This is a genomic window from Fictibacillus sp. S7 (assembly GCF_004127935.1).
Taxonomy (GTDB): Bacteria; Bacillota; Bacilli; order Bacillales; family Fictibacillaceae; genus Fictibacillus_C; species Fictibacillus_C enclensis.
In genome coordinates this window covers 4080923-4137631 of sequence record NZ_QJKL01000001.1, presented here as the reverse complement: position 1 = coordinate 4137631, position 56709 = coordinate 4080923, and the positions used below count along the sequence as shown (strand labels likewise).

General features: G+C 45.7%; 63 protein-coding genes, 1 pseudogene, 1 riboswitch and 1 other annotated feature (2 of these 66 only partly in view). Of the genes and pseudogenes, 10 read left to right on the top strand and 54 right to left on the bottom strand.

The features are described from left to right. Positions 1-485: the 3' portion of an ABC transporter ATP-binding protein gene (locus DMO16_RS21010; RefSeq protein WP_129479924.1), read on the top strand. It extends 172 nt beyond the left edge of the window; 485 of the gene's 657 nt are visible here — the last part of the coding sequence; its start codon lies beyond the left edge, outside the window; its stop codon occupies positions 483-485. Then, on the top strand, positions 466-1245 hold the full coding sequence (locus DMO16_RS21005) for an ABC transporter permease (RefSeq protein WP_129479923.1): 780 nt from the start codon (positions 466-468) through the stop codon (positions 1243-1245). The genes DMO16_RS21010 and DMO16_RS21005 overlap by 20 nt, the downstream gene beginning before the upstream one ends. On the opposite strand, the gene DMO16_RS21000 is transcribed toward DMO16_RS21005, so the two are convergent. From DMO16_RS21000 to DMO16_RS20935, 14 genes are all read right to left on the bottom strand, one after another. After that, on the bottom strand, positions 1237-1953 hold the full coding sequence (locus DMO16_RS21000; protein WP_061972018.1) for a hypothetical protein: 717 nt from the start codon (positions 1951-1953) through the stop codon (positions 1237-1239). The two genes, DMO16_RS21005 and DMO16_RS21000, sit on opposite strands and share 9 nt — an antisense overlap. After that, on the bottom strand, positions 1937-2440 hold the full coding sequence (locus DMO16_RS20995) for an ECF transporter S component (protein ID WP_129479922.1): 504 nt from the start codon (positions 2438-2440) through the stop codon (positions 1937-1939). Before DMO16_RS20995 ends, DMO16_RS21000 begins: the two co-directional genes overlap by 17 nt. Beyond that, positions 2427-3014, bottom strand: a complete 588-nt coding sequence (locus DMO16_RS20990; RefSeq protein WP_061972016.1) for a cob(I)yrinic acid a,c-diamide adenosyltransferase — start codon at positions 3012-3014, stop codon at positions 2427-2429. The genes DMO16_RS20995 and DMO16_RS20990 overlap by 14 nt, the downstream gene beginning before the upstream one ends. A 15-nt stretch (positions 3015-3029) precedes the next feature. Beyond that, the gene (locus DMO16_RS20985) at positions 3030-3458 is read right to left on the bottom strand and encodes a bifunctional adenosylcobinamide kinase/adenosylcobinamide-phosphate guanylyltransferase (protein WP_129479921.1); all 429 of its coding nucleotides are present in this window, start codon (positions 3456-3458) and stop codon (positions 3030-3032) included. After that, entirely contained in the window at positions 3410-4039 is a 630-nt protein-coding gene (locus DMO16_RS20980) for a histidine phosphatase family protein (RefSeq protein WP_129479920.1), read from the bottom strand. Before DMO16_RS20980 ends, DMO16_RS20985 begins: the two co-directional genes overlap by 49 nt. Further along, positions 3997-4809: an adenosylcobinamide-GDP ribazoletransferase gene (cobS, locus tag DMO16_RS20975; RefSeq protein ID WP_164988980.1), complete on the bottom strand. Its 813-nt coding sequence runs from the start codon at positions 4807-4809 to the stop codon at positions 3997-3999. Before cobS ends, DMO16_RS20980 begins: the two co-directional genes overlap by 43 nt. Then, positions 4778-5380, bottom strand: coding sequence for a bifunctional adenosylcobinamide kinase/adenosylcobinamide-phosphate guanylyltransferase (locus DMO16_RS20970; RefSeq protein WP_061972012.1), 603 nt, complete (start codon positions 5378-5380; stop codon positions 4778-4780). The genes cobS and DMO16_RS20970 overlap by 32 nt, the downstream gene beginning before the upstream one ends. Next, positions 5374-6459, bottom strand: coding sequence for a threonine-phosphate decarboxylase CobD (gene cobD / locus DMO16_RS20965; protein WP_061972011.1), 1086 nt, complete (start codon positions 6457-6459; stop codon positions 5374-5376). The genes DMO16_RS20970 and cobD overlap by 7 nt, the downstream gene beginning before the upstream one ends. Next, positions 6434-7393, bottom strand: a complete 960-nt coding sequence (gene cbiB / locus DMO16_RS20960; RefSeq protein ID WP_061972910.1) for an adenosylcobinamide-phosphate synthase CbiB — start codon at positions 7391-7393, stop codon at positions 6434-6436. The genes cobD and cbiB overlap by 26 nt, the downstream gene beginning before the upstream one ends. Then, positions 7393-8859 carry an adenosylcobinamide amidohydrolase gene (locus tag DMO16_RS20955; protein WP_129479917.1) on the bottom strand — a complete coding sequence of 489 codons (1467 nt, stop codon included), beginning with the start codon at positions 8857-8859 and terminating at the stop codon, positions 7393-7395. Before DMO16_RS20955 ends, cbiB begins: the two co-directional genes overlap by 1 nt. Beyond that, a complete protein-coding gene (locus DMO16_RS20950; protein ID WP_129479916.1) occupies positions 8856-9920 on the bottom strand; it encodes a FecCD family ABC transporter permease in 1065 nt (354 codons plus the stop codon). The genes DMO16_RS20955 and DMO16_RS20950 overlap by 4 nt, the downstream gene beginning before the upstream one ends. Further along, positions 9883-10842: an ABC transporter substrate-binding protein gene (locus DMO16_RS20945; protein ID WP_425590045.1), complete on the bottom strand. Its 960-nt coding sequence runs from the start codon at positions 10840-10842 to the stop codon at positions 9883-9885. The genes DMO16_RS20950 and DMO16_RS20945 overlap by 38 nt, the downstream gene beginning before the upstream one ends. Positions 10843-10974: 132 nt before the next feature. Next, positions 10975-11164: riboswitch (cobalamin riboswitch) on the bottom strand. Between the two features lie 35 nt (positions 11165-11199). Next, positions 11200-11766 (bottom strand): GNAT family N-acetyltransferase, encoded by a 567-nt coding sequence (locus DMO16_RS20940; protein WP_061972007.1) that lies wholly within the window; start codon positions 11764-11766, stop codon positions 11200-11202. Positions 11767-11939: 173 nt separating this feature from the next. Further along, positions 11940-13013, bottom strand: coding sequence for a tartrate dehydrogenase (locus DMO16_RS20935; protein WP_129479915.1), 1074 nt, complete (start codon positions 13011-13013; stop codon positions 11940-11942). Positions 13014-13210: 197 nt separating this feature from the next. Here DMO16_RS20935 and DMO16_RS20930 point away from each other — a divergent pair. Continuing rightward, positions 13211-13575, top strand: a pseudogene (locus DMO16_RS20930) (tryptophan-rich sensory protein). Here DMO16_RS20930 and eno read toward each other — a convergent pair. The 9 genes from eno to cspD all read right to left on the bottom strand — a co-directional run bounded on the left by eno (position 13565) and on the right by cspD (position 22989). Further along, the gene (eno, locus tag DMO16_RS20925; RefSeq protein ID WP_129479914.1) at positions 13565-14857 is read right to left on the bottom strand and encodes a phosphopyruvate hydratase; all 1293 of its coding nucleotides are present in this window, start codon (positions 14855-14857) and stop codon (positions 13565-13567) included. The pseudogene DMO16_RS20930 and the gene eno sit on opposite strands and share 11 nt — an antisense overlap. A 94-nt stretch (positions 14858-14951) precedes the next feature. Further along, complete coding sequence (gene gpmI, locus DMO16_RS20920; RefSeq protein WP_129479913.1) at positions 14952-16487, bottom strand: 2,3-bisphosphoglycerate-independent phosphoglycerate mutase; 1536 nt, start codon at positions 16485-16487, stop codon at positions 14952-14954. Further along, positions 16480-17241: a triose-phosphate isomerase gene (gene tpiA, locus DMO16_RS20915; RefSeq protein WP_061972003.1), complete on the bottom strand. Its 762-nt coding sequence runs from the start codon at positions 17239-17241 to the stop codon at positions 16480-16482. The genes gpmI and tpiA overlap by 8 nt, the downstream gene beginning before the upstream one ends. Positions 17242-17348: 107 nt before the next feature. Beyond that, the gene (locus DMO16_RS20910; protein ID WP_129479912.1) at positions 17349-18533 is read right to left on the bottom strand and encodes a phosphoglycerate kinase; all 1185 of its coding nucleotides are present in this window, start codon (positions 18531-18533) and stop codon (positions 17349-17351) included. Between the two features lie 192 nt (positions 18534-18725). Continuing rightward, the gene (gene gap, locus DMO16_RS20905; protein WP_129479911.1) at positions 18726-19733 is read right to left on the bottom strand and encodes a type I glyceraldehyde-3-phosphate dehydrogenase; all 1008 of its coding nucleotides are present in this window, start codon (positions 19731-19733) and stop codon (positions 18726-18728) included. 80 nt (positions 19734-19813) lie between these two features. After that, complete coding sequence (locus tag DMO16_RS20900; RefSeq protein ID WP_129479910.1) at positions 19814-20836, bottom strand: sugar-binding transcriptional regulator; 1023 nt, start codon at positions 20834-20836, stop codon at positions 19814-19816. 168 nt (positions 20837-21004) lie between these two features. Continuing rightward, positions 21005-21256 (bottom strand): glutaredoxin family protein, encoded by a 252-nt coding sequence (locus tag DMO16_RS20895; RefSeq protein WP_425590044.1) that lies wholly within the window; start codon positions 21254-21256, stop codon positions 21005-21007. A 96-nt stretch (positions 21257-21352) separates the two neighbouring features. Further along, positions 21353-22672, bottom strand: a complete 1320-nt coding sequence (rpoN, locus tag DMO16_RS20890) for an RNA polymerase factor sigma-54 (RefSeq protein ID WP_164988979.1) — start codon at positions 22670-22672, stop codon at positions 21353-21355. Between the two features lie 116 nt (positions 22673-22788). Continuing rightward, the gene (gene cspD, locus DMO16_RS20885) at positions 22789-22989 is read right to left on the bottom strand and encodes a cold-shock protein CspD (protein ID WP_061971998.1); all 201 of its coding nucleotides are present in this window, start codon (positions 22987-22989) and stop codon (positions 22789-22791) included. A gap of 262 nt (positions 22990-23251) precedes the next feature. Here cspD and yvfG point away from each other — a divergent pair, with 262 nt between their 5' ends. Together yvfG and clpP are read left to right on the top strand one after the other, a co-directional pair. Further along, entirely contained in the window at positions 23252-23464 is a 213-nt protein-coding gene (gene yvfG, locus DMO16_RS20880) for a protein YvfG (RefSeq protein WP_061971997.1), read from the top strand. 237 nt (positions 23465-23701) lie between these two features. Then, complete coding sequence (gene clpP / locus DMO16_RS20875) at positions 23702-24301, top strand: ATP-dependent Clp endopeptidase proteolytic subunit ClpP (RefSeq protein WP_061971996.1); 600 nt, start codon at positions 23702-23704, stop codon at positions 24299-24301. A gap of 215 nt (positions 24302-24516) precedes the next feature. On the opposite strand, the gene DMO16_RS20870 is transcribed toward clpP, so the two are convergent. From DMO16_RS20870 to DMO16_RS20795, 16 genes are all read right to left on the bottom strand, one after another. Next, positions 24517-24774, bottom strand: a complete 258-nt coding sequence (locus tag DMO16_RS20870; RefSeq protein WP_061971995.1) for an HPr family phosphocarrier protein — start codon at positions 24772-24774, stop codon at positions 24517-24519. A gap of 41 nt (positions 24775-24815) precedes the next feature. Next, positions 24816-25760: a DNA-binding protein WhiA gene (gene whiA, locus DMO16_RS20865; RefSeq protein WP_061971994.1), complete on the bottom strand. Its 945-nt coding sequence runs from the start codon at positions 25758-25760 to the stop codon at positions 24816-24818. An 85-nt stretch (positions 25761-25845) separates the two neighbouring features. Continuing rightward, positions 25846-26790, bottom strand: a complete 945-nt coding sequence (locus tag DMO16_RS20860; protein ID WP_061971993.1) for a gluconeogenesis factor YvcK family protein — start codon at positions 26788-26790, stop codon at positions 25846-25848. After that, positions 26791-27666, bottom strand: coding sequence for an RNase adapter RapZ (gene rapZ / locus DMO16_RS20855; RefSeq protein WP_061971992.1), 876 nt, complete (start codon positions 27664-27666; stop codon positions 26791-26793). 72 nt (positions 27667-27738) lie between these two features. Beyond that, positions 27739-28197 carry an NUDIX hydrolase gene (locus DMO16_RS20850; protein ID WP_061971991.1) on the bottom strand — a complete coding sequence of 153 codons (459 nt, stop codon included), beginning with the start codon at positions 28195-28197 and terminating at the stop codon, positions 27739-27741. Between the two features lie 237 nt (positions 28198-28434). Then, positions 28435-29379 (bottom strand): thioredoxin-disulfide reductase, encoded by a 945-nt coding sequence (trxB, locus tag DMO16_RS20845; RefSeq protein ID WP_129479908.1) that lies wholly within the window; start codon positions 29377-29379, stop codon positions 28435-28437. Between the two features lie 102 nt (positions 29380-29481). Then, on the bottom strand, positions 29482-31083 hold the full coding sequence (locus DMO16_RS20840; protein ID WP_129479907.1) for a tetratricopeptide repeat protein: 1602 nt from the start codon (positions 31081-31083) through the stop codon (positions 29482-29484). Between the two features lie 278 nt (positions 31084-31361). Further along, positions 31362-32606: a tyrosine--tRNA ligase gene (gene tyrS / locus DMO16_RS20835; protein WP_129479906.1), complete on the bottom strand. Its 1245-nt coding sequence runs from the start codon at positions 32604-32606 to the stop codon at positions 31362-31364. Between the two features lie 47 nt (positions 32607-32653). Further along, positions 32654-32875, bottom strand: a binding site (T-box leader). Positions 32876-33137: 262 nt separating this feature from the next. Then, positions 33138-33827: a bifunctional phosphoribosyl-AMP cyclohydrolase/phosphoribosyl-ATP diphosphatase HisIE gene (gene hisIE / locus DMO16_RS20830; RefSeq protein WP_129479905.1), complete on the bottom strand. Its 690-nt coding sequence runs from the start codon at positions 33825-33827 to the stop codon at positions 33138-33140. Beyond that, on the bottom strand, positions 33824-34582 hold the full coding sequence (gene hisF, locus DMO16_RS20825) for an imidazole glycerol phosphate synthase subunit HisF (RefSeq protein ID WP_129479904.1): 759 nt from the start codon (positions 34580-34582) through the stop codon (positions 33824-33826). The genes hisIE and hisF overlap by 4 nt, the downstream gene beginning before the upstream one ends. Further along, positions 34583-35311: a 1-(5-phosphoribosyl)-5-[(5-phosphoribosylamino)methylideneamino]imidazole-4-carboxamide isomerase gene (gene hisA / locus DMO16_RS20820; RefSeq protein WP_061971985.1), complete on the bottom strand. Its 729-nt coding sequence runs from the start codon at positions 35309-35311 to the stop codon at positions 34583-34585. It lies immediately after the preceding gene. After that, positions 35308-35943 carry an imidazole glycerol phosphate synthase subunit HisH gene (hisH, locus tag DMO16_RS20815; RefSeq protein ID WP_129479903.1) on the bottom strand — a complete coding sequence of 212 codons (636 nt, stop codon included), beginning with the start codon at positions 35941-35943 and terminating at the stop codon, positions 35308-35310. The genes hisA and hisH overlap by 4 nt, the downstream gene beginning before the upstream one ends. Beyond that, on the bottom strand, positions 35944-36534 hold the full coding sequence (gene hisB / locus DMO16_RS20810) for an imidazoleglycerol-phosphate dehydratase HisB (RefSeq protein ID WP_061971983.1): 591 nt from the start codon (positions 36532-36534) through the stop codon (positions 35944-35946). It abuts the gene before it with no gap. Beyond that, a complete protein-coding gene (gene hisD, locus DMO16_RS20805) occupies positions 36527-37807 on the bottom strand; it encodes a histidinol dehydrogenase (RefSeq protein ID WP_129479902.1) in 1281 nt (426 codons plus the stop codon). Before hisD ends, hisB begins: the two co-directional genes overlap by 8 nt. Next, complete coding sequence (hisG, locus tag DMO16_RS20800) at positions 37804-38448, bottom strand: ATP phosphoribosyltransferase (protein WP_129479901.1); 645 nt, start codon at positions 38446-38448, stop codon at positions 37804-37806. Before hisG ends, hisD begins: the two co-directional genes overlap by 4 nt. After that, positions 38445-39626, bottom strand: a complete 1182-nt coding sequence (locus tag DMO16_RS20795; protein WP_129479900.1) for an ATP phosphoribosyltransferase regulatory subunit — start codon at positions 39624-39626, stop codon at positions 38445-38447. The genes hisG and DMO16_RS20795 overlap by 4 nt, the downstream gene beginning before the upstream one ends. 218 nt (positions 39627-39844) lie before the next feature. On the opposite strand from DMO16_RS20795, the gene cax reads away from it, so the two are divergent. Continuing rightward, positions 39845-40903, top strand: a complete 1059-nt coding sequence (cax, locus tag DMO16_RS20790) for a calcium/proton exchanger (RefSeq protein ID WP_206738186.1) — start codon at positions 39845-39847, stop codon at positions 40901-40903. Positions 40904-40956: 53 nt separating this feature from the next. Here the strand turns inward: cax and DMO16_RS20785 are convergent, their stop codons facing one another. After that, positions 40957-41199 (bottom strand): zinc ribbon domain-containing protein, encoded by a 243-nt coding sequence (locus DMO16_RS20785; protein ID WP_061971978.1) that lies wholly within the window; start codon positions 41197-41199, stop codon positions 40957-40959. Between the two features lie 93 nt (positions 41200-41292). Here DMO16_RS20785 and DMO16_RS25260 point away from each other — a divergent pair, with 93 nt between their 5' ends. After that, positions 41293-42303, top strand: a complete 1011-nt coding sequence (locus DMO16_RS25260) for a peroxiredoxin family protein (protein ID WP_277873772.1) — start codon at positions 41293-41295, stop codon at positions 42301-42303. 105 nt (positions 42304-42408) lie between these two features. Here DMO16_RS25260 and DMO16_RS20775 read toward each other — a convergent pair whose 3' ends face one another. The 9 genes from DMO16_RS20775 to DMO16_RS20735 form a co-directional block, all read right to left on the bottom strand. Continuing rightward, positions 42409-42990: a hypothetical protein gene (locus DMO16_RS20775; RefSeq protein WP_061971976.1), complete on the bottom strand. Its 582-nt coding sequence runs from the start codon at positions 42988-42990 to the stop codon at positions 42409-42411. An 87-nt stretch (positions 42991-43077) separates the two neighbouring features. Then, entirely contained in the window at positions 43078-43593 is a 516-nt protein-coding gene (locus tag DMO16_RS20770) for an acyltransferase (protein WP_129479897.1), read from the bottom strand. A 1-nt stretch (position 43594) separates the two neighbouring features. Next, complete coding sequence (gene ppaX / locus DMO16_RS20765; RefSeq protein WP_061971974.1) at positions 43595-44236, bottom strand: pyrophosphatase PpaX; 642 nt, start codon at positions 44234-44236, stop codon at positions 43595-43597. Between the two features lie 22 nt (positions 44237-44258). Next, complete coding sequence (gene lgt, locus DMO16_RS20760; RefSeq protein ID WP_129479896.1) at positions 44259-45074, bottom strand: prolipoprotein diacylglyceryl transferase; 816 nt, start codon at positions 45072-45074, stop codon at positions 44259-44261. Positions 45075-45109: 35 nt separating this feature from the next. After that, entirely contained in the window at positions 45110-46045 is a 936-nt protein-coding gene (gene hprK / locus DMO16_RS20755) for an HPr(Ser) kinase/phosphatase (protein WP_061971972.1), read from the bottom strand. 78 nt (positions 46046-46123) lie between these two features. Then, on the bottom strand, positions 46124-46654 hold the full coding sequence (locus tag DMO16_RS20750; protein ID WP_129479895.1) for a GNAT family N-acetyltransferase: 531 nt from the start codon (positions 46652-46654) through the stop codon (positions 46124-46126). A gap of 54 nt (positions 46655-46708) precedes the next feature. Further along, entirely contained in the window at positions 46709-47083 is a 375-nt protein-coding gene (locus DMO16_RS20745; protein WP_061971970.1) for a phage holin family protein, read from the bottom strand. Positions 47084-47112: 29 nt separating this feature from the next. Continuing rightward, entirely contained in the window at positions 47113-48180 is a 1068-nt protein-coding gene (locus DMO16_RS20740; protein WP_061971969.1) for a DUF4097 family beta strand repeat-containing protein, read from the bottom strand. A gap of 97 nt (positions 48181-48277) precedes the next feature. Further along, complete coding sequence (locus DMO16_RS20735; protein ID WP_061971968.1) at positions 48278-48580, bottom strand: DUF4870 domain-containing protein; 303 nt, start codon at positions 48578-48580, stop codon at positions 48278-48280. A gap of 213 nt (positions 48581-48793) precedes the next feature. Here DMO16_RS20735 and DMO16_RS20730 point away from each other — a divergent pair, with 213 nt between their 5' ends. After that, positions 48794-48997, top strand: a complete 204-nt coding sequence (locus DMO16_RS20730) for a hypothetical protein (protein WP_061971967.1) — start codon at positions 48794-48796, stop codon at positions 48995-48997. 47 nt (positions 48998-49044) lie between these two features. On the opposite strand, the gene uvrA is transcribed toward DMO16_RS20730, so the two are convergent. Both uvrA and uvrB read right to left on the bottom strand, forming a co-directional pair. Continuing rightward, entirely contained in the window at positions 49045-51921 is a 2877-nt protein-coding gene (gene uvrA, locus DMO16_RS20725) for an excinuclease ABC subunit UvrA (RefSeq protein ID WP_425590043.1), read from the bottom strand. An 11-nt stretch (positions 51922-51932) separates the two neighbouring features. Beyond that, positions 51933-53915 carry an excinuclease ABC subunit UvrB gene (gene uvrB / locus DMO16_RS20720; RefSeq protein ID WP_061972906.1) on the bottom strand — a complete coding sequence of 661 codons (1983 nt, stop codon included), beginning with the start codon at positions 53913-53915 and terminating at the stop codon, positions 51933-51935. Positions 53916-54504: 589 nt separating this feature from the next. Here uvrB and DMO16_RS20715 point away from each other — a divergent pair. Next, a complete protein-coding gene (locus DMO16_RS20715; RefSeq protein ID WP_061971964.1) occupies positions 54505-54777 on the top strand; it encodes a hypothetical protein in 273 nt (90 codons plus the stop codon). A 69-nt stretch (positions 54778-54846) separates the two neighbouring features. After that, entirely contained in the window at positions 54847-54996 is a 150-nt protein-coding gene (locus DMO16_RS24410; RefSeq protein WP_164988978.1) for a hypothetical protein, read from the top strand. Between the two features lie 97 nt (positions 54997-55093). Here the strand turns inward: DMO16_RS24410 and DMO16_RS20710 are convergent, their stop codons facing one another. From DMO16_RS20710 to DMO16_RS20700, 3 genes are all read right to left on the bottom strand, one after another. Beyond that, positions 55094-55510 carry an anti-sigma regulatory factor gene (locus DMO16_RS20710; protein ID WP_129479894.1) on the bottom strand — a complete coding sequence of 139 codons (417 nt, stop codon included), beginning with the start codon at positions 55508-55510 and terminating at the stop codon, positions 55094-55096. A gap of 321 nt (positions 55511-55831) precedes the next feature. After that, a complete protein-coding gene (locus DMO16_RS20705; protein WP_061971962.1) occupies positions 55832-56119 on the bottom strand; it encodes a hypothetical protein in 288 nt (95 codons plus the stop codon). A 75-nt stretch (positions 56120-56194) separates the two neighbouring features. Next, positions 56195-56709 carry the 3' portion of a cation diffusion facilitator family transporter gene (locus tag DMO16_RS20700; RefSeq protein WP_164989024.1) on the bottom strand. It continues 385 nt past the right edge of the window, so the window shows 515 of its 900 coding nt (coding positions 386-900); its start codon lies beyond the right edge, outside the window; it ends in the stop codon at positions 56195-56197.

Genomic DNA, 56709 nt, shown 5'->3' with positions numbered 1-56709 from the left:
GGAAGGATATCGCCACGCTTGATCCTGTACAGCATCGAAGAAACGTGATCATGCTTCAGCAAATGCCCGCTATATTTCCCGGCACCGTCAAAGATAATCTTGTCGCCGGACTGGTGTTCTCGGAGAAAGCGGTGCCAGATGATCGAGTGCTTGAAGAAGCTTTACATAGTGTGCATTTACGAAAATCATTAAAAACAGATGCAGAGGGATTGTCCGGCGGAGAGCAGCAGCGGCTTGCGCTGGCCCGGGTTCTTTTGCTTGATGCGGAAGTTTATCTGCTGGACGAGCCATCATCCGCCCTTGATGACGAAACAGCGGATGAGGTCATCTCATCTTTTTTAAAAAAGGCCAAACAAAAGAATAGAACGGTCATCATGGTCACCCACTCCAAGCAAATTGCAGACCGTTACGCTGACGTGCCGGTACATCTTGAAAGGTACAATCAGAAAATAAAGGAGGCTGCTGATGAACGATCAAATTATTGATATTTCGTTGTGGCAGCTTCTGTCTGCCTATCTCTTTATCGTGGTATTGACGGTGATTGTGAAGTGGAGAGGCATAGCGAGGGAAAAAGAGATTATCATCGGAACCCTGAGAATGACGATCCAGCTCGTGCTCGCGGGGTATATCCTCACCTATGTATTCAAGCACCCGCATCCCCTTCTGACTCTTTTCATTTTCGTTCTCATGGAAATTTTTGCAATCTATAACGTTTTTAAGCGGATCAAATACGATTTATCTTCTTCATTAAAAAAAGTCATCGCTGTTTCGATGACAGTAGGAACTCTCGTCAGCCTTCTATTTTTCAACTATGTGGTCATTCAGTTCTCTCCCTGGTTTGAGCCGAGGTATGTTATACCGATTGCCGGGATGATCATTGGGAATGCCATGACAGGGATAACGCTTGGGGTCAATCACCTTGTGGAGGGCATGAAAAAGCAAAAACGCATGGTGGAAGCAGCCTTGATGCTCGGGGCAACTCCAAAAGCCGCTTCCAAAGAACTCGTCGACCGTGCGTTTGATTCCGCCATTCTTCCCACGATCAATTCGATGGTCGGCATGGGAATCGTCTTTCTTCCAGGCATGATGACCGGCCAGATTTTGTCAGGTATCTCCCCGCTCACTGCGATTGAATATCAGATTGCGATCATGCTGGGGATTGCCGGATCGGTATCATTCAGCGTCATCCTTTTTGTTCAATATGGCTACCGGACGTTTTTTAATGAGCGGTCACAATTAAAATAATGGGTCAAGTTCATGAAACAGCATTCCGCACAAACTTCTGATGGCGGAATGCTGTTTTTCGTCATAACTGATTAGCACGCATGTAGATGGCCCGGCTGACTTATCCAATGGCAGGGTACTCTTGAACCTTGCCGAAGAACCACACAGTACCCCGAGTTCGTATCCAATGCCTTTGGAGCCGACAGGCAGGATTTCATAAATGCCGTCTGTTTTCAGCAGCTGCCGGAATAGAGATAATGAAATTCCCTCTTTAGAACGGCTGATCACTTCCTCCCCGACAAGGGGCGCACCTATGACCGCCACTTTAGCAATTGAAGGCGTGATTCCCATTTTCAAATCATGATGAGCCGCCCTGCCGATCATTGTGAAAGAAGAAGCGGACTGGACCATGTTCATATTGCTTTCGGAGCTTCCCGTGATTTCGATAGTATCGAGACCAAGCTCCGCAAACGTCTTTTGTGCTCCTGTCACAAGCTCGTTCCATGCCCCTTCACCGTTAAAGGAGTGGATAATGAACGAAACGGGCAGTGCCCCGGCAGCCAGCACTTCCATCGCGCAGACCCGGGCGCCATACTGGGCGACTACCTCATAAGGGACCTTTACCTCATCCATCGGAAGGCTGCCAATTCCCCCAGAGTTATCCGCGGCAATCACCGCCACATGCCCAGAGCCAAAGCCCTGCACGGTTATATCACGATTTCTTTTCATGGTTGATCCTCATGGCAGAATGCCGGAACGCCCGCTTTATTCGCGGGATGATTACAAGTGCGGTCAAACCATTCAGCACAGCAGCAGCCAGCAGACTTGGGATAAGTCCGAGAACGACCGCTTTTCCCAAAACAGGCCAGAAGCAGAGCGGAGCCAGGACACCATTTCCTATTATAAACATCAATGTGGCAGCGGTTTTCGCATTTTTTCTGTATAGCACGCCATAAAAGAAGCCCAGGAGTCCCATCTGAACCGCTACCACTAAATGGAGCGGTCCCAAAGGAAAACCGGCCAGGGCGGCTGTTAGCAAATGCCCAAAACAGGCAACAGCAAGCCCAGTCCATGGCGACATTAACGCAGCCGCAGCCAGGGCGGGCATGGAATCAAAGGCCACACTGCCTATTGGAGAAGGAATTTTGATAAACGAACCGGCTACTGCCAGAGAAACAAACGCCGTAAACAGCGCGATATGTTTATTTCGTGTCATTTTCTTTTCGCTTGCCTCCACGGAAAACGATCGCACTTCGTTCGTACTCCACGTCCTTTACTCCTTCGCGGAAATTAATCACCCGGGCAATGGCAAAAAAGTAATCGGATAAGCGGTTCACGTATTTTAAAACAACCGGGTTGATTTCATTCTCCTGCTTCAGCGCCACAATTTCCCGCTCTCCCCGCCTTGCTACTGTACGGCAAACATGAATCGCGGCTGAAGCCTCTGAACCTCCCGGAAGAATGAAGCGTTCCAGCTCTGGAGCTTCTTTAATGTATTCATCAATGCGCTCTTCCAAAAAGGTGATCATGTCGGTGTTTGCTTTATATGGATAATCCTTTTTTACAGCTGAAAGATCGCCGCCGCAGTCAAACAACTCATGCTGGATCTTCACCAGTTCGTTCCGGATATCGTCATACTTGGCATCCTGGAGCTTTGTAACGGCCACCCCAACAAAGCTGTTCAGCTCATCAAGTGTTCCATAGGCATTAACACGGATATGGTTTTTATCCAGCCGGCCTCCGATCACACTTGTTTTTCCTTCATCTCCAGTACGTGTGTAAAGCTTCATTCCGATCATCTCCTTTTATTTTATCGTCTGTTCCAACCCATACCAGACCACATGCACTTTCTCAGCCGCCATCGCTGCATCTTGAAAAAACCAGCCGGAAACATCACGCCATCTCCTGTTTTCTTCCTCCATCGGCACTATGCCTTTTCCGATGTCTGTTCCAACCAAAACAAGCCGGCGGCCAGGCAGGGCTGATTCCCATTCCAGCCAGGCATGCAATTTTTTCTTAAGCACTTCTCTTGTTCCCTTTTTATTCGCTTGTACAACCTTCTTCACCAACTGCTCCATTCCTTCCAGTACGACAAGCGAAGTTTTGAACTCATCGGCCTCTGGGCACACGGCATCATACAGATTAAACCAGCCCTCCATCTTCCTCGAGGCTGAATAGGTGTCCATCACCCACTTGGCTTTACCGTGGAAGGCGCCTCCTGTAACAAAGTGCATAATGCATTTAACCTCCCTTTGTTTTCTTTCCAAACCAGTGTGTACCCTCTTCCATGGGAAACACTCCACTCCCACATTTCTTTTGGTTCAGGAGCAAACATCGATAAATACAAGCGGACCGGACCGCCATGGGTGACCACTGTCACATGTCCGTTTTGCTCCGCCAATGGCCAGATCTCCTCTTCCCATACTGAAAGCAGACGTTTTTCAAATTCATGAAAATGCTCTCCCCCGGGGGGGCAGGTTCCAAATGGATCATCAATCCATTCTCTGTAGTGGCGGTCATGACAAAGCTCTTTATACGTTAGATTTTCCCATTCGCCAAAATGGATCTCCTGAAGTGCCGGACTCGTGATGATCTGCTGGCCTGGAAAAAGAATTTCTGCGGTCTCCAAGCACCGTTTCCGGTCACTTGAAAGGACCACATCTGAAGGTAAAAAGCTTTCCTTTTCCTGCATTTCTCTCAATTCATTCCTACCCTCTTCGCAAAGAAGAGGATCACTGTATCCAATGTATTTCTTTTGCTGATTCTCCAGCGTCAGCCCGTGACGAAGGAGAGTAACAGCCACCCTCCGAGCCATAATACGGTTTCCATCCCTTCTGAACTCGCACCAAGCGCGTCTCCTGTAATTCCGCCAAACTCAATGGTTGCAAACCGTTTGCTCACAAGAAAAAACAAAGCTCCTAAGATCGTCAGACCCGTAAATAAAAAAAGCATGCCTGCAAGCCATGAACTGACTCCCACACCCAAGAAATATAATGCGTACATTCCAAAGCTCATTTTTGAAATATTCTGCTTCATGGCAAATGCCATGCCTTCTTCCTTAGCCAGGGGAGCAGAAATTAGCAGACAGCCCATACTGGTACGGGCCAGAAACGGAATGAGCAGAAACAGCAGCCAGCTCTTCTCAGGTGCAATCCTCAGGCTTTCGTAGATCAACAGAAAACGCCAGCTCAGCAGAAATAGCACGGATACAACGCCAAATGCCCCGGTCCTCGGATCCTTCATGATTTCCAGCCTTTTTTCTTTACTTCCGTATGAAAAATAGGCATCACTGCAATCCATCCATCCGTCGAGATGCAGTCCACCTGTTAATGCGACAGAAAAACTAAATAAATAAAAACTGACCATCAAGGGAGATATGAACGATTGCTGACTCAGAAAATGCGCCTGAACGGCAGTTAATCCGCCGAGCAGCAGGCCAACAACCGGATACCAGTACACGCTCCATTTACTTGTTTCCTTCGTCCACGGGAACGCTGTCCGAATAGGGAAGGCTGTTAAAAACTGCAAAGCCAGCCCCAAGCCGTACAATGAGCTAAACCGTACAGGCTGTGCATTGGTTTTCATCCGCATCATATCCTTTGCGTAAAATCGGCATGCCAAACTCTACCTGGTACACCCAGTGGGCTTGCCTCACAATATGCTGATGCAGATGCCCCATTATCTGCATAAAGTAAAACGTTCCGCTGTCATCGGGCAGCAGGCCTTGAAACACTTCATTGGAAACGATAATCAGGACTCCGCATTGCTTCTCCAGCTCAATGATTGCATCCATGATTTTTTGAAAAACCAATTCCCGAAACGCAATCCCTTCCCACTGTTTCCTATTTTCCTGCCACCCGTCAAAAAGCTCATTGCTGACAAGATTGGTTAAACAGTCGAGCAGGATCACTTCCTCTTGCTTAAAAACGGTGCACAAGTCATGAATATTCCTGGGCTGTTCCCACGTTTTCCAAGCGTACCCGCTTTTCTCACGGTCCTCCCTGTGCCGGTTGATGCGCTCGGCCATCTCCTCTCCACTTTGGTCGCATGTGGCGACATAATGAAGGCGGTACCCTTTATTGCCGTGGTATACCGCTACCATTTCAGCAAATGAGCTCTTTCCGCTTCTCACGCCTCCAGTTATAAAAATCAGCATGATGCATTCCACCCTTCAAGAACATCCAGCAGCACATCATTTTCCTCGGGCGTCCGGATCGCCAGACGGATAAATCTTCCTTCCAGGCCGTTAAAATTGAAGGTATGCCTGACAATAATCCTTCTTGAGAGTAAATACTTAATCAGGTCCATCTGGTCCTTTTCTTCTCCCTTTTCTCGTAACAAATAAAAATTAACTAGAGAAGGAGAGGGCTCGAAGCCCAGGCGGCGCAAGACAGGAAACAGCCGGTTTCGTTCGTTTGCCGTCTTTTCAGCAATATCAGCAGCAATTGGTTTTTCCTGCGCAACACAAAGCATCCCGATTTTTTGAGCCGGTCCGTTTACACTCCACGGTGGCTGGTATTTCTTCATTTTTAAAATCAAATCTAGGGACGACATGGCGTAGCCGAGCCGCAGACCGGGCAAGTGAAACATCTTTGTTAAGGAACGCAGTAGGATCAAATTGTTAAAATGAGCCAGTAAAGGCACAGCAGTTACCGGATTTTCCATGAAATGAACAAACGCTTCATCGACAACCAGGGTCACCTTTTTCTCTGAACAAAGTTGCAAAAGCTTTTCCAATTCAACTGAATCAAGAGCAGTTCCTGTTGGATTATTGGGCTGGCACAGAAAACAAAGCTGTTTGCCTTCAAGGGATTTTTCTAATTCCTCAAAAGAAATCCCCCATTTTGATTCCTCCTGCGTTATAAAACTCTCAACCTTGCATCCATTCGCTTCACATGCTTCTCTGTATTCTGAAAACGCAGGTTCAATAATCAGCACATTGGCGCCTCTGTAAGCTTGGGCGATGAGAAAAATAAGCTCTGCCGCTCCATTTCCTGCCAGAACCTGTTCTGGACCGAGCCCGGCCATTTCCGCTGCCAATTGCAAAAAGGGAGCTGCAGATGGATGGGGATAGTGAAGGATCTCTTCATAAAGAGATCCCCAAACCTCCTTGAGATTGACGAGCGGAGGATACGGATTAACGTTCACACTAAAATCCAGGCTGTTTTCCTTCAGTTCAGTCTGAAGCGATCGGGCCAGCAGCTCCGGGTTAGCTCCATGATTGGGCAGCAACAATATAGATCCCTCCCGCTGCAAGTAATATAATCGTGAACCATGTGACTGCTTGCTGCATGATGACGATCGTCTTTTCAATATGTATCGGTTTCAGACTGTATTGTGCCCGGCCGATGAACGGGCGATAAGATACCAGGCCATTATAATAATTGGTTCCTCCGAGCCGTATGCCCAGCAGCCCGGCAACAGCTGCTTCTCCCCAGCCGCTGTTGGGACTCGGATGGTGACGGGCTTCTTCCTTCAGCCAGGCAAACGTCAGACGCTTCTTCATCATTGCATGAAAGACCATCAAAAACGCTGTAAGACGGGCAGGGATATAATTCAGCACATCATCCAGCCTGGCCGATGCCCAGCCAAAGTCTTTGTATCTGTCATTCTTGTAGCCTACCATGGAATCGCATGTATTTACGGCCCGGTACAGCAAGGCAAGCGGAGCCCCGCCGATAAAAGCAAAGAAAAGCGGGGCAGTTACGCCATCGCTCGTATTCTCTGCCACGGTTTCCACCACACCTCTCACTATTTCCTGAGAAGGAAGGCCTTGTGTGTCTCTTCCCACAATCCAGCTTAATTTCGTTCTGGCTTCCTCCAGATCTCCGCGGACAAGCGGGTCATAAACGGAACGCCCTGCCTCTTTCAGCCCTCTTGCTGCTATGGTCGTAGAAATCAGAATAGACTCGAGACAAACACCTAAAATCATATGAACCGAATACGCAAAGAAAATAAGAAAAAATGAGAGTGCCAGAGTTATAGCCAAAATAAGAAAGAGCATGAAGAGCCCCTTCAGCTTTTTATAGTTTCCTCTGTTCAATGCCCGGTCCAGCCGGCTGATCATCTTACCGAACCCTTTCACCGGATGCGGCAGCCAGCGGGGATCACCGATCAGCTGGTCAATGATGAGAGCAAGAACAATCGACAGTAAATGTAAAGCAATCATCATGGTTGCAGCATTCTCTTTCTATAGTTTTCAATAGCGGTTCCTACCGTTTGATAGACCGCTTTTCCAATCGCTTTTCCTGCCGGTGTGATCGTCCCCGCATACCTCATTTCCTCTCCGTCTTGGGTTGCGGCAATACAAACACTGTCGGTCGATGTACCGGTCGCTGGAGTTCCTGTTACCGGATCTTTAATGCCATAGTCGCGGAGTGCCCCCGCTTTGGCTTCTGTCGCCGTCATCATCGCCTGAACAAAGGCTTCGTCCGTCAGCTTACCCTCCATGAAAATCCAGATGTTGATCGTACCAATGGGCATGGGCTGATCCTTCCGTTCCCACGACCGTCCCGCATCCACCGCATTACCTGTTCCCACAGTGGAGGCGACAAGCAGTTTTACACCTTTTTCTTCGACCGATACCATTCCAGCATCCTGAAGCCTCGCCGCTGTCATCATGCCAACGGTATCGTTTGGATTGAGAGAAATGGAAAACAGATAATCCTCAAATTCTTTTTGGGCATCATCCACATTATAATTTTTGTTCACATGGCGGTTCACAAATGTGTTAGCCCACTGATATCCTCCCCCGATGAGAGCTGATGACATGGTTTTTAACGAGAACGGACTGCGAAAAATCATGGTTTCAGGTGTAGCCTCGAGGACAATCTCAGACAGGTCCTTCCGTTCGTCCTGCTGCCGGGGAACGAGCGCAATGAGCGGCTTTGCCTTTTGCGGATGTTCCTGCCGGCTTAAGTTCGTCTTATATACCGATTGAAGCATCCTGCTGTCCATAATGTCACCAGGCTTTCCAATCGCCTTCATTTTCCCTTTATCCAGAAGAAGAACCTGGTCACAATACAGACTGGCAATATTCAGGTCATGAAGAATGGCCACGACTGTCAGCTGGCAGCCTTCCACCCAATCCTTTAACAGATCCATCAGTTTCATTTGATAGGCCAAATCCAGATGGTTGGTCGGTTCATCCAGCAGCAAAATTTCAGGCTCTTGTGCGAGCGCCTTGGCCAACAGAACACGCTGCCGCTCTCCGCCGCTCAACAGCAGGATACTTTTATCCGCAAACTCCTTAACCCCTGTAAATTCCATGGAGTTTTGAACCACTTCATCGTCATGTGGTGTTGAATGTTTTAATAATCCTTTATAAAACGGATAGCGTCCAAGCGCCACGACCTCTCTAACCGTAAAATCAAACGAACTCTCGGCATGCTGCGGCAATACGGCGATAATTCTTGCCAGTTCCTTGGCGGAATAGCTGCTGATCGGTTTGTCTTTGATCAACACTTCACCTGACTGAAACGGAAGCATTCCATTGATCATTTTCATGAGCGTTGTCTTTCCGCTTCCGTTCGGTCCGATGATCCCGGTAATTTTACCTTTCTCCACGGAAAACAAGAGATCGTCCACAACCTTTTTGCCGTCGTAGCCTCCGGAAAGCTGTTGTACGCTAATCATGTAGTCACCTTCTTTCGCCGATAACGAATAAAGATTACCGCAAAAATCGGACTTCCGATAATGGCGGTCAGTACACCGATAGGAAGTTCTGTCGGTGAAATAATGGTCCGTGCCAGTAAATCAACCAAAACCATAAACACGCCTCCAAGCATCATGGAAAGCGGAAGCAGATGGCGATGATCAACTCCCCAGATCATGCGGGCCATATGGGGTATTACAAGACCGACAAACCCAATGGTCCCCGACACAGCGACGGCCGACCCTGTCAGAAGCGAAGCTCCAAACAAAACAAGCCCCGTATGTTTTTTAACATCAACTCCAATGGACCTGGCATCCTGCTGACCGAATGATAGCGCGTTAAGTTCACGCGCGCTTGCCAGCAGAATCAGCAATCCTGCGATTAAAAAGGGAGCAATCAGTTCTACATAGGCCCAGCCTCTCATCGAAACACTGCCTAGCAGCCAGCCGATGATCTGTCTCAGTTCATCTCCGGTTAAAGCAATCAACAGTGACGTGACCGCCCCGAGAAAGGAACTGCATAACACCCCGGCCAGGATGATGGTCTCAACAGAAAGGTTTTGCTGTACAAGCCTTGCAAAATAAATTACACCGATCAATGTAAGAAACCCCATGATAATGCTGAAAACCGGCAGCGTAAAACTGCCAAGAAACGGCAGCTGAATACCAAAGAATAAGACAATAACCGCCCCGAGTGCCGAGCCTGACGACACACCGAGCGTATACGGATCAGCCAGCGGGTTCTTCAGCAATCCCTGAAACGCCGTGCCGGAAAGTGCCAGCGCACATCCCACGAGCATGGCCAGCACGACCCGCGGAAACCGGATCGCCATGACGATGTTGACCATCGATGTATCAATATTACCGGGAACAGGATAGTGAAAAATATGGGCGCCTAATATTTGAATAACATGAAAAAGGGGGATAGGTATGGAACCTACCGAAATCCCCAATGCAACGGCGAGGCACATTAACAGCAGCACTGCGCCGTATGAAATAATTAGTTTACTTTTTGTAAACGTCCGGATAGATGGCTTTTGCAAGCTCCTCCACTCCTTCAATCAAACGCGGCCCCGGTCTTGTCACCTTGTCTGAGTGCACATCATAAATGTTCTTGTTTTTAACAGCCGGAATGTCTTTCCATCCTTTACGGGAGAGAATCTGCTCTTTCGGATTTTTGGAATAATATCCGTACGTGGTCACGATCACATCGGGATTGTATTTGACCGGCTGTTCTTCTGAAACCTTTGACCATCCCTTCAGGCTTCCCGCGGCATTTTTTGCATGGATGGCGGTCAGCATATCATCAATGAACGTTCCTTTACCTGCTGTATAAATTTCAGGAGCCGGTGCCACTTCCACCCAGACTTTCTTTTCCTTTTTCACTTGCTTTGCTTTTTCTTTGATGTCGGCAAGATCATCCTTCATGGACTTAACGATCTTATCCCCCTGTTTTTGGGTGCCTGTTGCTTTTGCAATCATGTTTATGGACTTGTACGTGTCTTTAAAGTTCTGTGCTTCATTAATTACAACAACTTTTATACCAGCGTTTTTGAGCTGGTCGATTCCTTGCTTGGAAGTGTGTGCACTTGAAGCATGAGCAAGCACAAGATCCGGTTTCATGCCAACAATCTTTTCGACGTTAAAGTCCATGCCGCCAATCTTTGTTTTTTTTGTGGCAGCTTCCGGATAATTATCGAAGTCAGAAACACCGACGATTTCCTTGTCCAGACCGAGTGCAAATGCGACCTCGGTATTGCTCGGAATCAGCGAGACAATTTTCTTTGGCTTCTTCTCAATTTTTACATTTTCGCCTGATGCATCTTTAATGGTTACGGGGAATTCACTTTTTGGTGAATTGGCACCCTTTTCTTTTTTGTCTGCTGACTGGTTTCCGGCTGAACAGCCGGCCATGACGGCGATGACGAGCAGCAGCATCATGGTAATCTGAGTTAATTTCTTCACGTTTTCCACGCTCCTGTATGTACTTCTTTTAGCTGATCGTTTTGTGCAAACAAAAAAGCCCTCCCTTCGGAGAGCGAATCAACAGTAACTCATTTTTCAATGATTACAATTGCTTCACCTTTTCCTCGAAGGATCGCACATGCGGCTAAGGCAGGTCTCCTGACTCTCGGTCATCGAACATCTTCTCCTTCCCATTCTTTAACGAACAGTGGATATAAAAGAAGCTCTACCGATTACAGTGGCGGGACCGTGCTGGGATTGAACCAGCTTCCCTTTTAACGTTTTATTTGACATAAAACGGACCTTAACCGTTATTCAGCTATTTTCATTATAACGCTTTGCCGTAAAATGAAAAGGTTATTTTACGGCCGCCTTATGGGCAGCCGCCGACTCGTGCTCCTGCCAGTCTGATTTCAGGAGGCCTAGCACGTGTATATCATAATAGCGCTCCTCATCATAGTGAGCCAGCCGCCTGATCCCCTCTCTTTTAAAACCAAGAGTATCAAGAAGATGCAGGCTTCTCTCGTTATATTCGAATACCTCTGCATCTATCCTGTGCGTTTCCTCCTGAAATAGATGGTGAAATATCCCTTTCAAAGCTTCGCGCATATATCCTTTTCCTCTCTCCTCGCCCAGCCCGAACCGGAGCCACCCGAAACGCTGAATACTCCCCATCCAGTTAAAGCGGACATAGCCCACCGGCTTCCTGCTTTTCTTTTCCAATACCATCAAATAAGTTTCATTTGGGAGTACAAGGCTTTTTTCGATATCCTGCCTCTGGTTGCCTTCGTTGATAATGGTCATGCCTCCGGTAGACATCTTTCGAAACAAAGGATCGCTTTTCCAGTGAGCGATAACCCCTGCATCACTCGATTTGATTTCGCGGATACAGAGCCGTTCAAGGTTCATTTCGAACATCGACATGTTTCTCACTCCCCCTTCAATCTCCAAAATTCTATTGTTGTAATACTTATCATAATATGAGTCTATGTAACAAGGAATATCTATCTTTATGTTCTTCTTAAAACCTGTTTGATTCACATCACGGAGTCAATCAGAAAAAAGCAGGCCACATGTTAATATGACCTGCTTCTTTATCATTTTGAAAGTGCTTCGCTTTTAAGAAGTCGTGAGCAAATTTCATCAGCAACCACATTGGTTGTAGACTTCCCTCCAATATCGGGTGTTTTATATTGATCCTCGGTCACTTCCTCGATGACATCAATAAGTCTCTGTCCCAGCTCAGCTTCACCAAAATGATCCAGCATCATTTTGGCTGTCCATATCTGTCCAATCGGATTGGCAATATTTTTGCCAACGATGTCAGGAGCAGAGCCATGGACCGGCTCAAACATGGAAGGATACTTTCCGTTCACATTCAGGTTAGCAGCCGGAGCAATTCCGATACTTCCCATAATGGCTCCGCCGATATCCGTTAAAATATCACCAAATAAATTACTAGCAACGATTACGTCAAAGATTTCCGGTTTCGTGACGAAGGCCGCTGCCAGGGCGTCGATATGATAAGAGGCGGTTCCAATATCAGAATAATCCTTTTGTACATCTCGAAACACTTCATCCCAGAACGGCATCGAATGAACAATTCCATTGGATTTGGTTGCAGACGTCACATGGTTCTTACGCTGTTTGGCAAGGTCAAATGCATATCTCATTGCCCTTTCCGTGCCCTTTCTTGTAAAAACCGCATTCTGTATCGCCGTTTCATCCTGGCCGCTGTGAATCCTTCCTCCTACTTCACTGTACTCTCCTTCACTGTTCTCTCTCACAACGAGGAGATCAAAATCTTTTGGATTAACAAGTGGTGAACGAAGTCCTTTGAAATATTTAGCCGGGCGGATATTGATCGTTTGCTCAAATGCCCTTCTAATTTTAATGAGAAGGCCCCATAAGGATATATGATCGGGAACCATTTCCGGATTTCCCACAGCCCCCAGAAAGATCGCATTAAAATTTTTTAGCGTTTCAAGTCCTGACTCCGGCATCATTTCTCCATGTTCAAGGTAATATTCACAGCTCCATGGAAATTCGGTAAAGCTGAATTTCAAGCCGCCGTGGAGCTCAGCAATAGTGTTCAGAACGTTTAATGAAGCCGGAACCACCTCTTTGCCTATTCCGTCTCCCGGTATAACCGCAATATCAAAATGCTTCAAGACTATTTCCTCCTCTTTCCGTTAACTTACGTATCCGTTTTCATTATGCGCTCTGTTGTTTAAATTTTCAATCTTATTGACCGCTTGTTTACCACCACCGCTCTATCGGAAATTGGCATTTATCCGGCATTCTGCTTTCCGCTACTAAACATACTAATGAAGAAGACACGACTTGATTTTTAAAGGAAGAAACATCCATGAAAAAAAGCGTCTTCGTTTTCATCCTGCTCTATGCGGGGTATGATGCGTTAAACAAACCTTCGTGGACCCCTTCCGGACAAACCATCGGCATGATATGGGCGGCAGCCGTGATTTATCACAAATACGGTTTCCGGCCGAAAGCATTCTGGCTGCTGTTTGTGATCAATTACGTGGTCAACCAGCTTTTCAGTTTTTTTCATTTTGTGGTTGCTCTGACAACACTGCTGCTGATAATCGTTGCCGTCAGGCTTTCTCCAAGCTCACGGCCTGGCTCCTCGTCCCTTATTTGCTCTGGAATAAAAAAACAGGCTGGAACCAAATGGTTCCAGCCTGTTTTTATATTACTAAAATTACTTTTTAAGGTTGTAGAATGCGCTCAAACCAGGGTAGCGGCTGATGCTTGCCAATTCGTCTTCGATGCGAAGAAGTTGGTTGTACTTCGCTACGCGGTCCGTACGGGACGGAGCACCTGTTTTGATTTGGCCGGCGTTTGTTGCTACTGCGATGTCAGCAATTGTGCTGTCTTCACTTTCACCAGAACGGTGAGAGATAACTGCAGTGTAGCCTGCACGTTTTGCCATTTCGATTGCGTCGAATGTTTCAGTCAACGTACCGATTTGGTTCACTTTGATCAGGATGGAGTTACCCACGCCTTGCTCAATTCCTTGAGCCAGTTTGTTTGTGTTAGTTACGAAAAGGTCATCCCCAACAAGTTGAATTTTGTCGCCAAGACGGTCAGTCAACAGCTTGTGGCCTTCCCAGTCGTTTTCATCCAAACCATCTTCGATTGAGATGATTGGGTATTTAGAAACAAGATCTTCATAGAACGCAACCATTTCTTCAGAAGATTTAACTACACCCTCACCAGAAAGGTGGTATTTTCCGTCTTCTTTGTTAAAGAGCTCGGAAGAGGCAACGTCCATTGCCAAACGAACTTCTTCTCCAGGCTTGTATCCTGCTTTTTCAATAGCTTCCATGATTGTTTGTAGCGCTTCTTCGTTAGAAGAAAGGTTAGGAGCGAATCCGCCTTCGTCACCAACAGCTGTGTTCAATCCTTTTTCTTTAAGAACCGATTTCAGGCTGTGGAAGATTTCAGAACCCATACGAAGTGCTTCTGAGAAAGTCGGAGCGCCAACAGGCATTACCATGAATTCCTGGATGTCCACGTTGTTGTCGGCATGCTCTCCACCGTTCAGGATGTTCATCATTGGAACTGGAAGAGTTTTAGAGTTGAATCCTCCAAGATACATGTATAGAGGAATACCAAGAAGGTCTGCAGCAGCACGGGCAACCGCCATGGAAACACCTAGGATGGCGTTAGCTCCCAATTTCCCTTTGTTTTCAGTTCCATCAAGCTCGATCAACGTTTTGTCGATGCCGACTTGATCCAATGCATCATAGCCAATCAATTCAGGAGCGATAATGGTATTTACGTTATCTACTGCTGTTTTTACACCTTTACCAAGGTAACGGCCTTTGTCTCCGTCTCGAAGCTCAACTGCTTCATATTCACCTGTTGATGCACCGCTTGGAACGATGGCACGTCCGAATGCACCGGACTCTGTGTAAACTTCTACTTCTACTGTTGGATTCCCGCGGGAGTCCAATACTTCTCGAGCATAAACTTCAATAATTGCTGACATAGTTATTCTCTCCTTTTCAATTGTGGTTAATATTTCAGGAATCAGGCGAACCTCCAGGGGCCCACTGTTGATTGCCTGATTACGGTTGCATGATTCAATCTTTGATCAATGATTCGCCGGTCATTTCTTTCGGCTGCTTGCCGCCAAGCAATGACAGGAATGTCGGAGCGAGATCGGCGAGTTTGCCGCCGTCCCGAAGTTCAATGTCTTTTTTCGTTACAATAACCGGCACCGGGTTGGTGGTGTGAGCAGTCATAGGCTTGCCTTCGAGCGTTACCACTTCATCAGAGTTTCCGTGGTCAGCTGTAATAATGGCATAACCGTCTTTTTCAAGAATGGCATCGACTACCTTGCCGAGACATTCATCGACAGCTTCAATTGCTTTAATTGTAGGCTCGAGCTTACCGGAATGTCCAACCATATCCGGATTGGCAAAGTTCAAAATAATCGCGTCATGCTTCTCAGCTTCGATCTCTTTCACTAGAGCATCGGTTACTTCATATACGCTCATTTCCGGCTTCAAGTCATACGTCGCTACTTTTGGAGAGTCAATCAGAATCCGAGTCTCACCTTCAAATTCAGCTTCGCGTCCGCCGCTGAAGAAGAACGTGACGTGCGGGTATTTTTCTGTCTCTGCAATACGCAGCTGCTTGTAGTTTTGCTGAGATAGCACTTCACCCAGTGTGTTATCCAGGTTCGTCGGCTTGAATGCGACATCGCCTTTTACCGTTTCACTGAAGTTTGTCAGACACACAAAGTGAATGTCCTTTGGAAACTTGTCTCCACGGTCAAATCCGCGGAAGTCTTCGTTTGTGAACACCTGGGAAATCTGAATGGCACGGTCCGGACGGAAGTTACAGAAAATAATTGAATCTCCATCCTGAATTGTAGCCACCGGCGTTCCGTCTTCGTTCTTGAGAACGGAAGGAAGAACGAACTCATCGTAGATTTCATTTTTGTAGGAGTCTTCCACCACTTCAAGCGGATCGGTATAATCAGGTCCTTCGCCATAAACCATGGCCCGGTATGATTTTTCTACACGATCCCATCGCTTGTCGCGGTCCATTGAATAGTAACGGCCGGACAAGGTTGCAATTTGTCCTACACCAAGCTCTTTCATCTTATCAAGCGTCTCCTGGATGTAACCTTTTGCCGATTGCGGAGGAACATCCCTTCCGTCCAGGAAGCCATGAAGGTATACCTTTTCTACTCCCTGTCTTTTGGCCGTTTCAAGCAAGGCAAAAATATGGTCGATGTGACTATGGATTCCTCCATCGGAAAGAAGGCCGAAAATATGAAGGTTTGTCCCTTTTTTCTTCACATTGTCCATGGCATCAATGAACGTAGGGTTTTCATAGAATTCCCCTTCTTTGATCGCAAGGTTTACACGGGTAAGACTCTGGTAAACAATACGGCCTGCACCAATATTCAAGTGCCCGACTTCTGAGTTCCCCATTTGTCCCGGAGGAAGCCCAACCGCTTCACCGCATGCAGTCAAATGATTGTGGGGATAAGTTTCCCAATATCGGTCAAAGTTTGGTTTCTTTGCGTGCGCTACGGCATTTCCTTTTTTTTCATCGCGGCATGCAAATCCATCAAGAATAATCAGTGCTACAGGTTTGTTAGGCATTGTTTACACCTTCCAAAAGTTGAAGAAAAGACTGCGGTTCAAGGCTTGCTCCTCCAACAAGAGCTCCGTCAATATCGGACATGCCCATCAATTCTTTGATGTTGCCTGGCTTTACACTGCCGCCGTATTGGATACGGACTGCGTCTGCCGCTTCTTGTGAGAATTGTCCAGCAATCACACTGCGGATATAAGCACATACTTCATTGGCATCTTCAGAAGAAGCTGTTTTTCCTGTACCGATTGCCCATACTGGCTCGTAAGCAACCACAGTACACTTGACTTGTTCTTCAGAAAGGCCTTGAAGCCCTTTTTCCGTTTGTGACTTAACGACATCTTTTGTTTGATCAGCTTCACGCTGTTCAAGCGTTTCACCTACGCACACGATTGGAGTCAATCCATGTGAGAATGCTGCCTTTGTTTTTTGGTTAACAAGCTCATCTGTTTCACCAAAATATTCACGGCGTTCGGAATGGCCAAGAACAACATAGCCAACTTCAAGATCCTTCAGCATAACCGGGCTGATTTCCCCCGTAAATGCTCCGCTTTCTTCATAATGCATGTTTTGCGCACCTACTCCAAGGTCAGTTCCTTTTGATGCTTGTACAAGAGCGTCAAGGAACAATGCCGGAGCACAAACGACAGAATCCACTGTGTCAGCAGACGGAATGGATCCTTTCACTTCTTCGACAAATGATTTTGCCTCTGAAAGTGTTTTGTTCATTTTCCAGTTTCCTGCAATAATCGGTTTTCGCATGTTTTTCACCTTCCTAAGAACGTACAAAGCGCCCGCAAGGTTCAGAGGACAATGCGGGAGATTGCACGAATCTTCGTCGATTTCTTTTCAAATGAAATACTTAGGACTTACTTGTCGTTCAGTGCAGTAACTCCTGGAAGCTCTTTGCCTTCCATGAATTCAAGAGAAGCACCGCCACCTGTGGAGATGTGGCTCATTTGATCAGCATAGCCAAACTTTTCAACGGCTGCTGCAGAATCTCCGCCGCCAATCACACTGTAAGTGTCATTTGCCTCTGCAAGTGCTTCTGCAATGGAGCGAGTACCTTTAGAGAACGCATCAATTTCGAAAACGCCCATTGGCCCATTCCATATTACAAGTTTCGAATTTTTAATGGTGTTTTGGTACTTTTCAATCGTTTTCGTACCAATATCAAGACCTTCCCAATCAGATGGTATGGAATCAATGCCTACCACTTTTGTATTGGCATCATTAGAGAAATCGTCCGCAACAAGGATATCTTCAGGAATCAGGAAGTTCACGCCTTTTTCCTTCGCTTTCTCCATAAAGCTCTTCGCGGTTTCGATTTTGTCTTCTTCGAGCAGTGATTTACCAACATCATAGCCTAGCGCTTTGATAAATGTATAGCCCAAACCGCCGCCGATGATCAGGTTGTCCACCTTATCAAGAAGGTTATTGATTACATCAATTTTGTCCTTTACTTTTGCGCCGCCGATGATGGCTGTAAACGGACGTTCAGGATTAGATAGAGCTTTTCCAAGCACATCAAGCTCTTTTTCCATCAAAAAGCCTGCAACTGCCGGAAGAAGCTTTGCAACTCCCTCTGTGGATGCATGGGCACGGTGAGCCGCACCAAACGCATCATTCACATAGACATCTGCCAATTCAGCAAATTTTTGCGCCAGTTCAGGATCATTCTTTTCTTCTCCAGGATAAAAACGGACATTTTCAAGAAGGATGACGTTTCCGTTCTCAAGGCCAGTCAGTGCCTTTTTCACTTCTTCCCCGTAGGCTTCATCTGTTTTGACAACTTCTTTTCCAAGAAGATTGCTCAAACGCTGGGCTACCGGGTTTAAGCGAAGCTCTTCCACCACTTGGCCTTTCGGTCGTCCAAGATGGCTGGCCAACAGCACTTTGGCCCCTTGCTCTGTTAAGTATTGAATCGTTGGGAGAGCCGCACGAATTCGAGTATCGTCGGTAATTTCTCCATTTTCCATCGGAACATTAAAGTCAACGCGGCAGAACACCACTTTGCTGTTAACGTCGATGTCACGAACTGTTTTCTTGTTCATAAGTATAACCTCCTGACAGTCTTGAATAGAGAAGAAGAGAATCCTTGGTTCACAACCTAGTTTAACCTAAAACAGGCATGAGAAAACGGGAAGTTCAGATCAATGCCCGCCTCCCATAAAATCAGTGCTTTCAAAGGAAAGAGGGTAAGGGCCTTTAACAACCCTTCCCCTCCAGTTTAATTCTCTCTTTTATTAAAGGCCTTTTTTAGCAATAAAGTCAACAAGGTCTACAACACGGTTGGAATAACCAGTTTCATTGTCATACCAAGAAATAACTTTTACCATGTTGCCTTCCATAACCATTGTAGAAAGACCATCAACTGTAGAAGAGTTAGTGTTTCCGTTATAGTCAGTTGAAACAAGCGGCTCGTCGCTGTATCCAAGAATTCCTTTAAGAGGGCCAGCTGCGGCTTCTTTCAATGCTGCGTTCACTTCGTCAGCAGAAACTTCTTTGTCAAGTTCAGCAACAAGGTCAACTAATGATACGTTTGGTGTAGGTACACGCATGGCCATACCGTTAAGTTTTCCTTTAAGCTCTGGAAGTACTAGTGAAACGGCTTTTGCAGCACCAGTTGTTGTAGGAATGATGTTTTCTGCAGCAGCACGTGCACGACGGTAATCTTTGTGCGGAAGATCAAGGATCTGCTGGTCATTTGTGTAAGAGTGAACAGTAGTCATCATACCGCGTTTGATACCGAATTTTTCGTTAAGAACCTTAGCAAATGGTGCAAGGCAGTTTGTTGTACAAGAAGCGTTGGAAAGAACGTGATGGCTTCCTGCTTCGTATTTGTCTTCGTTAACACCCATTACGATGGTGATATCTTCATCGCTTGCAGGAGCAGAGATGATAACTTTTTTAGCGCCAGCTTCAAGGTGTTTAGCAGCATCTGCACGTTTTGTGAAACGTCCAGTAGATTCAACAACAACTTCTACACCAAGGTCTCCCCATCCCAATTGAGCTGGGTCACGTTCAGCCAATACTTTGATTTCTTTTCCGTTTACGATTAGTGAATTTTCACCAACTTCAACAGTAGCATCAAGTTTGCCATGCACTGTGTCATGCTTTAATAGGAAAGCAAGCATGTTTGCATCAGTTAAATCATTTACTGCCACTACTTCAACCTCAGGGTTGTTTAGTGCTGCACGAAATACGTTACGACCAATACGGCCAAATCCATTAATACCAACTTTAGTTGCCATTTAAAATGACCTCCTTATTTTTAGAAGAAAAATATAGTTAAAGAGCAATGCTCTTTAGTCACAAAAAGTTACATAGATTTTCATGTTCCTGAAAGAAGTTTATTAGCGACTCCTTCATCAGTCACCAGAACTTTTTTCGGACCATGTTTCATAAATGCTGCAATGGCTTCCGCTTTCGAAGAGCCACCGGCAACAGCCATGATAAAATCACTATGCTTCAGGTCGTTCAATTGAAGACCTATCGTTCGAACGCGATGGACAACTTCTCCTTTTTGATTGAAGTAGTAGCCAAAAGCCTCCGCTACAGCTTTTTCGCGTTCGAGCTTTTCGAGCACAGCAGAAGAAGAATTTCTTCTGTTTGCCATTGTTTTAGCATCGCCAATCCCATGGATGACTATACTTGCGGAATGAATCAGTTCCATCACTTCTTTTACCCCGGGTTCTTCCATCAGTGAGAGGTAGGTTTCCTTGCTCAGTTGATCAGGCAAATGAAGCAGACGGTATTTCCCTCGGGCTTTTGCTGCCATGGTCGAACAAATGGTGTTCGCCTGGTTTTCGACTTTTTCCCCAAGACCGCCTCTGGCCGGTACAAACAGAAGATCCTGGTCTTTCGTTCCGGGTGTCATCATTTCAGCGACTGAGGCAGTGGTTGTTCCACCGGTTACCGCAATCACATGATGACCGGTGAGCTCCAGCTTAAGCCTCATGGCAGCCGCTTTCCCCATTTCGTTTTTAATCCATGGCTCTTTATCACTATCACCCGGAACAATAATCACTTCCGACAAACTTAAGTTTTCCCTTAACCTCATTTCTAAAACGCGAAGACCGGAAAGTTCATTAATAAGAACTTCAAGCCGTTCAAGGACACTCAATCCTTCTTGTGTCAGTGACATTCCTCCAGGAAGAATGGACAGCAGCCCCTGATCTTTCAAAAAGTTAACTTCGGAACGGAGAACCCTTTCCGTCATATTAAGGTTAACTGCAAGATTTCGTCTGCCGATTGGTTCATGGAAACGAACAATTTTTAAAATGCTGTACCGTTTTGTCATGACTTCCAGAAGATCTGGCAAAAGCTTCTTCTGTACTTCTATTAAATCGTTCATCGTGCATTCCCCTATCTTGTATACGGCAGAACATCAGAGGAGTCCAATACCACAGGGACAAAAATAGTCCCGGATAGTCATTTTGCGTCCCGACTAGGGGATAAAAAAATGACTATCGTTTAAGTCTTCTTCATTCTAACAAAAGATGTGACAACATTTCAACAAAAATTACTTATTAATTGTTAGTAAGCGCTTTCTTAACTTCTCTTTATTGATTTGTCCGTATTGAAGCTCTTCACCCTCTGCCGCTATTACCGGGATCATCAGCCCGTATTTTTCAATCAATTCGTCTGACTGGTAAATATCAATCTTGCGGATCTCCAATGGCATTTCTTCCTGGAGCTCCTCTAATATCATATGTGCTTTATCGCAAAGAGGACAGTGATTTTTCGTATAAAAGGTAATGGTAATTGGACTCATTTAGTTGTTCCCCCATTGGACTCGTTTTATTCATCTAATTTTACCATGTTTTTCTTTTAACGAAAAAAGAAAAACAGCTCTTTGGCTTAAGAGCTGTCATGAGTACCTTTTCCGTTTGGATGAAGAAGGGATATTCAATTCTTCTCTATATTTCGCTACAGTTCTTCTTGAAATACTTAACCCTTTTTCCGAAATCAGCTTTTCGGCAATCGCCTGGTCCGAAAGGGGTTTGGCTTTGTCCTCGGAATCAACCAGTTTTTTGATCGCGAGCTTTGCGGTTTGTGCAGATGCATTCTCTCCGCCTACTGTTTCTATCTTGGCTGTAAAAAAATACTTTAGTTCAAACGCTCCTCTTGGCGTCTGAATGACTTTGTTTTTGACTGCCCGGCTGACAGTTGATTCGTGCATACCGATCCGGTCAGCGACCTCCCTCAAGGTCATGGGAACAAGGTGCTCCGGTCCCCACTTTAAAAATCGCTGCTGAGCTGATACAATCTCTTTGGCAATCATGATCAGCGTGTTTTTCCGCTGCTCCAGACTCTTTTGCAGCCATTGAAGCTTTTGGAAGTGTTCCTGCAAGTATTGTGCAGCCCCGCCGGCTTTTGTTTGGAGAAGATCGGCATAGCCTTCATTCAACCGGATTTTGGGCGTAAATTGTTCGTTAACGGCAAGGGAATAGCTTCCATTGTTCTCGGTGACGGATAAATCGGGATACAGGTAACCCATATCAGATGGCTGTGAGAGTTTCCTGCCTGGTTTAGGATCAAGTGACTGAATAAAGTCTGCCGCCTGTTCAGCCTCCTGGACGGTAACAGCGAGCAAACTTGCAATCTGCCTCAGTTTTCTCTCTGCGAGCAGATCCAGATAGTGATCCGCCACCTGATACGGCAGATCATGCTCTGACATCCCCAATGCCTTCATCTGAAGAATCAGGCATTCCCTTAGGTTTCTTGCTCCTATTCCAGCCGGCTCCAGCTGATGCAGCCAATCGATGCACTCATGAAATAAAGCAGAAGGAATGGAAAAGCGTTCAAGCATTTCCTCCTTGGTAATGTCCAGATACCCTGCTTCGTCAATATTCAGTATAAGGTAACGCACCACCGCTGCCTGGTTTTCAGGAATAGGCATATCAAGCACCTGATGAAGAAGATGGTCATGCATGGTTAATTCGGCCGGCTGCATCCTCCCGATTATGTCAGCATCCTGGTGAGAACGGTCCTTTTGAAGCGCTTTCTTTTTACTTTTCTCGAAAACAGCGGATGATTCGGTCAACTCGATTAACGGGTTCTCTACCGCCTGTTCCTGTAAAAACCGAGAAAGTTCATAGCAAGGATATTGCAGGATGGCAATGGCCTGGCGAAGCTCAGCTGTCATAACAAGACTTAAGTTTTGTTGTTGAAATAAACCCAGCTCCATACGAATCCCTCCTATAGCTATGATACTACAGATTCGCAAAGCACAACACTTTTTCTTAATAGAAGCTGTTTCCAAAAAACAAAAAAGAGCCATGACTGGCTCTTTTTATCACGCTATTAAAGTTTAGTAACGTTAGCAGCTTGTGGTCCGCGAGCACCTTCAACGATTTCGAAAGATACTTCTTGACCTTCGTCTAAAGATTTGAAACCTTCAGATTGGATTGCAGAAAAGTGTACGAATACATCGTCTCCGCCTTCAACTTCGATGAAGCCGAATCCTTTTTCTGCGTTAAACCATTTTACTTTCCCGTTTTGCATGGGTATATCCTCCTGTCAGCGCATTTAAAGCGCTTTAAAAATTGGAACCATGTTACATTGCTACTAACTAAAAGCAAAACATTTACCGTTTACATCCAGCATCATAACACGTATATGGTCAGCACAACTATATCACGGGAATTTCCAATTGTCAAAAGGAGGAGAAATATTATTTAATGTTTACACCCTGAAATTTTTCATTAGGGTAGTAACAAGGAATCTGATACGATATAAACAGTTGAAAAAAAGGAGTGCTAAAACAATGGCTGAACAATTTTCAGTGAAATTTTTCGAAGAGAACTTTTTGCAATATATCGAGCGGAACAAGGATGTGTTTACAAAATCCCATGCCATGAACGCGTATTACCGCTCCATCGTAGGCACGCTCATCAACGACCATTTAAATAAGAACGGAGAAATTGTCAGGCGGATCCGCAACTTGGAAGAAGCGTACAACAATATAAAAAATTCGTAAGGTGCAGACGGTTATCTGCTGGCACAACACTCTTTATCTCTGAAAACTTTAGGGCGGGCAGGTTTAAATCCCTGCAACCCGGGAATGATGAAGATAGTCCAAACATATTGTTAAATAAAGGATTGTTGCGCCTCTACATAGAATTAACAAATAAGAAGCTTTTCGTTTGACCTTTTTTGACCTTTTTTGTATGATGACAGTAACACATGAAAACACACCCTAAAAGGAGGATTATTCATGAATTTAATTCCTACAGTTATTGAACAAACAAACCGTGGCGAACGCGCATATGATATCTACTCCCGTCTGTTAAAAGACCGTATTATCATGCTTGGAAGCGGAATTGACGACAATGTTTCAAACTCCATCGTGGCCCAGTTGCTCTTCTTGGCTGCCGAGGACCCTGAAAAGGATATTTCCCTTTACATAAACAGTCCTGGCGGATCCATTACAGCTGGTATGGCGATTTATGACACCATGAACTTTATTAAGCCAAATGTTTCAACGATCTGCATTGGTATGGCTGCTTCCATGGGAGCATTCCTGCTTGCAGCCGGTGAAAAAGGAAAGCGTTATGTCCTACCGAACTCTGAAGTCATGATTCACCAGCCGCTCGGCGGAACACGCGGTCAGGCAACGGATATCGAAATTCATGCCCGCCGCATCATCCAAATGCGTGAACAACTAAACAAGATTCTTTCCGAAAGAACTGGACAGCCACTTGAAGTCATCGAGCGCGACACCGACCGCGACAACTTTATGCTGGCTGAAGATGCTGTAAAATACGGATTGGTTGACCGAGTGATTTCTTCTGTCGAAGATCCAAAAAACCTTTAAAACAATAAAAAAAGCCGCTCGCCAATGAGCGGCTTTTTTCAATTTGGAGGGTGGAATGAATTTTTACAACGTCTTGATTTCCATCGGCGTAATTGTTATCTTTCTAGTGATTCTTGCAATGTTCGCCAAAACAAAAAAATAACAAAAGGGCAAAAGTGGAATAACGATGATCTCATCATCACAAACCGCTTTTGCCCCTTTATTTGTTGCTTGTCCTAGTCGCGTTCTGTAATAAAAGCTTCAAGCCCCTTCATGGCTTCTTCTTCATCATGGCCGCTCACAGAGATGGTAATATCCACGCCTGAACCAATGGCAAGGCTCATGATACCCATAATGCTTTTTGCGTTTACACGCTTTCCGTCTTTTTCAACAAACACTTCCGAATTGTAACGGTTCGCTTCCTGAACAAACAAGGCTGCGGGACGAGCTTGCAGTCCAGTTTTCAATTGAACGGTTACCTGCTTTTCAATCATGGCTGTTCCTCCTTAATAGATATATAAAATGATGGGGTGCTTTATTTAGAAATGGGTTGGCCTAAACGAATTTTGTTAGCGATTTCATCGATCTTACGCAGACGGTGATTGACACCGGATTTGCTGACAGGTCCGGAGGAAACCATTTCCCCGAGCTCTTTCAGTGTGATTTCCTGATGAGCCACCCTGAGTTCGGCAATTTCACGGAGCTTATCGGGAAGCACTTCTAGTCCAACCTCATTTTCAATAAACTTAATGTTTTCAACCTGCCTCATCGCTGCCCCGACTGTTTTATTCAGGTTGGCTGTTTCGCAGTTTACCAGACGGTTCACCGAGTTTCTCATATCCTTTAAAATCCTTACATCCTCAAAGTACAGCATCGCATTGTGCGCGCCGATCAGAGTCAGGAATTCGGATATTTTTTCACCGTCCTTCAAATAAATAATATACCCTTTTTTCCGCTCGAGCATTTTCGCTTTAAGATCAAAGGTATTCATTAATTCGCAAAGAGCGGCAGTATGTTCTTCATACATGGAAAAAATCTCGAGATGATAGCTTGTCTCAGGATGGTTAATGGAACCGCCCGCAAGAAAAGCTCCTCTCATGTATGATCGGCGGCAGCACGCTTTTTTTTGAATCTCATCTGCAATGCCGCGGTTAAATGTAAAGGTTTCATCTATAATATTTAAATCCTCAAGCAGAGTCCTTGCTTCCCGAGTCAGCCTTACAATATAGACATTGTTCTTTTTCAGCCTCATCTTTTTACGGACAAGAAGCTCTACATGAAAGGAATATACTCTCTTAATCAATGTATAGATTCGACGGGCGATTGCTGCATTTTCAGTTGGAATGTCCAAAACAATCTGACGGTTGGAAAAAGAAATGGAGCCATTCATCCGAATAAGTGCCGCCAGTTCCGCCTTTGCACAGCAATCTTTGATTTCAAGCTTGGTTAGTTCTTTTTTGGTTTCTGCTGCAAATGACATCTTTTTCTCACCCCTCTCCTGTCCTGTACGGTAACGTGAGGGTAACACTGCTGCTGTCAGCCTGAATTTCTGATTATTTTCTTCGTTACAGCAACGAAAGAAGAAGTTCAGATACACGTCTCGCATCATGGCGTACTAATGTGCCGTATTGAATTATATTATCACTAATAATGTCAAAACCAAAAGATTTTAAACGTTCCATATCACATAGAACCTGCTCGGCTCCTTCTTCGCGATATAGCTCAAGAAACTCGGCAGGTATAATTTCATTGTTTACAATCACTACATCAATGATTTTTTCCCCAAAATGATCAATCAGTGCCTGCACATGGTCACTTGCTGAAAAGTGGTTGGTCTCCCCTTTTTGGGTCATGGCATTACAAACATAAACTCTAGGCACCGTTGACTTAGAAACTGCCTCCCGAATACCCCCAACCAATAAATTGGGAAGGATGCTCGTATAAAGGCTTCCCGGTCCCACCACAATTAAATCGGCCTCATTGATCGCATCCACGCTTGCTTGCAGCGGTTCTATATGGTCAGGTGTCAAAAATACACGTTTGATTCGTTTGTTCCGCAAAGGAATTTTTGATTCACCTGTGATAATTGATCCATCTTCATATTCTGCGTTTAAGATAACGCTTTTATTAGCTGCCGGAAGCACCTGTCCACGTACGTTTAACACTTTGCTTAATTCCTTGATTCCCATGACGAAATCCCCTGTGATATCATGCATGGCAGCAAGCAGCAAATTTCCGAGGGAATGCCCGGTAATGCCGTCACCGGTTGTAAACCGGTGTTGGAAAAGCTGTTCCACAAGCGGTTCTACCTCTGATAAGGCGGCAAGAACATTGCGTATGTCGCCTGGAGGAGGCATATCGTAATCTTTTCTAAGGCGCCCTGAGCTTCCGCCATCATCAGCGACCGTTACGATGGCCGTGATATCAACCGGAAACCTTTTTAAGCCTCTCAAAAGAACAGAGAGCCCTGTTCCCCCTCCCAGAACGACGACTTTTGATATAGGTTTCATTTATGACTTATCCTTTCCCATGTCACGATGGCTGCTCAACGTTACAAATTCCTTGGACAGAGCGTTTTTAATGTACTCTGCCAGAGCAACCGAACGGTGCTTGCCTCCTGTGCAGCCGATTCCGATAATCAGCTGGCTTTTTCCTTCCCGCTTATATTGCGGGATCATAAAGTTTAACAAATCGATCAGTTTTTCAAGAAACGTCTTGGTTTCCGGCCAGCGCAGTACATATTCTGAGATATCCGGCTCAAGCCCTGTCCTTGGACGCATATGATCGATGTAATGCGGGTTCGGCAAAAACCGTACATCGAACACGAGATCCGCATCAATTGGCATTCCGTATTTAAATCCGAACGACATAACGTTCACTGTAAACGGATGCGATTTTTCCGGTGAAAAACGCTCAATGATTTTTTCGCGCAATTGAATCGGTTTGAGGTCAGTCGTGTCGATCACCTGCTGTGCACGGCCCTTCAGTTCTTCAAGCATTTCTCTTTCCTGCATAATGCCCTGAAGAGGGTTTCCGCTTTTCGCCAACGGATGCGACCGCCGCGTTTCTTTATACCTGCGGACAAGTGCCGCATCTTTGCTTTCAAGATAAATAATTTGAGGCTGAATGTGCGAATGAACAGGAAGCTGGTCCAGCGTTGAAAACAGCTGGTCAAAAAACTCGCGGCCCCTTAAGTCCATAACAAGCGCCACCTTGTTCAGCTTTCCATGCGACTCTTCCATAAGCTCTACAAATTTAGGCAGAAGGGCGGGCGGAAGATTATCAACACAGAAGAAACCAAGGTCTTCAAAGCTTTGCATCGCTACGGTTTTTCCGGCACCTGACATCCCTGTAATGATTACCATTTGTACATCCTGCTTTTCCATGGCCGCTCTCCCCCTTGTCGAATCGGTTTGTCTATAGTGTATGTGAATTTCCGGCTCTCTGATAACCGTTTCTTATGCCGGATCAAGGCGGTATGATAAAAGTTCAAAATCCGGTGTATAAGTGAACGTTCCAAAAATCATTCCTGTTCCGGACAGGACATAGTCAAGAATGTGATGATCGCCAGGAGCCATCGGCAGGTTTCTTACTTCTGCAGCAGGTTTCCAGGCAAGCTTCCCTTCTTCACTTTCTTCCAATGCTTCTCCTTCAGCTTCGGTTGCTAAAAAGGTGAACATCATCCATTCAGAAATAATCTTGTCCTGCTCTTTAATAATAAAATTAAATACGCCTTTCAATTGAGGATTCTTGATGTAGATTCCTGTTTCTTCGCGATATTCCCGGATGACTGAATCCCTGATGGACTCCTCTGACTCCATCTTCCCGCCTGGCGCAACCCACCAGCCTCTTCTTGGTTTTTGCAGGAGGAGCACTTCATTTTCTTTAACTAGTACACAGTTTGTTACTCTTTGCACAATGTTCACCTCGATAAGCTGTTACATTAACTTTAGTATACTAAAAATGGGGGTCCCTCACAACGAACTCGTTCCGTCATTTTCCGAGGGTTTTTGCCGGCTCCACAAAAAAAGGGCGCGGAAGCTATCCGCGCCAAAGTCTTGCACTTTATAAAAAGGGGGTCAATTTCTTATTAATTATTGTACCCCTTTTTTATGTCACCACTGTTACATTCTGATTAAAACACAATTACGGATTTAGACTTTGATCCGTTCCTTCAATTCCTCAACATAATGCTGTGCAGACTGGGCCGCGATACTGCCATCACCTGTGGCGGTTACAATCTGGCGCAATGTTTTCTCCCTGATGTCTCCGGCAGCGAAAATTCCGGGAACTCTGGTTTCCATTAACTCGTTGGTTTCCACATAACCTGCCTCATTTGTAATTCCAAGGTTGAGGAACGCTCTGTTTAACGGAAGCATACCAACATAGATAAATACGCCATCCGCACCAAATTCACGTTCTTCACCCGTTTCCGTGCTTACAAGGGTCAGTTTGTTGACCTTGTTGTTTTCTCCGTGAATTTCCTTGACGGTGTGATTCCACAGGAAATCCACCTTGTCATTATCAAACGCACGCTGTTGAAGAATTTGTTGGGCACGCAGTTTATCACGTCGGTGAACAATAGTTACTTTGGTGGCAAAACGTGTGAGATATACGCCCTCTTCTACTGCGGAGTCTCCTCCGCCTACCACGACAAGCTCTCTGTTTTTAAAGAACGCTCCATCACAAACCGCACAGTAGGAAACGCCGCGTCCGCCAAATTCTTTTTCTCCGGGCACGCCGAGTTTTTTGTACTCTGCACCGGTTCCGATAATAATTGAACGCGCCTTGAATTGTTTGCTTCCAGTCACAACTGTTTTATATTCTTCACCATTGATAATTTCTTTTACATCGCCATAGGCATATTCTGCCCCGAACTTTTTGGCATGTTCAAACATTTTATTGGATAACTCAGGCCCCAGGATGGTTTCAAATCCCGGATAGTTCTCTACATCCTCGGTATTGGCCATTTGTCCACCCGGAATTCCGCGCTCAAGCATCAATGTGCTGAGGTTTGCCCGTGATGTGTAGACAGCAGCTGTCATACCGGCGGGACCTGCTCCGATGATTAGTACGTCGTAAATTTTCTCTTCACTCATCTTGATCCACTCCTTTTGTCCATCCCCAGAACATCTGTCTTTAGATATCGGATATTGTACCTACATGGTATAGGGCAAAAGCGGTTTCGTCCATCGATTTGCTCAATCCACCCGTTCCAGGCCCCGTTTAATAAACTGAATACGGGAGGCAAGCATGGAAACCGTAATTCCATACAACTCTGCAATTTGGCGCTGCGACGCGCCGTCTTTTCTTTTCCTTGCCACATAATCGATTGCTGCCGCAATGGCCGTATGATTCCTTAAAAGGGAACTGTCGGAACGGGCCAAAATCATGGTTTCAAGCCACAAAAACGTAACATCATCATCAATCGACGCGCCGTTCTCTTTTAGAATGGACAAAATGTTTAATCCGCTTGCCACAATCGGTGACATGGATTCAACCTGATGTTCCCCGTCTTCTCGTTTAATGGAAACTGGCATTTTAGGTTCCATCTCCAGTAACAGATGGGCTGCGACTTCCTTCAGAACCGAATGCTCATCAAGCCTTCCGCAAAACGACCTGAGCATTTCAATGTTTTCCTCGCTATTGTTCCCCCTCATCAGGGTTAAATGCACCAATTTATTTTTTTGAAGGCCGCGCGTCACATTATTAAATCGCTGCACAAAATCGCGTTTTTGGGCTATTTCCTGTTTAGCCATCCAAGGGACACGGTACTGGTAATCTGTCCCTGTGACCGTAAGTAATCCATCTCTTGCTTGTTTTAAATAGTAAGGGGCCACCTGTCCATCGGGATCGATTTCCTGTGCCTTTGACCAGCAATTGAGGGCCCGTTCCTCCTTTCCTGTGGCAAAATAAGAAACTGCCAGGAAATGAAGATAAGCCGGGTCATTGAAATAATAATGCTTGTTGATAGAAGCCAGCCAGCGGTTCGCATAGTCATGCTCATTGAAATACCCAAATGTACTGCCCAGCTTGTAACGGTGATCGGGATGGATGGGGAAAACCTTCTTCAGGCTCTCCACCAGCTGTGCTGCTTCATCCATTCGGCCCAGCTGTTCATAAAAAATGGCAAGGTTGCACAAAGCATTTAAGTTGCCTGGGTTTTTCTCAAGAATTTGGTTCAGCACGCCCAATGCTTCGTCATATTCTTTTAAATAAAAATGCGTCAATGCAAGATTGTTATAGGCCGCCCAGAACGAAGGATGCTTGCGGATCAAGTCTGCCAGCTGAGCCTTTGCTTCGGCAAGCTCACCGTTTTCAATACTGCTACGTGCCTCTTCATGCCCGACAATCAGCTCCTCTTCTTCTGTCAGCGGCTCGCTTCCGGTTTCAAAGTGGATGAGATCCAGCAATTCAAGTGCATCATCAACAAATTCGCCGTCCGGGTCCTTTCTCATGTATAGAGAAGCGTACGTTTCGGCCTCTGCAAACATTCCCATATGCGCATAATTGTTTGCCATGAAAAAATAGCATTCACTAATGTCCTGTCCCATTGTTTCAAGAACCTGATCTAAATACAGGTTTGATCTATCATATTCACCCAGCTCGGCCAATGTGGTGGCCAGCTGGCAATAAAATGTCGGTTCTTCCGGCTGTAAGTGCACCGCCCGTTCAAAAAAACGCTTTGCTTTATTTAAATCCTTTTTCTGATAAGCTTTAATACCCCGATGGAAATAGTCGGTTCCATCCTGCATGAAAGGAAGTATTCGCATGTCACTTTCCGCGTGTTTTTCCTTTTTCATTCTTTCCTCCAATTCTATGTAAAAAGGTCCATTACATAGCCTTTTTTTCTCTCCGTTCCATTCAACCCAAAAAAGTATACCACACACCAAAAGTGTCTTGCATACCCTTTTTGTAACTTTGTCAAGGAAACTTTCGACAAAGGTTTTTTTATGCTTTCATATTCCTATATAAATAGATAAGATCGATTCCGCAATATCGATGTTGCAGACACTTTTTGTCATCCACTTCTTCTTGACAGAACATCACCGCCTCCCGAAAAAGGAAACGGTGTGATGATCTATAACGTAATTTTTAAGAACTTTCTTTTTCCTACTTGAATGATTGTATCATTTTTTATCTCAATCTCAAGTGATTTGTTTACCACTTTTTCCCCGTTCAGTTTAATTCCTCCGTTTTGGATCATTTTGCGCGCTTCGCTCTTGGACGGGAGCAGTTCCAACTCGACAATCAGATCGACTATCGGGATTTTGGGGGCTTTTTGCCACACGATGGTTGGTATATCTTCTGGGAGTTTTCTGTTTTGAAAAACCTGCTGAAAATGATGGGCTGCGCTCTCTGATGCCTTCCTTCCATGAAACATGGTCACGAAGTTTTCACCAATCATGATTTTGGCATCACGGGGATGAAGCCTGCCGCTCTTCAAATCCTCCTTCAGCAGTTTCTTTTTCTCAAGATCAAAATCAGTGGCCAAATCGATGTATTTGGGAATCACCTCGTCAGGAATACTCATCGTTTTCCCAAACATATCATTGGGCTTATCATGAATGCCGATGTAATTGCCCTTCGATTTTGACATCTTATCCACTCCGCCAAGACCTTCCAATAAAGGCAGCAGTATGACCGCCTGCTTTTCTTTTTGGTAGTGTTCTTGAAGCTGCCGCCCCATCAATACATTAAAATGCTGATCCGTTCCGCCAAGTTCGATATCACTTTCCAGAACCACCGAATCATAGCCCTGCATCAGCGGGTAAAAAAATTCATGAAGAGAAATCGGCTTTCCGGTGGTGATCCGCTGGCTAAAATCGTTCCGTTCCAGCAGCCTGGCCACGGTGATACTGCCCGCCAGCCGGATGACATCCTCAAAGTTCAGCAGGCGCAGCCACTGGGAATTATAGTGAAGCTCCACCTTCTTCATATCCAGGACTTTTCCGAACTGCTCAACGTACGTCTGTGCATTATGCTTAACCTCTTCATCTGTCAGCTGTTTCCGGGCGGCAGACTTACCGGTGGGATCCCCGATTTTTCCTGTAAAGTCTCCCACAATCAGCTGGATAATGTGGCCGTTTTGCTGAAACTGCTTCAGTTTTTGCAGCACGACGGTATGCCCGATATGAACATCCGGAGCGGAAGGGTCCAGACCCAGCTTCACCTTCAATGGCTTCTTTTTAAGCAACGATTTGGCAATCTTCTGCTTCAGCTCAAGGGCCGGAATGATTTCGTTCACGCCATTGGCATACAACGCGTATTGCCTTTCCATCTCTTTTCTCTGGAATGCAGACAGCTGCTCCATACTCTTGTTCATCAAAACCATTCCTTTCTGATTAATATAAAAAAACCACATCCCTGTATAAAAGGGACGTGGTTTTTCACGCGGTACCACCCTTGTTGAAGCATCGCTTCCACTCGGTGAAATAACGGTTCATGCCGTTCCTTGCTACGATCCTCAGGACCGGACGTTCACAAAGAAAGTTCGAGGAGGTAATTCATAATGGTCTTTGTACCGGTTTGCACCTGCCACCGGCTCTCTAAAACAGGGAGACCGCTACTACTCGTTCCTCTCATTACTTTTCTCGAAATTGTTTTCTCACTAGTTTAGTGTATTGGGCAGGTGAATGCAAGTACAAATTTAACATATTTTTGAAATTGTTTTAGGAATGTGGGACAGGGAAGTAGTTTGAAATCAGTTTTGCTCGATTATGTTGCTTTTTCGCCCAATTAATTTTATTTATGCTCAAATATTATCAGTTTGCGCCCAATTATCTAAAATTACGCCCAATTCGGTCAGTGAAGGGACAAAAAGGCCCCGGAACCTTGCCGGCGGCCTCACAAAAACTTATTTACGGTCTTTTGATGTATGGCGTTCCTCTAAAACACTCAAAACTTCATCAAACGGAAGCTTTTGTTCCTGAAGAAGAACAAGAAGGTGGTAAATCAGGTCGGCTGCTTCCCATTTCAGCTCTTCTTTATCGCGGTTTTTCGCAGCAATAATAACCTCTGATGCTTCTTCTCCGACCTTTTTCAGGATCTTGTCTACGCCTTTATCAAATAGATAGGTCGTGTAGGCCCCTTCCGGCATTTCCCGTTCGCGATCGGCAATGAGTCCCTGCAGCATATTCAAAATATCCTGCGGTTTTCCTTGGCTGTCTTCTTTACCAGGAACAATATCTCCATAAGAGGTTTTCCCGCTCTTTTCTGCCTCAGACGGATCGGAAGCTCCAGCTCCAAAACAGCTCTCGGCACCAGTATGGCAGGCAGGTCCCTTCGGATCCACAAACACCACCAGGGCATCCTGGTCACAATCCACATGGATATCGATCACTTTCTGAGTGTTACCCGACGTTTCCCCTTTATGCCAAAGCTCTTGGCGGGAACGACTGTAAAACACCGTTTCACCAATCTCCAGTGTTTTTTTCAGTGACTCTTCATTCATATAAGCCAGGGTTAATACCTTTTTTGTCCGCGCATCCTGGACAATCGCAGGAATCAATCCTTTTTCATCAAACTTGATGGAAGACAGGTTCATCGGATCACCACTCCTTTTTCTTTTAGGTCTTTCTTTACTTCCCGGACCGAGGTTTCTTTATAATGAAAAATACTTGCAGCCAAAGCAGCATCCGCTTTTCCATCTGTAAAAGCTTCATAAAAATGCTGGGCATTGCCGGCTCCGCCTGAAGCGATAACAGGCACGGTTACCGCCTCGCTGACGGTTTTGGTCAGCGCAAGATTAAACCCGGTTTTTTCCCCGTCCTGATCCATGCTTGTCAGCAGGATTTCGCCGGCTCCACGCTTGACGGCTTCCCGGGCCCAATCGGTCACTTCCCAATTAGTCGGCTTGCGTCCTCCATGCGTGTACACCCTCCAGGAACCAAGGCTTTCATCGTACTTGGCGTCAATCGCCGTGACGATACACTGTGAACCAAAATAGTCCGCCCCTTCGGTAATCAGCTCGGGACGCAGCAGGGCTGCTGTATTTACCGACACCTTGTCTGCTCCGGCCCGAAGAACTCGTTTCATGTCCTCGAGTGAGTTAATGCCTCCTCCCACTGTAAAAGGGATGGCCAGCTGGCTCGCTACCCGTTCCACCACGTCGATCATCGTCTGGCGTCCTTCATGTGAAGCTGAAATATCCAAAAAAACAAGCTCGTCGGCGCCTTCTCTGTCATAAAAAGCCGCAAGCTCAACAGGGTCACCTGCATCAAGCAAATTCAAAAACTGAATTCCTTTTACCACCCGGCCTTCTTTTACATCCAGGCAAGGAATGATTCGTTTTGTCAGCATTTATTTCACCTTCTCCAACGCTTCCTGCAGTGTAAACCGTCCTGTGTAAAGCGCCTTTCCAATAATGGCACCACCGATGCCGCGGTGATCTGCCTTTAAGGCAGCCAGGTCATCAAGAGAACTTACACCACCTGAAGCAATGACATTTTTACCGGTTAATCCAGCGAGCTCACCAATGGCTTCCGTATTTGGCCCTTTTAGTGTACCGTCTTTGGAGATATCCGTGAAAATAAACGTCTCAGCTCCTTCATTCCCGAGCTTCTCCGCCAGCTCGGACGCTTCGATCTCTGAGGTGTTGAGCCAGCCTTCTGTTGCAACATATCCGTCACGCGCATCAATTCCGATGGCAATCTGGCTGCCATACTTCCTGAGCATTTTAACAACAAATTCCGGATTCGAAATCGCTGCACTTCCCAGAATCACCCGGTTTACGCCTTCCTCCAGGTAAAAAGCGACATCTTCTTCATTACGGATGCCCCCGCCGATTTGCACCGACACCTGAAGTTCATTGGCCACCCTGACCACATGCTGATGATTGACCCGTTCACCGGCTTTCGCGCCATCCAGGTCGACCATGTGAATCCACTTGGCTCCCGCTTCTGCAAATTGCTTTGCCATATCAAATGGAGAATCTCCGTATACGGTCTCCTGGTTGTAATCTCCCTGCAGCAGCCTTACGCATTTTCCGCCGCGCATGTCAATTGCAGGATACAGGATAAATTCGCTCATGCCTTTGCCTCCTCTGCCAGATTGCAAAAATTGCTCAAGATCGTCATGCCGACTTCCGAACTTTTTTCCGGATGAAACTGTGTGCCGAAGATGTTGTTCCTGCCGACGACGGCCGGTACCGCCCTGTCCCCGTATTGCGCCTCTGCAATGACAGTTTCGGGATCATCGCTTTGAACCACATACGAATGAACAAAATAAACAAACCCTTCCTCAAGGTTTTCAATAAGAGGAGATCTGCGGTTGTACTGCAGTTTGTTCCATCCCATATGAGGCACTTTGTATGCTTCTCCATTATTTGTGACCCCTGAAAACCGTTCAACTCTGCCACGCAGAAGTCCCAGTCCTTTTGTGAGGCCATTCTCTTCACTTTCTACAAATAACAGCTGCATGCCGAGGCAAATTCCTAAAAGCGGTTTTCCGGCTGCCGCTTCTTCTTTTATAAAATCGGTAAGGCCAGTACCATTCAGAATCAGCATGGCATCCTTAAACGATCCCACACCAGGCAAAAGAAGCTTGTCCGCTTGATCCAGCTCTTCTTTTTTATCGGACAGAAAATAGGGCTGCTCCAGCCGTTTGAGCGCCGAGCTTACCGAATGAAGATTTCCCATTCCATAATCAATGATGCCGATCATTTACAACATCCCCTTTGTGGAAGGAACACCCTTCACCCTCGGGTCGATGAGGGTCGCTTCATCCAGCGCCTTGGCAAACGCCTTGAAGACCGCCTCGATCATATGATGCGTATTGGTCCCATAGTGAACAATCACGTGAAGATTCATTCGCGCTTCAAGAGCCAGTTTCCAGAAGAATTCATGTACAAGCTCGGTATCAAAGGTTCCTACCTTTTGGGAAGGAAACTCTGCCCGGAATTCTAAATGCGGGCGGTTGCTTAAATCGATGGCAACTTGTGCAAGGGTTTCATCCATCGGCACAAATGCGTTGCCATAGCGTTTGATCCCCATTTTATCTCCAAGCGCCTCTTTAATCGCAGTCCCAAGACAAATTCCCACATCCTCGGTCGTATGATGGTCATCAATTTCGGTATCACCCGTGGCGTTTACCTTTAAATTAAAAAGCCCGTGGCGGGCAAAGCCGTCAAGCATATGGTTTAAAAACGGAACAGGTGTATCAATAGACGCCTGTCCGTCTCCATCAATATCAAAAGAGAGGGCAATCTGTGTTTCTTTTGTATTTCGTTCGATTGAATACGTCCGGTTACTCATGTTCACTTTCCCCCAGTCTTTTCTCTACTGCCCGGGCATGGGCTTCCAGTCCCTCAAGCCGGGCAAATGCTGCGATTTTTTTGGCGTTTTCCTCTATGGCGCTCTCACTGTACACGATGACACTCGATTTTTTTGTAAAATCATCCACATTGAGAGGCGAGGAAAAGCGTGCCGTTCCGCTCGTCGGCAATACATGGTTGCTTCCCGCAAAGTAATCTCCAACGGGCTCTGACGAATTCGGCCCTAGAAAAATAGCCCCGGCATGTTTGATTTTCCCCAAAAGCTCCATTGGGTGCTCTGTCATGACTTCCAAATGCTCAGGAGCTATTTCGTTGATGACGTCCACACCCTGGCTCAGGCTGTCTACCAGATAGATCGCTCCATACGTTTCAATCGATTCCCGGGCAATCTCTTGTCTAGGCAGCGTTTTAAGCTGTAGTTCAACTTGCGCCGACACCTGGTTTGCGAGTTCTTCAGAAGTGGTAACCAAAACGGCAGCGGCACGCGGATCATGCTCGGCCTGTGACAGTAAATCGGCAGCCACATACACCGGATTGGCGGTTTCATCAGCCAGCACGGCAATCTCACTCGGTCCGGCAATCATGTCAATATCCACCGTGCCGAAGACCTCCCGTTTCGCCAATGCTACGTATACATTTCCCGGCCCGACGATTTTATCCACCTTCTGAATGGTTTCTGTACCGTAGGCAAGCGCGCCAATCGCTTGGGCGCCGCCTGCTTTATAAATCGCGCTGATCCCGCTTTCTCTGGCGGCAACCAGTACACCAGCCGGAAGCTTTCCGTCCTTTCCTGGAGGGGAAACGAGTACGATTCGCCCGACTCCCGCTACCTTCGCCGGAACGACACCCATAAGCACCGAAGATGGATAGGCTGCCGTTCCTCCAGGCACATACACACCGACTGAATCAAGCGGCGTTACTTTCTGTCCAAGCATCGTTCCGTCTTCTTTCGTAATAAACCAGGACTGCTTCTTCTGCTGCACATGATAGTCTTCAATATTCTTTGCCGCTTCCTTTATAATGGCAATCATTTCGTCGTCGACTTCGCTGTAAGCCTTCTCGATCTCTTTTTCTGTTACTTCCAGCTCACTCAGCAGAACCTTGTCAAATTTCTCGGTAAGCTCGTACAATGCCGCATCGCCCTGCTCACGTACCTGGGTTAAGATGCTCTTTACCGCTTTCAGCTGGGCTTCTGAGTCCTGATCAATATTTCGCTTCAAGCTGTTTAGATTTGTTGCCCGTTCAATCCTCACCTGATCTCCTCCTTGCTCTCCACCACTTTGCTTAAACGCTCGACCAGTTCGTCGATCACGCCAGCCTTCATACGGTAGCTTGCAGGATTCACAATAATACGGGAAGTAATCTCCCTGATTTTCTCCAGCTCAACCAGTCCGTTTTCCTTCAATGTTCTACCGGTTGATACAATATCCACAATTCTGTCTGCCAGGCCAATCAGCGGAGCGAGCTCGATGGAACCGTTTAATTTAATAATTTCCACCTGTTCCCCTTGTTCGCGGAAATAGTGGGCTGCCACATTCGGATATTTCGTTGCGATTTTCGGTGCGACCGAATGCTCCTTTTGTTCCGGGAGACCAGCCACCGCCAAGTAGCAGTCACTGATTTTCAGATCAAGAACCTCATACACGTCCCGCTCTTCTTCCAGCATGACGTCTTTTCCAGCAATGCCGACATCCGCCACACCGTGTTCCACGTAGGTTGGAACATCCATCGGCTTGGCCAGGATAAAACGCATACCCGCCTCTTCGATCTCAATGATCAGCTTTCTAGAATCCTCGAACTCGGGAGGCAGCGGATAGCCCGCCTGGCGCAACAATTCTACAGCTTCCTGAAAAATACGGCCTTTTGGCATCGCCACTGTGAGTAAACTGCTCATCGTGCCTCTCCTTTCTCGCTTTTACCGATTACATAAATCACTTCTTGAAACCGGCGGCTGTATTCATCCACATTGTCGACACCCGATATATCCTGAACCACGACTGAACGTCCCTGTTCCCGAAGTTCACGAGATTTGGCAATGGCTTCTTTTCGGTTTTCCGCACTAAAGATGATGCATGACCGTGGAGCGGATGGTTCCTTTGCACTGAGTGCTTCAAGGAGGTAATCCAGCCTGATACCAAACCCGATCGCCTGGGCACTTCGCCCGAACTCACCCAAGAGCTGATCATAACGGCCTCCACTGCATAGCGGGAAACCCAGTTCATTGGTATACCCTTCAAAAACAATTCCTGTATAGTAGCTCATATGGCTGAATAACGTAAAATCAAGGACCACCTTATCCTGCACACCATACAGTGCAAGAATGTTCAAAAGCTCTCTTAAATCACTGATCGCTTTTCTTCCTCCAACTGCTGTCAAATCCTCAGCTGACTTCAGTACTTCCTCTCCTCCGCGGAGATGAAGAAGATCCAGCAGTCGCTTTTTATCAATCGAAGATAAAGGAAGGCTCTTCACATGGCTGGCATAGCCCACATAATTTTTTTCATATAAAAAACGTAACAATTCTTCAGCACGGTCTTCGTTTCCAAGAACTTCAACAAAAAGCTCATTCAAAAAGCCAATATGGCCAACAGCCACTTTAAACTCCTGCAATCCCGTCTTCGAAAGCGTGGATACCATCAGTGCAATCACTTCGGCATCGGCACTTGAAGTACCGTCTCCGATCAATTCCACTCCAACCTGTTCAAACTCCGCCGGACGTCCGCCCTCCCGCTGCTGGGATCGGAACACCGCTGAATCATACGCCAGCCGGATCGGATAGGAAACATCTTTCATAGAAGAGGAAACAACACGCGCAATCGGAGCCGTCATATCCGGTCTCAGTACGAGCGTCTTCCCTTCTGAATCCAGTAATTTGAAAAGCTGCTGATCCAGTATGGCGGAAGCTTCTCCCACCGTATCGTAATATTCGAGTGTAGGGGTTTGGATGAATTGGTATCCCCATTCACGGATTTCCTGTTCCATTACGGTTCGAACCTGCTGCTTTACTTGATATAAAACAGGAAGAGTATCCCTCATTCCCATTGGCTTTTCAAAAACAAATGGCTTCGACATCGACTCACACCTTCACTTATGCTTTAGTTCGCTAATATACTACCGAGATAAATTATACGTTGTAGTCTACACTTCTTTCTGCGGTTCGTCAACATCCCCCTCTTTAACCCTCTTGCATGCATTCTTTTAAACGCGTTAAAATACGTTACAGAAGATAAAAAGAGGGAATAATGCTACAAGATCATTAAAAAAATTATGATAAAGGAGCTTACTCTGTGATCAATCGAATATTTTTTATACTCATTTTAGCCGGTGTTCCTTTGTCTGTGGCAGCGGCCTTGCTCCACTGGCCGGCCGTCATCTCGTTCGTTCTTTATTGTGTCACGATTATAGCCCTGGCCTCTTATATGGGGAGGGCAACGGAAAGTTTGGCGATCGTGGTTGGACCGCGGATTGGCGGACTGCTTAACGCTACCTTTGGAAACGCGGTTGAACTGATTATTTCCATTTTCGCCTTAAAAGCCGGCCTGCTTCCGGTGGTGCTCGCTTCCCTGACCGGTTCTGTATTGGGAAATCTCTTGCTGGTTGGAGGGTTATCCTTCTTTATTGGCGGACTCAAGTTCAAGCGTCAGAGGTTCAATGTTCATGATGCCCAGCACAATGCAGGTCTGATGATCTTTGCTATCGTCGTCGCTTTTGTATTCCCTGAAGTCTTCTCCATGACACTAAATGATCAGGAATCATTTACTCTCAGTATCTGGGTTTCTGCCATCATGATCGTTCTCTATCTCGCTGCTCTATACTTTAAACTCGTCACACATCGCGGAGTTTATGCCTATGACGAAGAAAAAGGAGAAAATGAGGAGCAAGAAACGGCGGAATGGACCAAGTCAAAATCCATCCTTGTGCTGGGCCTTGCCACGCTTGCTGTTGCGTACATATCCGAGAACCTTGTCCATACCTTTGAAGAGGTAGGCGAGACGCTCGGCTGGAGTGAAATCTTTATCGGGATCATCATTGTTGCTATCGTGGGTAATGCGGCGGAGCATGCCTCTGCCGTGATGATGGCCTATAAAAACAAAGTGGGCGTCACGGTCGAGATTGCCGTGGGTTCCACCCTTCAGATTGCCATGTTTGTTGCACCGGTACTGGTTCTGGTTTCCGTATTTTTCGAAAAGCAAATGTCCCTTGTATTTTCGATGCCCGAACTGGTATCCATGGTACTGGCCGTCTTTTTGACCATTTCCCTGACAAATGACGGAGACACCAACTGGTTTGAAGGACTGACACTGCTTGCTGCCTATATGATTATGGGTGTGGGATTCTATCTGCTGTAACAAGACAAAAAGAAAAAGCTTCAGCACATGCCCTCTTTGTGCTGAAGCTTTTTTTACCCAAAGAAAAGATCCAGAATGGTTCCAAGCTGTCCTTTCTTTCCTTCCAGAATGGATGGATTGTACACTTCAACATATCCGCAGTTCTCACATGAAACAAATAAAAAATGATTATGCTGGAGATCCAGCAGCTTGCTGAGCCCCGATCCAGTCATCGCAAGCTCTTTCGTTTTGCACCGGCCATGGCCGCACTTTACACATTTAAACTTTTCACGAATTTTATCTTCTACACCGCCCACTGACTTTCCTCCTTACCAAATGTGATAACATACTTGTCCTTTATTGCGTATATGGTAAATACTAGACGTACGCAGAGAAGGAGGAGACTGATTTTGAAAGACTATATTCAATGGGGAGCCCTGCATTTGGATGTACAAACAGCCTGTTTGCTGATTTCCTTTCTGGCCGCCTTTGGAACCGTTTATCTAAAGCAAAGAATTACCCAAGCACAACTGGAGGAATGGCACCTTACGTGGAATGCGGTCCTGTTACTGATTTTCGTATGGAAAATAAGCTATTTTCTGCTGCACCCAGTCCTGACTATCAAACATCCCGTCTATCTGCTCTATTTTTCCGGGGGCAAACCGGGTATCCTGATTGGTGCAGCCGCAGCCCTTTTGTATGTATTCATTCAGCTTTCTCGATCTTCTCTTCCTCTTTCCACCTTTTTATATATTCTTTGTCTGGTGGGATTTTCCTTTTTGCTCCTGTATGGAGGTTTTCAAGCCTTTCTCGCAAAAGATGTAGCTTCTTCTCTTTTTTGCCTGATAGTTTCAGGTATATTGGCCATCTTTTTAACCAGGAAAAAGAGGCGTCTTCTTCCAATCTATGCTGCGTTGGTCTTGATGCTGGGTTTGAGCAGTACATCCTTCTTTTGGCTAAAGAGTGACGAAACAAAAGGTAAAGCGGTGGCCGTTTCAACCACCGGCCTTAAACGAGGAAATGTTCCTCCTGATTTTGTGCTGAAAACATTAGATGGCCGGAAGGTGACTCTGTCACAGGTTAAAGGTAAAACCGTATTTTTAAATTTTTGGGCAAGCTGGTGCCCTCCGTGCCAGGCAGAAATGCCAGAAATCGAGCGCTTTTATAAAGAAAACAGCCGGAGACCGATCGAAATCCTATCGGTACATCTCACTTCTGAAGATTCTGTACAGGCCGCCCGCGCCTTTGCCAATAAACACAAGCTGACGTTTCCCATTCTGCTCGACGAAACAGGTGAAGTGAGTAAAAGATTTCATGTGGTGACGCTTCCGACTACGTTTGTCATCAGTCCCCAAGGCCAAATCGTTCAGCAACACATCGGCCCATTGAACCGGGAAATGATGGAATCCTTAATGGAATAGCTCCTTAAAAAACAAAAAACCCAGCTGACTCATGGGAGGCGGCTGGGTTCCGATGTTTAACCCAACGCCTCAAAAAAGAGAAAGCTTGAGTTTAGTTATAATCTACTATTGTTTTCTGCGAATGCGTTTCTTTTTAACAAAACGGGCGGCAAAGTTCTTTACCTCATACTCGCGGCAGAGCAGATAAAATCGATGGTGGTGTCCATCTTTCATGTCCGAAAGCTCACAATTCAGGTGCTCATTCAGTTCAGTGCGAGAAACACTGACAGTATACTTTTTTCCATGGTTAGGAATTTCGATCGTAATATGATTAAGGAAATGGAGTTCTTTTAGCAAGTAAACGGTGGAATCAAGAAGGAGCTGACAGACAGCTTCCTCCGAACCCAGATAATGCAGGTAATCTTCTTTTGTAAGAGAAGTCTGAGGAACCAACTTTCGATAGGATGTATAATCGCCAAAATAATACACGCTCGCTTTATCGTCGTGAAGTTCATAATGCTTCACAAACGAGCTTCCTTTTAGCTTGGAAACTGCTGCACGGAAACGGTAAGCATCCCTTGTCGCAAGATGTTCTGTATTGTTGCTCGCCTGGGCTGCAGGATGCTGGCTCACGTTGCACTCATCCATTAAATGCCCTACTTTGAATGTATCTCTTACAAAAAAAATAGAAAAAGATTTCCGGTTCAAGTTACTTCCCTCCTGCTTACCGAGTTGTCTTGCTTTAAGTATACTCCTAACATACAGAAAACCCAATAGGCGAAAGCACGACAAAATTCAACTTTTTTCCCGTTCGCGTCCTTCACGCTCTTCTCTCGTATAAATCATCTGCATTGGATTTCCTCCGACAAAAGCGCCCGCAGGTACATCCTTGTGCACAAGCGTTCCAGCCGACACGATCGCTCCATCCCCAATGGAGACACCAGGCAAAATGGTGCTGTTCGCTCCGATCATGACTTCATCCCCAATGTGCACATCTCCGAGACGATACTCGGAAATGAGGTATTCATGAGCAAGAATGGTCGTATTGTAACCAATAACGGAATTTCTCCCAATGGTTATCCGTTCCGGGAACATGATATCCATCATCACCATCAGAGCAACTGCCGTGTCCTCACCCACCTTCATGCCCAAAAAGGTCCTGTACATCCAGTTTTTCACCGGAAGAAAAGGAGTATAGCGTGCGATTTGGATGGCCATAAAATTCTTTGCCACCTTCCAAAATGGAACGGTAGCGTAAATTTGATAGAGCGAATTTTTGCCTTGGACAAGATACCGTTCCGTTTTTCTCACGTTATCTCTCTCCTAATATCGTAAGCAGATCTGTCATATGATCGAGCATGTAGTCGGGAGAAAACTCCTCAAGGTATTCCCTTCCTCGTATGGTCCACGAAACACCGGCTGTTTTTGTACGGGCATTTTTTCCGGCGAGAATATCGTATTTGCTGTCACCGACCATGATGGCTTCCTCCGGTTTGGCATTTAGCAGCGCAAGCGCTTTTTCCACCGGTTCGGCATCAGGCTTGGCGCGTTCCACATCATCGAGCGTTACAATGGTTTCAAAGAACTTGTCCAGTCCGACAATCTTCAGTCCCAGATTAACAGAATTCCTCATTTTAGTCGTCACAATCCCCAATTTATATCCATTCTTGTGAAGGGTTTCAATCGTTTCGATCACGCCTTCAAATTCGGTCACCAGTTCTTCGTGATGTGATAGATTATGTTCCTTATAGGTTTCGATCAGTTCCTTCACCTGGTTTTTGTCAAAATGCTCCATCGTTTCGGTCAATGGCATCCCCATGAGAGGGATGATATGTTCCCGGTTGTATTGTTCAGGAAAGAATTTATCAAGCGTATGAAGATAGGATGCGATAATCAGCTCGTTCGTGTTGATCAGTGTTCCATCCAAATCAAAAAGTGCGGTATTGATTTTCATAACGTGTCAGATTCCTTTCTTGTTATCCTTCGAGATAGCGCTTCTCTGCCAATCCCGTTTTGCGGCGATACACAATGAGAATGATGGATAGGGCAATTAAAACGAGCGAGATGACCTGTGCAATCCGAAGGTTCGAAGTGAGCATCAAGCTGTCCGTACGCATGCCTTCCACGAAATAACGGCCGATGGAATACCAGATGACATAACTGAAGAAGAGTTCTCCCCTTTTGAGGTTGACCCGCCTCAGCAGCATCAGGATGACAAACCCGGCAAGATCCCATAGCGATTCGTACAAAAACGTAGGATGGTAATAGACGCCATTTATGTACATTTGGTTCACAATAAAATCGGGCAGATGAAGTGTATTTTCCAAAAAGCTGCGGCTGACCTCACGCCCGTGGGCTTCCTGGTTCATAAAATTGCCCCAGCGTCCGATTCCCTGTCCGAGAATAATACTCGGAGCCGCAATATCGGCGAGCTTCCAAAAGGAAATGCCGCGGGCCCTTGAAAAGATATACGCGGTTAAAAACGAACCGATAAGTGCTCCATGAATAGCGATTCCGCCTTCCCAAATGGCAATGATCTTTCCAGGATGCTTGCTGTAGAAATCCCATTCAAATAACACATAGTAAATTCTTGCACAAATGATTGCGATCGGAACCGCCCACATGACAACATCCACAAATGTATCTTTCCCGAGCCCCCGTTTTTCCGACTCTCTAACGGCAATCCACAGTCCCAGCAGGGCGCCTAAACCAATAATTACACCATACCAATACACAGTAATCGGCCCCAGCTCAAAGGCAACCCGGTCGATTGGTTGAATACTTGAATCCACGGTTCCACTTCCTTTTGCTTTCTTATTCTAATGTATTACAATTCGATATCATCGCCTGAAGCAATAGCGTCAGTTAATCGGTCATTAAATTGTTTGGCCGCATTCATCCCCATTCGCTTCAAGCGGAAGTTCATGGCAGCCACTTCTATAATAACAGCAAGGTTTCGTCCGGGGCGGACAGGAACCGTTAAGATCGGAACTTCTGTTTCCAGAATTTTCATCGTTTCTTCTTCCAGCCCGAGCCGATCGTAAACCTTTTTAGAGTCCCAGGTTTCAAGATGAATAATGAGGGAAATCTTCTTGTAGTTGCGGATGGCCCCGGCCCCGAACAAGGTCATCACATTAATGATTCCCAGCCCCCGGATCTCGAGCAGATGCTGAATCAGCTCAGGTGCACTGCCGACCAGTGTTTCTTCGTCTTCCTGACGGATTTCGACCGAATCATCGGCCACCAGACGATGGCCCCGTTTGACAAGTTCCAATGCCGTCTCACTTTTTCCTACCCCGCTGTCCCCTTTGATCAGGACACCGATTCCATATATATCAACAAGAACACCATGGACAGCGGTCATTGGCGCCAGCCTGCTTTCCAGGTAGTTGGTCAGCCTGCTCGACAGCCGGGTCGTTGTCATTTTTGTGCGCATAATCGGAACGCCTGTCCCGTGTGAAGCAATCAGAAGTTCTTTCGGGACCTCCATTTCACGAGAGATGATAATTCCCGGTGTTTCATCCGTGCACAGCTGCTCCATCCGCTCTCTTCGAATCGGCGGCGGCAGCTCACTGATAAAGGTCAGTTCCGTTTTACCCAAAAGCTGAAGGCGCTCTGCCGGATAATATGTAAAATATCCTGCCATCTCCAGGCCCGGCCGGGAAATATCGCTGGTGGTGATGGTTCGGTGAACGCCTTCTTCCCCGCTGACCAGTTCAAGCTGAAACTTATCTATCAACTCTTTTGTATGTACTTTTGCCATGGTATCCTCCTATAGTTCTTGCATTCCTATTTATTGTAACACTATCAGCAATACGGAAACAAAACACAATTTACGGGCTTAATCGCAAGTTATTGCTTCCCATATGGTTTGCGGCTGGCCGGTTGCATAAACACGCGTGCGGCTTCCATTAAAGAATACTGTTTTTTCATAGACCATGCCCAGCTTTTTCGCCACCGCAATGGAGGCTGCATTTTTAGGATGAATCAATGAGATGAGTCTGCTTTGATGAAGCTCAGCTTTGCCGTATGACATAAAAAAACCGGCAGCTTCAGAAGCAAATCCTTTTCCCCAGAATGGCTTTTTAAGCCAATAGCCAATCTCTGTTTCTTTCCGACCTTCCACGACCTGGGGAACCAGGCCGGCATGTCCAATGGGCTCCCCGGTTTCTTTCAGAATGATGACAAACAGCCCCATCCCGTTTTTATACCCCGGAAGAATCCAGTTCTCCAAACTGCGGACCGCTTCCTTTTTCGTTTTGGTTAGTCCCTTGCCTATGTACCGGACAATATCCGGCTGTCCCCACATGGAAGCATAGAATTCATCGTCCTCTTTGGTGTATGCTCGATAGATCAGCCTTTGTGACTCCATGTTTCCCCTCCTTTTTACAACAGGAACGTATTCTATCTTCTAAAAAAAGCGCCCCTAGCTGGAACGCTTCCTTTTTTGCATCGGTTCAATAATGAAGTTTTGGATCAGCAAATTCAATATTGAAATGATAATCGCTGCCAGAAAAGCAGCGCCAAACCCGTCAATTTCAAAGCTCGATCCCATGACTTCAGCCGTAAGCATTAAAAGAACCGCATTAATAACAATCAGAAATAGCCCGAAAGACAAAACCGTTACAGGAAGTGTCAATAAAACCAAAACGGGCTTGATGAAGAGGTTGAAGATGGAGAGGATAATACTGGCCAGCAGGGCTGCCCCTGCCCCCTCCAATTTAAACGGTTCATAATAGCCGGCTACCACCATAAGGACGACGGTGTTAACAAGCAGAGAGATGATCCAATTCATAAACATTTACTGCACTTCACTTTCTTTCGGAATAATCAGCCTTCCTGTTTTGCCTTGAGTACAGCAATGGAGCCTGTCTTCGCCTCGGCTTCCATCCGGTAGGCCGGTTCACTTCCCTTATTTGCAATAAAACGGAGAAACTTCTTCGTAACTTCCTTTTTTTGTTCCAACACTTCCATACCGTCAAAGTCGCTGACAAGTCCGCCAACATAGGTTTTCAGGCTTGCCTCCACTTCAAGAGATCCCGGTAATTCTGCTTCTATTTTACCCGTCACTGTTTTTAAAGATGCATACCCTGATGCCGGTGTGTCTAAACGGTAATAAATGGATCCGTTGATGGTCTCAATCCGGATTTGCTCGGACTTTCCGTTCAGCCGGACGGGGCCATTCATTGTTTCTGCAACGAGTTCCTTCCAATTGCTTTCCTTCAGCGTAATGCTCCCATTGGAAGCTTCCGCTTTTAATTTATCGCCGCCGCATCGGTTGACGAACAGAGACCCTATGGTAGATTTCAGTTCCAGGTGGCGGCTCTGACAATCACTCGTTTTGATTCCGCCGTTGAATGTCACGCACTTGATTTCGTGATATTGTTTTTTGGGAATAGAAACTACTGCATTCACTTTTTGATGTTTATTTCTCGCATAGAAACGAAGCCGTGTGGCATCGCAGTCATAGAAGGTTTCATTGCGAAATTTCGTTTTTGCTGCTGTCCCTTCCGGAATTTTATACACTTCAGCTTCGCATTCAATTTGAACATCATTTCGTTCCCACGGTACAAGGGTGATTGAACCATTATAAATTTCTATATCAATGTCCTCAAACATAACATGCCGGTCTTCAAAAATATGATGGACATCCTCATGAGGACCAAAATTCAGGTCAAAGTCTGCGGTCTTAATCCGCTTAACCACCCGGTTCAAGAACTTCCCTACTTTAAACCCTTGGGAAGGCACCTTTTTATGGTCTTTATTTTTTTTGCCCAATGTCCCCGAAGGCAGCGCAAACGTTTTTTTATGATTAACCGCAAGCAATAATTTTTCAGCTTCCTCCACTGATATCTTGCCTTCGTTAAGCATGTTTAAAATCATTTTTCGCTCTTCCATATAACTTGACGCCTCCTTCAAAGTTTAAAAACCGGCGCCGGCTGTTTCTGGATGCAGGGTTCTTTTCTGTTCCGGTCGGTGGATACCGCACTACCATTTATGCTTTTAAGGTTTTTATTCCCTGAACAATATTCCATACCATAATTACGAGTGAACTCAGTCCAAACAGAATGGCGCACACCACAATGGATGTAATGCTGAATTCGGTTTCGGCCACAATAATGATGCTCAAAGGAATAGCGATGACGGGAAAAAGGTGCGAGAGAAAGGACCGCTTCGCATGTCTCATGACCTCTTGATCCTGCACAGCTAAATAAATGACGACTGGAAATAAAAACGGGGCAAAAAACATGCTGAAATAACATAGAGATGATAAAATACGATTCAAATTTGTGCTCATGCTGCATTTCCTCCTGGTTTACTGCTGCAATGAAAAGGATTACCCTTTGTAATTCTACCAAATAAAAAGACATCCTTTTAAAAATAAGGTGAGTATTTGTTTTTTTCCCTTATTATAAGCTATCTTAGAAGAGGATATTTGTTTTTGCCTTCCCACAGTTTTTATGGGTAACTGGCTCCCCAACTAGAAAGGGAAATCTTAATGGAGGATAACATGTTTTCAACTGAAAAAGGAATTAAATTTTTTACGATTTTTTTAACCTTGCTTATGGTGGCAGGAATTGTATACAGTGCGTTTTCCGACACAGGAGCCGGCTATTCTGCTGGTGAACGGATTCTGGCTGCCCTGGTCGGCAGTTTGATCGTCCTTTTGATCAACTTTCTTATATACAAGCTATTACTATTTCTAAAAAAATAGAAGAGCTCTGCGAGGATTTTCTCGCAGGCTCTTCTTTTTGCCTCAAATTATTTTGTTACTGATTCTCTTTGTTTCAGCAATGTTTCCATTCGCTTTTTATCACGTTTTAAAATCGGCGCCAAATAACGGCCGGTATGAGATTCGGCAACCTCGGCAAGCTTTTCGGGCGTTCCTGCACCCACGAGGGTACCGCCTTTATCTCCGCCTTCCGGTCCGAGGTCAATCAAGTAGTCACATTGTTTGATAACATCCAGATTATGCTCGATCACGACGACGGAATCTCCGTTATCCACAAGGCGCTGAAGCACCTTGAGCAAACGTGAAATGTCATCAACGTGCAGTCCTGTTGTCGGTTCATCAAGGATATAGATCGTTTTACCCGTTGAACGCTTATGAAGCTGGGAAGCAAGCTTCACCCGCTGTGCTTCTCCTCCGGAAAGGGTAGTCGCTGACTGGCCCAGCTTGATGTATCCTAATCCGACATCAAGGATGGTGGACAGCTTGCGGTTGATCTTTGGAATGTTGGCGAAGAATTCAACCCCTTCTTCCACTGTCATATCCAGGATATCCGCAATATTTTTTCCTTTGTATTTCACTTCCAGCGTTTCACGGTTATAGCGTTTTCCATGGCAAACTTCACATGGCACATACACGTCCGGCAGGAAATGCATCTCAATTTTAATGATCCCATCCCCGCGGCACGCTTCACAGCGGCCGCCTTTTACATTGAAGCTGAACCGGCCCTTTTTGTAGCCGCGAACCTTTGCTTCGTTGGAAGAGGCAAATACATCGCGGATGTCATCGAACACACCGGTATAGGTTGCCGGATTGGAACGAGGAGTTCGTCCGATCGGGGACTGGTCGATATCAATAACCTTGTCAATATGCTCCAGCCCTTTGATTTCCTTATGCTGCCCCGGTTTTACTTTCGCTTTATGAAGCTTCTGGGCCAATGCCTTATGAAGAATTTCATTGACGAGCGTACTTTTTCCTGAACCGGAAACACCGGTTACTCCGGTAAAGAGCCCCAATGGAATTTTTATTTTTACGTTTTTAAGGTTATTTTCGGTAGCTCCCACAATTTCAATGTTCCTTCCGTCCGGCTTCCTTCTTTGGGACGGGAGCGGAATAAAACGTTTGCCTGACAGATATTGCCCGGTCAGGGAATTTGGATCATCCATAATTTCATTCGGCGAGCCCTGTGCCGTAATCGTTCCACCATGGGCACCTGCTCCAGGGCCAATATCGATAATATAATCGGCCGCCAGCATGGTGTCCTCATCATGTTCGACAACGATCAGCGTATTTCCGAGGCTTCTCATTTCTTCAAGCGTACGGATCAGCCGGTCATTGTCCCGCTGATGAAGTCCGATGGACGGTTCATCGAGAATATACAACACACCCATCAGCCTTGAACCTACCTGTGTGGCCAGACGGATTCGCTGTGCCTCTCCACCGGACAATGTTCCTGCCGCGCGGTTCAAGGACAGATAATCAAGGCCGACGTTAACGAGGAATCCGATCCGGTCCACGATCTCACGAAGAATAAGACGGGCGATCGCGCGTTCTTTGTTGGTAAGATCGAGGTTCTCGAAAAATTCCTTGGCTTCGGTCACGGACAGCGCTGTCGCTTCACCAATATGCTGACCATTAATTAACACAGCCCGCGCCTCATTTTTCAAACGGTATCCTTTGCAGGTCGGACATGCTTTTTGGCCCATGTAGCCTTCCATCTGCTCACGGATGTAATCCGAACCTGTCTCTTTGTAACGGCGTTCTACGTTCGCAAGAACTCCTTCAAAGTAGATATCGCTCGTTTTAACCTGCCCGAAATCATTTTTATAGCGGAACCGGATTCGCTCCGTATCGCCGCCATATAAAATTTTATCAAGCTGATCTTTTGGCAGATCCTTTACGCGAACATCCATATCGATGCCAAAGTGAGTGCACACGCTTTTCAGAAGCTGCGGATAATATTGTGAACTTACAGGCGTCCAGGGTGCAATGGCATTTTCATTTAGCGTCAGGTCCCAGTCCGGAATGACGAGTTCCGGATCGACCTCCAGTTTCATTCCGAGTCCGTCGCATGATGGGCAGGCTCCGAATGGGCTGTTGAAGGAGAATAATCTTGGCTCAAGTTCCCCAATGGAGAATCCGCAATACGGACACGCATGGTTTTGAGAGAACAAAAGCTCTTCTTCTCCCATGACATCCACCGTTACCGTTCCGCCTGCCAAATTCAATGCCGTCTCAAGCGAATCCGCCAGCCGGGTGGCGATTCCTTCCTTCACTACAATCCGGTCGACAACCACATCGATGGAATGCTTCTTATTCTTCTCAAGCTTAATGTCTTCGCTGACATCCAAAAGCTCTCCGTCCACTCGAACACGAACATAGCCCTGCTTCTTGATATCCTCAAGAATTTTGACATGCTCTCCTTTTCGCCCGGAAACGACCGGAGCCAAAATTTGGAGCTTGGTGCGTTCAGGATATTCGAGAATGCGGTCAACCATCTGTTCAATGGTCTGAGAGGTAATTTCAATGCCATGATTCGGACAGACCGGCCGCCCGATCCTGGCAAACAGAAGCCGTAAATAATCGTAAATCTCTGTGACCGTTCCTACTGTGGAACGGGGGTTTCTGCTCGTTGTTTTCTGGTCGATGGAAATAGCGGGAGAAAGGCCCTCAATGGAGTCAACATCCGGCTTGTCCATCTGCCCAAGGAACTGCCTCGCGTAGGCTGAGAGGGACTCGACATAGCGTCGCTGCCCCTCGGCATAAATGGTATCGAAAGCAAGCGAGGATTTCCCCGATCCTGACAGTCCTGTCAGAACCACGAGCTTATCACGAGGAATCGTAATATCTATATTTTTCAGGTTATGAGCGCGTGCACCCTTCACCGTAATGTTTTGATTCGTAGACACTTGTTATCACCTTACCCTTCAGCTTTTAGCTCAAGTATCAAATCGCGAAGTTCTGCTGCACGTTCAAACTGCAGATTTCTTGCCGCATCCTTCATTTCAGCTTCCATTCGCCCGATGAAGGCTTCGCGATCTTTTTTGCTCATCTTCTGTTTTGGTGCCTTGGATGTGTACTCTTCGGCATCTTCTGCCGCCTGAGTGGCCCGGATGGCATCGTGAACCGCTTTTTTTATCGTTTGCGGCACAATGCCATGTTCCTCGTTGTACTGCATCTGTACGTTTCTGCGCCGCTGTGTTTCACCGATAGCAATCTCCATGGACCTGGTGATCTTGTCGGCATACATAATGACATGTCCATTGCTGTTACGTGCCGCACGGCCGATCGTCTGAATCAGGGATCTTTCGGAACGAAGGAATCCTTCCTTATCCGCATCGAGTATCGTAACAAGAGAAACCTCAGGAATGTCGAGTCCTTCCCTGAGAAGGTTAATCCCCACTAGCACATCAAACACACCGAGCCTCAAATCCCGGATGATCTCAATCCTCTCCAGCGTTTTAATCTCAGAATGGAGGTATCTTACCTTTATACCCATTTCCTGCAGGTAATCAGTCAGATCTTCAGACATTTTTTTGGTGAGCGTAGTCACGAGCACGCGTTCATTTTTGGCAACACGGTCGTTAATCTCACCAAGAAGATCGTCAATCTGACCTTTGCTCTTACGCACTTCAATGGTTGGATCCAGCAATCCGGTAGGCCGGATGATCTGCTGGATGGGTTCCGGAGCATGCTCCTCTTCATATGGGCCGGGTGTTGCAGATACATAAATGTGCTGAAACTTATCTTTTCCTTCAAATTCATCGAACGTCAACGGTCGGTTGTCTTTCGCTGAAGGCAAGCGGAATCCATGTTCAACGAGTACATTTTTACGTGCCTGGTCACCATTGTACATTCCGCGTATTTGCGGCAGTGTCACATGCGACTCATCGATCACGATCATAGAATCATCGGGAAAATAATCAAGAAGTGTGTACGGGGTGGATCCGATGGGGCGCAATGTCAGATGAAGAGAATAGTTTTCAATCCCCGAGCAAAAGCCCATTTCACTCATCATCTCAATATCATAGCGGGTGCGCTGCTCCAGACGCTGGGCTTCAAGCAGCTTGCCGGCATCATTCAATTCCTTCAGCCGCTCTTCGAGTTCAGCTTCAATCCTCTGAATGGCCATCTTCATTTTTTCTTCACGGGTGACAAAGTGGGATGCCGGAAAAATGGCCACATGATTACGCTCGCCGACAATTTCACCTGTGAGGGCATCTACCTCTGTAATCCGGTCGATCTCATCACCAAAAAATTCCACACGCAGGCACCGTTCATCACGGGAAGCAGGGAAGATTTCCACGACATCGCCGCGCACGCGAAAAGTACCGCGGGTGAAATTAATATCATTGCGGTTATACTGAATGTCCACCAAATCCCTCAAGAGCTGATCGCGGTCACGTTCCATTCCGGTACGCAGCGAAATTACCATGCTCTTATATTCTTCCGGGGACCCGAGGCCATAGATGCAGGACACACTGGATACGATAATGACATCCTTTCTTTCAAACAAGGAAGACGTGGCACTGTGCCTTAGCTTATCGATTTCATCGTTAATGCTTGCATCTTTTTCTATAAATGTATCAGACTGCGGAATATAGGCTTCCGGCTGATAATAATCGTAATAACTTACAAAGTATTCAACAGCGTTATTCGGAAAAAATTCCTTGAATTCGCTGTAGAGCTGCCCGGCAAGCGTTTTGTTGTGGGCAATTACCAGAGTCGGTTTGTTTACTTCCTTGATGACATTGGATACCGTAAAGGTTTTTCCTGTACCTGTAGCCCCAAGAAGCGTCATTTTTTCCTTCTTCTCATTAATTCCTTTTACAAGCTGACGTATTGCCTCAGGCTGGTCTCCTTGAGGTTTATAAGAAGATACGAGCTCAAATGTTTCGCTCACATTCATAACCTCCGTCCTAAATTTTGCTAATAAGATTATAACACAGCAGACCTGTGAAACTCTAATTTTTACGAACAAATATTCGCGCGTCAAATATTGGAAATCAATACCGCATGGAAGAATGTATAGTATGCTACTGTTTTTCTTTTTTTAAAGAAATTCGCTCATATAAGCAAAAAAAGCCAGCCCTCTGAAAAGGCAGACCTTTTTATATCACTTTACGTGCCTGTTTTTTATGGATGCCCAACCCCATCCAAAATCCGATCACCAGGGAGCATGCGGCAATGGCTTACCCGGGTTGTTTCCCCCTTTACCATCGGCAATACCGTTGCCAGAATAACCTCTGTCATTCTTTTTTACCTCTATTCTTTCTGCTTTCCTCGGTACGCTAAGCAGAAAAAAACCAAAACCCATAGGCTTTGGCAATAAAGGGGGTGAGTTGCTTCAAAAGCTTTTTACCCTCATTAACTCTTGTTCAAACATTAAAATAAAAAAAGTTTTTAAAAAAGAGTTTTGAAGTTACCTACAAAGGGAATTTACATAATATTCCCTTTTATTTGCGATTAACAATTAAACAGGAGGTTTTTCCATGAATACTCGCAGGGTTATTGGTATTTATCCTTCAGAAAATAAAGTTCTCAATAAACTAAAGTTACTTAAGAAAGATGGCATGAAAACAGAACACATGATCATCGTCAACCCCTCTGAGCCTCAAAAAAACCTGCCAGCTCCACCAAATATTCTGCAAAAACTCATAATGATCGGCGTTTCCGAAAGCGAAGCCAAATTATATGCTGAAGTGTTAAAAGAAGGACAATACATCTTGCTCAACACCGTCACCCACAAGAAATACTTAACCTGATTTTTTTGTTCCCCAAACATATCAGCCATCACTTCTCCATATAGTGTAGGAAGAAGGAGGCGCATCCGCTTGAACGAAACCGACCAGTTAAAAGCACTGAATCAACTATTGGAGATTATTCATTACAAGGGAAATGCCCGGAAACTATCTTTTATGAACCGGTCCCTTTTTCATTCCAAAAAAATAAAATCAAAAAACATCACCCGCCTTCGTTCATAAGGGAGGGTGTTTTTCTTTTATCTCATAACACGGTATAGAGATGGAAGAAGAATAAAAATAAGCCGCTATTCCTTTTTCCATAAGGAGTTGGCGGCTGTTAATTTAATCGTTGCATACACCACTTGATGGCAGTAACTTCGGTTCCTACTTCCAGCATGGTATGAACGTTGAAGATATCCATAAGCTTCTGAACACCCGGCAAGCCTGTTCCCAATCCTCCCGAACTGGTGTAACCGGATTGGAGTGCCAGATTAATATCTTGAATACCAGGCCCGCGGTCGACGGCCGAAACACGGATACCGGCGCGATGGTTTTCCCTGATCGCTTCTACAATGATTTTTCCTTCGCCTGCGTAGAGATAGATATTTCTTGCAAGCTCGGATATTGCTGTCTTAATTCTCACTTGATCAACTGCATTAAATCCGATCTCCCGTGCCAGTACCTTTCCCTTCTGCCGGGCGATGAAGATATCGTATTCACGTTTTATTTCAACCGTAACCTGGTGATAGTTCACGGTAAGCACCTCTATTCCTGGATTATTGGTAGTGCTTACTTCCTACTGGCACGGGATATGGGATTATGTAAAAACTTCAGAATGTAAAACGAAACTATACTCCACATACCTTTCAACAATTTAAGTATTATTCCTTTTTATTTCAACAAATTTGTTCTGATTTGAGGATATATTACTACATATTCAGCTGTTTACGGTGTTAACTGCTTATTTCGGCATTTTTCTTCTATTTCCTTCGCATGCAGATTTATTCATTTGCTCCTGCTTCTTGAGTCAAAAAAAAGCCCCCATCCGATGATGAGAAGCTTTGTGTCTTGTTTTCTATTTTCCGGAATTTTCATGGCCGGGCAGCTGTTCATCAGGAGTGGACTGGCCTCCCGCCGAAGTATTGTCATCAGGGATAATGGCGACCTGATTTCCTGAAGCGTCAGGTTTTGCTTTTCCGGATTCCGAGCTTGGCAGGTTATCATTTGATGAGCCGAAATCTGCAATTGAAACTACTTTAAGCCCTAAACTGTTTAGATTATCATTTAGCTTGTTACGAAGGTCCTTATCAAACGTTTCATGTGCTTCTGCCGTATATTCAAGCTGAACATTAATCGTTTTCATTTGAGATCTCCTCCTTCATTTCTTATGCAAAACCTATTCCCGTTTTTCTTCAGCATAAACAAAGAGTGACATCAGTCACTCTTTGTCGGGAAAGTATGGATTGATATGGATAAAGACTTCTGATATATCCGGAAACTGTGTTTGAAGTTCATCTCTCAGGTTTCTGGCGATATCATGCCCTTCTTTAATGCTCAAATCAAAATTAACCGATATGCGCAGGTCCAAAATAATGTAATGTCCATGTGTTCTTGCTCTCATGCGGTCGATTCGCTTTATATCGGGAAACTCCATGACGACTTTTCGATATTGAGAAAGAACCGGCTTCTCAATATTTTTGTCCATGAGGATGTCGATCGACGAGCCCAGAAGCTTCAGAGAAATTCTTAGTATGAGAAAGGCCACGATCAAGCTCGCTGCTGCATCGCCATAGAGCAAATAGTGTATATTATATTTCTCGCCGATAATGGAAAGAATTACACCAAAAAAAGCAGCCAGAGAAGCCACAATATCTGCTTTATGGTCAAAGGCGATCGCTATGATGGCTTTACTGTTATACTTCTCTCCAAGTTTCATTGAATTGCGATACAGAA

Bases quoted from the DNA above. Each gene is read 5' to 3' on its own strand.
- DMO16_RS20980 (WP_129479920.1), bottom strand. From the start codon at position 4,039: ATGGCTCGGAGGGTGGCTGTTACTCTCCTTCGTCACGGGCTGACGCTG.
- DMO16_RS20970 (WP_061972012.1), bottom strand. From the start codon at position 5,380: ATGCTGATTTTTATAACTGGAGGCGTGAGAAGCGGAAAGAGCTCATTT.
- hisA (WP_061971985.1), bottom strand. From the start codon at position 35,311: ATGAGCGAATTTATCCTGTATCCTGCAATTGACATGCGCGGCGGAAAA.
- DMO16_RS20730 (WP_061971967.1), top strand. From the start codon at position 48,794: ATGTTTTCAACTGAAAAAGGAATTAAATTTTTTACGATTTTTTTAACC.
- DMO16_RS20740 (WP_061971969.1), bottom strand. From the start codon at position 48,180: ATGGAAGAGCGAAAAATGATTTTAAACATGCTTAACGAAGGCAAGATA.
- DMO16_RS20750 (WP_129479895.1), bottom strand. From the start codon at position 46,654: ATGGAGTCACAAAGGCTGATCTATCGAGCATACACCAAAGAGGACGAT.
- eno (WP_129479914.1), bottom strand. From the start codon at position 14,857: ATGTCAGCAATTATTGAAGTTTATGCTCGAGAAGTATTGGACTCCCGC.
- ppaX (WP_061971974.1), bottom strand. From the start codon at position 44,236: ATGAAAATCAATACCGCACTTTTTGATTTGGATGGAACACTGATCAAC.
- DMO16_RS20860 (WP_061971993.1), bottom strand. From the start codon at position 26,790: ATGAAACCTATATCAAAAGTCGTCGTTCTGGGAGGGGGAACAGGGCTC.
- gpmI (WP_129479913.1), bottom strand. From the start codon at position 16,487: ATGCCTAACAAACCTGTAGCACTGATTATTCTTGATGGATTTGCATGC.
- trxB (WP_129479908.1), bottom strand. From the start codon at position 29,379: ATGAGTGAAGAGAAAATTTACGACGTACTAATCATCGGAGCAGGTCCC.
- DMO16_RS20985 (WP_129479921.1), bottom strand. From the start codon at position 3,458: ATGCACTTTGTTACAGGAGGCGCCTTCCACGGTAAAGCCAAGTGGGTG.
- DMO16_RS20715 (WP_061971964.1), top strand. From the start codon at position 54,505: ATGAATACTCGCAGGGTTATTGGTATTTATCCTTCAGAAAATAAAGTT.
- cobS (WP_164988980.1), bottom strand. From the start codon at position 4,809: ATGAAAACCAATGCACAGCCTGTACGGTTTAGCTCATTGTACGGCTTG.
- DMO16_RS20900 (WP_129479910.1), bottom strand. From the start codon at position 20,836: ATGAACGATTTAATAGAAGTACAGAAGAAGCTTTTGCCAGATCTTCTG.
- DMO16_RS20895 (WP_425590044.1), bottom strand. From the start codon at position 21,256: ATGAGTCCAATTACCATTACCTTTTATACGAAAAATCACTGTCCTCTT.
- DMO16_RS20990 (WP_061972016.1), bottom strand. From the start codon at position 3,014: ATGAAGCTTTACACACGTACTGGAGATGAAGGAAAAACAAGTGTGATC.
- tyrS (WP_129479906.1), bottom strand. From the start codon at position 32,606: ATGAACAAGAGTATGGAGCAGCTGTCTGCATTCCAGAGAAAAGAGATG.
- DMO16_RS20745 (WP_061971970.1), bottom strand. From the start codon at position 47,083: ATGTTTATGAATTGGATCATCTCTCTGCTTGTTAACACCGTCGTCCTT.
- hisF (WP_129479904.1), bottom strand. From the start codon at position 34,582: ATGCTGACAAAACGAATCATTCCTTGCCTGGATGTAAAAGAAGGCCGG.
- DMO16_RS20940 (WP_061972007.1), bottom strand. From the start codon at position 11,766: ATGTCGATGTTCGAAATGAACCTTGAACGGCTCTGTATCCGCGAAATC.
- rapZ (WP_061971992.1), bottom strand. From the start codon at position 27,666: ATGGAAAAGCAGGATGTACAAATGGTAATCATTACAGGGATGTCAGGT.
- yvfG (WP_061971997.1), top strand. From the start codon at position 23,252: ATGGCTGAACAATTTTCAGTGAAATTTTTCGAAGAGAACTTTTTGCAA.
- DMO16_RS21000 (WP_061972018.1), bottom strand. From the start codon at position 1,953: ATGAAAAGAAATCGTGATATAACCGTGCAGGGCTTTGGCTCTGGGCAT.
- DMO16_RS20795 (WP_129479900.1), bottom strand. From the start codon at position 39,626: ATGTCGAAGCCATTTGTTTTTGAAAAGCCAATGGGAATGAGGGATACT.
- rpoN (WP_164988979.1), bottom strand. From the start codon at position 22,672: ATGGAGCTGGGTTTATTTCAACAACAAAACTTAAGTCTTGTTATGACA.
- DMO16_RS20735 (WP_061971968.1), bottom strand. From the start codon at position 48,580: ATGAGCACAAATTTGAATCGTATTTTATCATCTCTATGTTATTTCAGC.
- hprK (WP_061971972.1), bottom strand. From the start codon at position 46,045: ATGGCAAAAGTACATACAAAAGAGTTGATAGATAAGTTTCAGCTTGAA.
- hisIE (WP_129479905.1), bottom strand. From the start codon at position 33,827: ATGAACCTGTCTTCCATCAAGTTTGATGAAAAAGGATTGATTCCTGCG.
- tpiA (WP_061972003.1), bottom strand. From the start codon at position 17,241: ATGCGAAAACCGATTATTGCAGGAAACTGGAAAATGAACAAAACACTT.
- gap (WP_129479911.1), bottom strand. From the start codon at position 19,733: ATGGCAACTAAAGTTGGTATTAATGGATTTGGCCGTATTGGTCGTAAC.
- DMO16_RS20995 (WP_129479922.1), bottom strand. From the start codon at position 2,440: ATGACACGAAATAAACATATCGCGCTGTTTACGGCGTTTGTTTCTCTG.
- DMO16_RS21005 (WP_129479923.1), top strand. From the start codon at position 466: ATGAACGATCAAATTATTGATATTTCGTTGTGGCAGCTTCTGTCTGCC.
- DMO16_RS20870 (WP_061971995.1), bottom strand. From the start codon at position 24,774: ATGATTGAAAAGCAGGTAACCGTTCAATTGAAAACTGGACTGCAAGCT.
- DMO16_RS20955 (WP_129479917.1), bottom strand. From the start codon at position 8,859: ATGATTAGCGTACAACAGCTTTCCGGAGGCTACGACGGCAAAAAGGTT.
- DMO16_RS20840 (WP_129479907.1), bottom strand. From the start codon at position 31,083: ATGAAAAAGGAAAAACACGCGGAAAGTGACATGCGAATACTTCCTTTC.
- whiA (WP_061971994.1), bottom strand. From the start codon at position 25,760: ATGTCATTTGCAGCAGAAACCAAAAAAGAACTAACCAAGCTTGAAATC.
- hisB (WP_061971983.1), bottom strand. From the start codon at position 36,534: ATGAGTAACCGGACGTATTCAATCGAACGAAATACAAAAGAAACACAG.
- DMO16_RS20705 (WP_061971962.1), bottom strand. From the start codon at position 56,119: ATGAAAACGATTAATGTTCAGCTTGAATATACGGCAGAAGCACATGAA.
- hisG (WP_129479901.1), bottom strand. From the start codon at position 38,448: ATGAGCAGTTTACTCACAGTGGCGATGCCAAAAGGCCGTATTTTTCAG.
- DMO16_RS20910 (WP_129479912.1), bottom strand. From the start codon at position 18,533: ATGAACAAGAAAACAGTTCGTGACATCGACGTTAACAGCAAAGTGGTG.
- cspD (WP_061971998.1), bottom strand. From the start codon at position 22,989: ATGCAAAACGGGAAAGTAAAATGGTTTAACGCAGAAAAAGGATTCGGC.
- cbiB (WP_061972910.1), bottom strand. From the start codon at position 7,393: ATGATTGCTTTACATTTACTGTCGATTGTTCTTGCTCTCATCATTGAC.
- hisH (WP_129479903.1), bottom strand. From the start codon at position 35,943: ATGATCGGCATCATTGATTATGGAATGGGAAATCTTCATTCGGTAAGC.
- clpP (WP_061971996.1), top strand. From the start codon at position 23,702: ATGAATTTAATTCCTACAGTTATTGAACAAACAAACCGTGGCGAACGC.